This window comes from Streptomyces sp. NPDC001843 (genome assembly GCF_042891955.1).
GTDB lineage: Bacteria > Actinomycetota > Actinomycetes > Streptomycetales > Streptomycetaceae > Streptomyces.
This window is the reverse complement of sequence record NZ_JBIATQ010000006.1, coordinates 280,304-336,662: the sequence shown is the minus strand read 5'-3', so window position 1 is coordinate 336,662 and position 56,359 is coordinate 280,304. Positions and strand designations below refer to the sequence as shown.

The following is a 56,359-nucleotide window of genomic DNA, read 5'->3' as shown; positions in this document are numbered from 1 at the left end:
GGAGAGCGGCAGGGCACCGTACGACAGCATGTTCGCGAGGCTCTGCGCCTCCTGCTGGGTGAAGCTGCCGGAGATCTCCGCCTGGCCACCGGTGATGGCCTGGTCCACGTTGGGGCTGGAGACGACATCGCCGTCGAGGACGATGGCGAACTCCTTCTGCACACCCTGGTTCTTGGCGAGCTGGCCGGTGATGTTCGCGAACTTCTTCGACCCGCTGCCGGTGAAGGTCATCTGGACCTGCCAGCCGACGGTGTTCTGGGTTCCGAAGACCGCCTGGGCCTTCTTCACGTCGGTGCCGTCCACGGCGGCCGGGCCGAGCAGGTACTTGTACCAGACCTTCCTGATCTGACCGCAGGCCACGGTCGACTCACCGGGCTTCGCGCTCGTGCCGGCCTTGGCCCGGTCGGCGGCCTTGGTGCAGTCCAGCGCGGTGTACTGGGCCTGGAGCTTGGCGGCCGTCTTGTCGGCGGCGCTGCTCGGCGCGCTCGACGAGGAGGAGGGGCTCGGGGAGGCCGAGGACTTCGCGGAGGCCGAGGACGACGGCGTGGCGTCGGCCTTCAGGCCGTCGGTGACCGCGCGGCCCTGAGAGGTGGCGGTGGCGGTCGGGGAGGCCGAGGAGGGCGAGGACGCCTTCTCCTTGGCAGAGGCGCTGCTCGACGGGCTCGGTGAGCCGCTGCCGCTGGAGGACGCGCTCGGCGACGGGCTCGGCGAGGCGGCGGCGCCGCTGGGCTCGCTGGTGAGGACCGGGCGGAAGTACAGCTTGGCAGTGGTACCGACCTGCTGCTGTGCCTCCTTGGAGTTGGTGCCCTTGGGGATGTTGACGATGATGTGGTCCTTCCCCTGGGTCTGCACCTCCGCCTCGGAGACGCCCAGGCCGTTGACACGGCGGTTCATGATGTCGACCGCGGTGTTCATGTTGGCCTGGTTGATCGCGGACCCCTGGTCGGCCTTCGCCTTGAGCGTGATGCTCGTACCACCGGCGAGGTCGATGCCCAGACGCGGAGTGGTGTTTCCGGAGGCGAACATTCCCCCGGTGAGCGCCGCGATGGCGATCAGGATGAGGGCCAGTGAGCGCCCTGGCTTGCTCTGGGCACTCGCGCTCCGGCCCCTCTTAGGTGCTGCCACCTTCTCGTACTCCCTCTCGGGCCGCCCCGCGCCCGGTCGGGGCGCGGTCGGCCATGACATGGTGTCGGGATCCCGTGCGGGAAACAGACGCGCCCGGGGTGCGCCGGGCGCGAACCTATCGCGCCGCGCTCCCCGGGGCGTGACTACTTCGCGTCGGACTCGCCGTCGGTCTTCTTCGGCTCTTCGTCCGCCTTCGCCTCGGCGTCCCGGGCTTCCTCGGCGCGGGCCTCGGCGGCCTGGGCCTCGTCGGCCTTCTTCTCGGACGCGTCCTTCTTACCGAGGTCGACGGACTTGTCGTCGGAGGCGGCGGCAGCGTCGGCGGCGGCGTCGGTCTCGGTGAGGGAGGAGGCGTCGTCCGGAACGAGGTCGGCGTCGGACTTCAGGTCGTGCTCGATGCCGTGGACGATGCGGTTGTACTCGTCGTCGGTGAGGACGGCGCCGATCGCGTTCTTGGCGAAGAGGAGGTCGACACCAGGGGCGGCGTCGAGGAGGACCGTGTCCTCGTTGACCTCCTTGACCGTCGCGTACATCCCCCCGATCGTGCGGACACCGGAGCCGGGCTGCATCTCGTTCCGCATGTTGGCGGCCTGCTGCTGCTTCTTCTTGGCCGAGCGCGTCATCAGGAACATGGCCGCGATGAGCACGATGAACGGGAGAAGGGTCAAGGTATTCACGGGACGGGATTTCCTTCGCGCGACCGCGATGGAGGGCGGCCTGGTATTTGGGGGTTGGGTCGGCGCCGCCCGCGAAGGCGGCATCGGCGGAGTCTAAGCGAGTCCGCGTGCATGGAACAACGCTCAGCATGGCACCTGGGTTCCTCCCCCCGCCAATGCCCTCGCCGTCACGCCCCGAACAGGTCCTGTTGTCCGTTTCCTGTGGCCCCGGAGCGGGGCGGGGTGAGGCCGAGATGCGCCCATGCCGCGGGCGTGGCGACCCGCCCGCGCGGGGTACGGGCGAGCAGGCCCTCGCGTACCAGGAAGGGCTCGGCGACCTCTTCGACGGTCTCCCGCTCCTCCCCCACCGCGACGGCCAGCGTGGACAGGCCGACCGGGCCGCCGCCGAACAGCTTGAGCAGGGCCTGCAGGACCGCGCGGTCGAGCCGGTCCAGGCCGCGCGCGTCGACCTCGTACACGGCGAGGGCCGCCGCGGCGATCTCCCGGGTGATCAGCCCGTCCGCCTTGACCTGCGCGTAGTCCCGCACCCGGCGCAGCAGGCGGTTGGCGATGCGGGGCGTGCCCCGGGAGCGGCCGGCGATCTCGGCGGCGCCGTCGGGTTCGACCTCCACGTCGAGGAGGCTCGCGGAGCGGTGCACGACGCGCTCGAGCTCGGTCGGCTCGTAGAACTCCATGTGCGCGGTGAAGCCGAAGCGGTCGCGCAGCGGGGGCGGCAGCAGGCCCGCGCGCGTGGTGGCGCCGACCAGCGTGAACGGGGGCAGTTCGAGGGGGATGGCGGTGGCGCCGGGGCCCTTGCCGACGATGACGTCGACCCGGAAGTCCTCCATCGCCATGTAGAGCATCTCCTCGGCGGGCCGGGACATGCGGTGGATCTCGTCGAGGAAGAGGACCTCGCCCTCCTGGAGGGAGGAGAGGATCGCGGCGAGGTCGCCGGCGTGCTGGATGGCGGGGCCGGAGGTGATGCGGATGGGGGCGCCCATCTCGGCGGCGATGATCATCGAAAGGGTGGTCTTGCCGAGGCCCGGGGCACCGGAGAGCAGGACGTGGTCGGCGGTCGCTCCACGCGCGCGTGCGGCGCGCAGGACGAGGTCGAGCTGCTCGCGGACCTTCTCCTGACCGATGAACTCGTCCAGGTCCTTGGGTCGCAGGGCGGCCTCGACGGCCTGGTCCTCGCGGTCGGCGACAGAGCCCACCAGCCGCTCGGAGGCGGCGGGGTCGGTCGTGTCGTCCCAGTTCATGTGGTGTGCCTCGGGGTGGTGTGGGGGATCAGCGGGCGCGGTTCAGGGTCTGCAGGGCCGCCTTGAGCAGCTGGCCGACCTGCGGGGTGCCCCCGGCGGCCTCGGCCTGCGGGGCCACGGCGGTCACCGCCTCGTCGGCCTCCCGGGTGGCGTACCCCAGGCCGATGAGCGCGGCGTGCAACTGGTCGCGCCAGCCCTGGGTGACGGGTGTGCCCATCGCGGGGGCGCCGATCGGCTCGCCGAGCCGGTCCTTCAGTTCCAGCAGCAGCTTCTGGGCGCCCTTCTTGCCGATGCCGGGGACGGCGGTCAGGGCCTTCTCGTCACCGGTGGCGACGGCCCGGCGCAGCGCGTCCGGCGTGTGCACCGCCAGCATCGCCTGGGCCAGTCTGGGGCCGACCCCGCTCGCGGTCTGCAGCAGCTCGAAGACCTGGCGCTCGTCGTCGTCGGCGAAGCCGTACAACGTCAGGGAGTCCTCCCGGACGACCAGCGAGGTCGCCAGCTTGGTCTGTTGGCCGGTCCGCAGTCCCGACAGGGTGTTGGGAGTGCACTGGACGGCGATGCCGATGCCGCCCACCTCGACCACCGCGGAGTCGGGGGCGAGGGCGGCGACCGGTCCGCTCACGAAGGCGATCATCCCGTACGGCCTTTCGATGTGTGCAGGGCGACGGCCTGCTGGAGTCGGTTCTGCGCGGGGGCCCGCCAGATGTGGCAGATGGCGAGCGCGAGGGCGTCGGCGGCGTCGGCGGGCTTGGGCGGTGCCGTCAGCCGCAGCAGACGGGTGACCATGGCGCCCACCTGCGCTTTGTCGGCGCGCCCGCTGCCGGTGACGGCGGCCTTGACCTCGCTGGGGGTGTGCAGGGCGACGGGGATGCCGCGGCGGGCGGCGCACAGCATGGCGACGGCGCTCGCCTGGGCGGTGCCCATCACGGTACGGACGTTGTGCTGGCTGAACACCCGCTCCACGGCGACGAACTCGGGCCGGTGTTCGTCCAGCCAGGACTCGATGCCCTGCTCGATGGCGACGAGGCGGTGTCCCAGCTCGGCGTCCGCGGGCGTCCGCACGACCCCGACGCCCACCATGGTGAGCGGGCGCCCCGCAACCCCTTCGACGACGCCGACGCCACACCGGGTCAACCCGGGGTCCACCCCCAGTACGCGCACGCGCCCTCCCTCTCGATCTCGCCCGGCTTCGCTGGGCGGTACCCCCAGTTCGTGCAGGCTATCGGGTGCCACTGACAACGGCGGCGGGCCGGGGGACGTGTCCCCCGGCCCGCCGAAACGCGCTGAGCCCGCGGCAGCGTTACGCGTCGACCTTCTCCATGACCTCGTCGCTGACGTCGAAGTTGGCGAAGACGTTCTGCACGTCGTCGCTGTCCTCGAGGGCGTCGATCAGCTTGAAGATCTTCCTGGCGCCCTCCTCGTCCAGCTCGACCTGCATGGTCGGGACGAAGTTGGCCTCGGCGGAGTCGTAGTCGATGCCGGCGTCCTGCAGGGCGGTGCGGACCGCGACCAGGTCGGTGGCCTCGCTGAGCACCTCGAAGTTCTCGCCGAGGTCGTTGACCTCCTCGGCCCCCGCGTCGAGGACGGCGGCGAGGACGTCGTCCTCGGTCAGCTCGCCCTTGGGGACGATGACGACGCCCTTGCGGTTGAACAGGTAGGACACCGAACCAGGGTCGGCCATCGAACCGCCGTTACGGGTCATGGCGACGCGGACCTCGGAGGCGGCGCGGTTGCGGTTGTCCGTGAGGCACTCGATGAGCACCGCGACGCCGTTCGGGCCGTAGCCCTCGTACATGATCGTCTCGTAGTCGGCGCCACCGGCCTCGAGACCGCCACCGCGCTTGATGGCGGAGTCGATGTTCTTGTTGGGGACCGACTGCTTCTTGGCCTTCTGGACGGCGTCGTAGAGGGTCGGGTTGCCCTCGAGGTCGACGCCGCCCATGCGCGCCGCGACCTCGATGTTCTTGATCAGCTTCGCGAAGAGCTTGCCGCGCTTGGCGTCGATCACGGCCTTCTTGTGCTTCGTCGTGGCCCATTTAGAGTGGCCGGACATCTGCCTGTCTCCTTCGCGTAACCCATCCTGTACGAACTCCCCCGGGCGGACCCGGGAGGTTAACCCCCGGAGATCCTACAAGGACTCGGATGCCCGGGTGGCGCGCACCATGTCGACGAAGTGCGCGTGCACCCGGTGGTCGCCGGTCAGCTCCGGGTGGAACGACGTGGCCAGCGCGTTGCCCTGGCGGACCGCCACGATGTGGCCGTCGTGCTCGGCGAGCACCTCGGCGTCGGCGCCGACGGACTCGACCCAGGGGGCGCGGATGAAGACGCCCTCCACAGGGTCTCCGTCGATGCCCTTGACGTCGACGGCCGCCTCGAAGGACTCGTTCTGCCGGCCGAAGGCGTTGCGGCGCACGATCATGTCGATGCCGCCGATCGTCTCCTGGCCCGAGCGCGGGTCGAGGATCTTGTCGGCGAGCATGATCATGCCCGCACAGGTGCCGTAGACGGGCATGCCGTCCCGCACGCGCGCGCGGAGGGGTTCCATCACGCCGAAGAGGACGGCGAGTTTGGAGATGGTCGTGGACTCACCACCGGGGAGGACGAGACCGTCGACCTCGGCGAGTTCTTCGGGGCGCCGCACCGGCCTGGCCACGGCATCCGCCGCGGCCAGGGCGATGAGGTGCTCCCGTACGTCGCCCTGGAGGGCCAGGACGCCTACGACAGGAGTGTTCATGGGTGATTACCTGGTGCGCTTCGGGGGCGATTACCAGCCGCGGTTGGCGTAGCGCTCGGTCTCGGGGAGGGTGTCGCAGTTGATGCCGACCATGGCCTCGCCGAGGTTGCGGGACGCGTCCGCGATGATCTTCGGGTCGTCGTAGAAGGTCGTCGCCTTCACGATGGCGGCGGCGCGCTTGGCCGGGTCGCCGGACTTGAAGATGCCGGAGCCGACGAAGACGCCCTCGGCGCCGAGCTGGCGCATCAGCGCGGCGTCGGCCGGGGTGGCCACGCCACCGGCGGAGAAGAGGACCACCGGGAGCTTGCCGAGCTCGGCGACCTCCTTGACGAGCTCGTACGGGGCACGCAGCTCCTTGGCCGCGGCGTAGAGCTCGTGGTTGTCGAAGCCCCGCAGGCGGGCGATCTCGTTCTTGATCTGGCGCAGGTGGCGGACGGCCTCGACGACGTTGCCGGTGCCGGCCTCGCCCTTGGAGCGGATCATCGCGGCGCCCTCGGCGATGCGGCGCAAGGCCTCGCCCAGGTTGGTGGCACCGCAGACGAAGGGGGTGGTGAACGCCCACTTGTCGGAGTGGTTGACCTCGTCGGCCGGGGTCAGGACCTCGGACTCGTCGATGTAGTCGACGCCGAGGGACTGCAGGACCTGGGCCTCGACGAAGTGGCCGATGCGGGACTTGGCCATGACCGGGATCGAGACGGCGTCGATGATGCCCTCGATCATGTCCGGGTCGGACATGCGGGCCACGCCGCCGTCCTTGCGGATGTCGGCCGGGACCCGCTCCAGGGCCATGACGGCGACGGCGCCCGCGTCTTCGGCGATCTTCGCCTGCTCCGGCGTGACGACGTCCATGATCACGCCACCCTTGAGCTGCTCGGCCATGCCGCGCTTCACGCGGGCGGTGCCGGTCTCCGGGGACTGCGCGGAGTTGGGGATCGTGGTGGACACGGGTGACCTCACTCGTTGGGCAGAGGATTTGGTGCAGCATTGAGGAAACGCCGCCGGACCAGTCCACAGCAAGGGCCAATGGCAAGCCGGTGGATCATTTTCGAACGCTCCCTGAACATCCGGAGGCTAGGCGGCCCGCTCCACCAGGGCCGTCGGCGGCTCGTCGTCCATCTCGAAGGCCAGCGGGAACGGCGCGTGCCCGGCCAGCCGGAACCACCGGACCTTGCGGTGCTCCCGCAGCCTGCGCGCCGCCCCGACCGCGTCGTTGTGGAACCGGCGTGCCATCGGAACCCGGCGCACGGCCTCGGTGAGCTCATGTGCCGCCGCCTCTCCCCCGGGGGCCTCGCGGACGGCCTCGACCTGCTGGGGGTCCGCGAACACCGCCCGCAGCGCCTGGCTCAGCTCGCTCTCGGCGACCTCCCGCTGCTCCTCCTCGGCCTGGCGGGCGGCGTGGGCGGCCTCGTAGAGCACGATCGAGGCGGCGGGGTCCAGGACCCCGGAGGTGGCCAGTTCCTGGGTCACCGAGGCCCGCCGCAGCAGCTGGGCGTCGAGCGCGGCGCGTGCGGCGTCGATGCGCGCGTGCAGCCGGTCCAGGCGGCCCGCGGTCCAGCTCAGGTACAGGCCGATCGCGACGAGCGCGACGAGGATCCAGATGAGTGTTGCGGTCACGGGCGGCAAGGCTACCGGGGCGCTCCGCTGGGGGTCGCGGGGTGTCGTGCGGGGCGTTGTCGTGGCCGTCGCCGGGGGCTGCCGCCCCCAGACCCCCGCTGTGGCCTGAACGGCCTCGTCCTCAAACGCCGGACAGGCTGATAATGCCGAGATCGGCTGAGAGCCGGACAGCGCCTTGCCATCGCCGTCACTGGGGGCTGCCACCCCCAGCCCCCCTTCGGCCTGAACGGCCTCGTCCTCAAACGCCCGACGGGCTGATCATGCCCGGACCGGCTGAAAAGGCGCGGCTCAGTCCCGCGCCGCGAGGCCGAACCGTGCGCGCAGCCCCGTGGTTCGTTCGTCCGCCGCCACCGCCGCCGCGCCCGCTGTCACCGTCTCGTACACCGACAGGATGTCCGCGCCGACCGTCGACCAGTCGAAGCGCCGTACGTGCACGCTGCCCCGTTCCCGCAGTTCGGCGCGGCGTGCCGGGTTCGCGAGCAGGCGTAGCGCCGCGGCGGCGAGGGCGTCGGCGTCCTCGTTGGGGAACAGTTCGCCGGCCGCGCCCTGGTCGAGGACCTGGGCGAAGGCGTCCAGGTCGGAGGCGAGGACGGGGGCGCCCGCCGACATGGCCTCGACGAGGATGATGCCGAAGCTCTCGCCGCCGGTGTTGGGCGCGACGTACAGGTCGACGCTGCGCAGGAAGCGCGCCTTGTCCTCGTCGCTGACCATGCCGAGGAACTCCACCCGCGAGCGCAGTTCGGCGGGGAGGGATTCGACCGCCTCCTCCTCGTCGCCGCGGCCGGCCACCAGCAGCCGGGTCTGCGGGCGTGCGGCGAGGATCTTCGGCAGGGCCTTCATCAGCACCGGCAGGCCCTTGCGGGGCTCGTCGATGCGCCCGACGAAGCCGATGGTGTCGCCCTGCCACTCGGGGTTGGGCTCGGCCTTGGCGAAGAAGTCGACGTCGACACCGTTCGGGATCACCACCGCGTCGCCGCCGAGGTGCTCGACGAGCGTGCGGCGGGCGTACTCGCTCACCGCGATCCGTGCGCTGATCTTCTCCAGTGCGGCCTGCAGGATCGCGTACGCGGCGATCATCGCGCGGGAACGGGGGTTGGAGGTGTGGAAGGTGGCCACGATCGGGCCGGACGCCGCCCAGCAGGTCAGCAGGCCCAGCGACGGTGAGGTCGGCTCGTGGATGTGGATCACGTCGAACGCGCCCTCGTGCAGCCAGCGCCGCACCCGGGCCGCCGAGAGGAAGCCGAAGTTGAGTCGGGCCACCGAGCCGTTGTACGGCACCGGCACCGCGCGCCCGGCCGAGACCACGTACGGCGGCAGCGGGGTGTCCTCGTCGGCGGGGGCGAGCACGGAGACGTCGTGGCCCAGGCGGATGAAGTACTCGGCCAGGTCCCGGATGTGGAACTGGACGCCGCCCGGCACGTCCCAGGAGTACGGGCAGACGATGCCGATTCTCACGGCGTTCCCTTCGCGGGGTCGAGGTCGGCGAGCCACAGCCGTTGCAGCATGTGCCAGTCCTCCGGGTGGTCGGCGATCCCCGAGGCGAAGGCGTCGGCCAGCGCCTGTGTCATGACGGACGTCTTCTCGGCCCGCGTGCCCGACTCGGGCACCTCGACCGGGGGATGGACGCGGCCCCGCATGACGGGCGAGTCGTCGTACCAGAGGGTGACGGGCAGCAGGAGCGCCCCGGTCTGCTGGGCGAGCAGGGCCGGCCCGGCGGGCATCCGCGCGCTCTCGCCGAAGAAGGTCACCTCCACGCCGGAGGCGGACAGGTCGCGGTCGGCGACCAGGCAGACCAGGCCGCCGTCCCGCAACCGCCTGGCCAGTGTGCCGAACGCGGAACCGCCGCTGTGCGGCAGCACCTCCATGCCGAGGCCCTCCCGGTAGGCGACGAACCGGTCGTACAGCGTCTCCGGCTTCAGTCGCTCGGCGACCGTCGTGAACGGGATCTCCAGCTTCGTGGTGACCCAGGCGCCGGCCAGGTCCCAGTTGGCCAGGTGGGGCAGCGCCAGGACGACGCCCCGGCCCGCGGCGAGACCGTCGGTCAGGAAATGCAGGTCCTTGGGGTCGAAGCCGGCCTTGATCCGATCGGCGCTCCAGGCGGGGAGCCGGAAGGACTCCATCCAATAGCGCAGATACGAACGCATGCCCGCCCGGGACAGCTCGGCAAGGCGCTCCGGGGTGGCGTCCGGCACCACGCGCGCGTAGTTGCTCTCCAGCCTTCGCACGCCCTTGCCGCGCTGTTTCCAGGCGAGGTCGGCGATGGTCCGGCCCAGCCGTACGGCGGCCGGCTCGGGGAGCGTCTTCACGGTGCTCCAGCCCAGCCCGTACAGGGCGTCGGACAGTCGCTCCCCGGCGCTCACTGCGCCGCCTCGCTCCCCTGGGAGGCGTTCGCGCCGTCCGCTCCGGCCTCCGCCTCCGCCTCGGCGGACTCCCGGCGGACCGTGACGACCCGCTGGATCAACGTGACCAGGCTGCCGACCGCGACGATCCACAGGGCGACCGGCAGCAGGTACTGGATGCCCGGGACGCCGAACTTGTGCAGACCCGCGAGCCCGGCCGCGACCAGTGAGACCACCAGCCGCTCGGCACGCTCGACGAGCCCGTTCACCGCGACCGGCAGCCCGATCGACTCGCCTCGCGCCTTGGTGTACGACACCACCTGGCCGCTGGCCAGGCAGAAGATCGACACCGCGCACAGGACGTTGTCGTTGCCCAGGCCGGCGTACCAGAGGGCGAAGCCGCCGAAGATCGCGCCGTCGGCGACCCGGTCCAGCGTGCTGTCCAGGAAGGCGCCCCAGCGGCTCGAGCGGCCCAGCTGGCGGGCCATGTTTCCGTCGACCAGGTCCGAGAAGACGAACAGCGTGATGACGATCGTGCCCCAGAAGAACTCGCCCCTGGGGTAGAAGACCAGCGCGCCCGCGACCACTCCGGCGGTGCCGATGAGCGTGACCGTGTCGGGGCTGACGCCCCGCCGGATGAGAAACGCGGCGAACGGTGTGAGGACACGCGTGAAGAATGCACGCGCGTACTTGTTCAGCATGGCCTTCCCGACGGTCGGTGTCGCCGCGGCCCCTGCTGGCCTCCGGCTGGCCCATCGTAGTCACGCGCGCGCGTGGACGACCGCCGGGCACCCGCACCCGGTGACCGGATCGGGTACTGGCTCGCAACCGCTCCCCGACGGGGCGATGGGCGTCCCTCGTATGGACGCAGCGTGACGGGAGTGGAAAGCTCGAAGGACCGCGGGCGTCGCCGGAGCCGCCAGTGCACGCGGTGCCGCGTGTCCGCGCCCACAGTGACCTCACCGTGCACGGGAGGCAAGGCCATGGGCGACAAGGCGCACACACACCCCGGGGCCGCCGGCAGGGCTACGGCGGCCGACCACCCCGCGTCCGTACGGAATGTGGTGCTGGTCGGCCACTCCGGATCGGGCAAGACGACTCTGGTGGAGGCTCTCGCGCTGACGGCGGGAGCGGTGAACCGGGCGGGCCGCGTGGAGGACGGCGGCACCGTTTCCGACTACGACGACATCGAGCACCGGCAGCAACGCTCGGTACAGCTCTCCCTCGTACCCGTCGAATGGGACGGGTACAAGATCAATCTCCTCGACACCCCCGGATACGCCGACTTCGTCGGGGAGCTCAGGGCCGGTCTGCGCGCGGCGGACGCGGCCCTCTTCGTCGTCTCGGCCTCGGACGGGGTGGACGGCTCGACCCGGATGGTGTGGGAGGAGTGCGCGGCCGTCGGCATGCCGCGCGCCATCGTGATCACCCATTTGGAGGCAGCGCGCGCGGACTTCTCGGAGATGACCCGGGTCTGCGCGCAGGCGTTCGGCGCCGACGACCCGGACGCCGTGCTCCCGCTGTACCTGCCGTTGCACGGCCCGGAGGGGCCCGACGGGCACGCGCCCGTGACCGGACTGACCGGGCTGCTGTCGCAGAAGCTGTTCGACTACTCCTCCGGTGAGCGCAAGGAGTCGGAGCCGGGCGAGGACCAGTTGCCGGGGATCGAGGAGGCCCGCAACCGGCTCATCGAGGGGATCATCTCCGAGAGCGAGGACGAGACCCTCATGGACCGCTACCTCGGCGGTGAGCAGGTCGACGTGAAGACGCTGATCGAGGACCTGGAGCGGGCCGTCGCGCGCGGCGCCTTCTTCCCCGTCCTGGCCGCCGCCCCGGCGGCCGAGGGCGCCAGGCAGGGCCTCGGCACGGTGGAGCTCCTCGAGCTGATCACCGGTGGGTTCCCGACCCCCCTGGAGCGGGAGCAGCCCCTGGTCACCACTCCCGAGGGGCAGCCTCGCGAGCTGAAGGCGTGCGACCCCGCCGGACCGCTGGTCGCCGAGGTCGTCAAGACCTCCTCGGACCCCTATGTCGGCCGGATCTCGCTGGTCCGCGTCTTCTCCGGCACCCTGCGCCCCGACGAGACGGTGCACGTCTCCGGGCACGGGCTGGCCGACCGGGGTCACGAGGACCACGACGTCGACGAGCGCGTCGGCGCCCTGTCGACGCCGTTCGGCAAACAGCAGCGCCCGGTCACCCACGCCGTCGCGGGCGATCTCGCGTGCGTGGCCAAGCTGAACCGCGCCGAGACCGGGGACACCCTGTCCGCCAAGGACGACCCGCTGCTGATGGCACCGTGGGAGATGCCGGACCCGCTGCTCCCGCTCGCCATCCAGGCGCACAGCAAGCCGGACGAGGACAAGCTCAGCCAGGGCCTGTCCCGGCTGGTCGCCGAGGACCCGACCATGCGGCTGGAACAGAACCAGGACACCCACCAGGTGGTGCTGTGGTGCCTGGGCGAGGCGCACGCGGACGTCGCGCTGGAGCGGCTGCGCAGCCGGTACGGCGTCCAGGTCGACGTGGTGCCGCACAAGGTCTCCCTGCGGGAGACGTTCGGCGCCAGGGCGGCCGGGCGCGGGCGGCACGTGAAGCAGTCCGGCGGGCACGGCCAGTTCGCCATCTGCGAGATCGAGGTGGAGCCGCTGCCCGGCGGCTCGGGCATCGAGTTCGTGGACAAGGTGGTCGGCGGTGCCGTGCCGCGGCAGTTCATCCCGTCGGTCGAGAAGGGCGTACGGGCCCAGGCGGCCAAGGGGGTCGCCGCCGGATATCCGCTCATCGACGTCCGGGTCACGTTGCTGGACGGAAAGGCGCACTCGGTGGACTCCTCCGACGCCGCGTTCCAGACGGCGGGCGCGCTCGCCCTGCGGGAGGCCGCAGCCGACGCGAGGATCCATCTGCTGGAGCCGGTCGCCGAGGTCACCGTGCTGGTCGGCGACGACTACGTGGGCCCGGTGATGAGCGACCTGTCGGGGCGGCGCGGCCGGGTGGTCGGCACCGAACAGGTGGGCACCGGGCGAACTCTCGTGCGGGCCGAGGTGCCGGAGATCGAGATCGGCCGCTACGCGGTCGACCTGCGGTCCCTCTCACACGGCACCGCCCGTTTCAGCCGGTCCTACGTGCGGCACGAACCGATGCCGCCGCAGATCGCCGAACGCGTCCGCGAGGAAGCCAAGGACGGCTGAGCGCGCCCTGGAACCGCCGCGCCCCTGCGGGCGCTGCCCCGTCGGCGGGCGGCTTCGGCCGTCCGCCGACGGATGTCGGTGCCTGCCGATACGCTGGTGAGGTGATCAACACGCAGACACGTGATCACCATGTGTCCTGATCAACAGGTGTGCGGACCAAGGAAGTCGGGAAGGCCGCAGGAGCGGGGCCGCGGCGATCGGGGGCGGGAATGTCGGTGGGAACGGAGTGGGACGGGCCACAGGTGCCCATCTCGGGCGACGAGAGCCAGGCGGCGACGTTCGCCCTGGCCTCGGCGGCCTACCGGGACAGCGATGTCACGGACATACTCAAGGCCAACGGCGAGTGGCACGAGTCGACCGTCAAGGACGGTGTGTTCTCCCTGCTCAAGCCGAATCTCGGTGAGGCGTTCTCCCGGTCCGTGGTCGACCGCATGCTCGCTCCCGGCCGCGCCGCGCTCATCCAGTCGTTCGGCACCGAACCCCAGGTCGTCGTCGAGCACTGCCTCGCGGCGAACACCATCCGCCGGGACCGCGACAACCGGCTGACCGCCGTGATGGTGCTGTGCGGCCTGCTCTTCCTGCCCGGACTCCTGGTCTGGCTGCTCGTTTTCCAGATCCGCTCCACCATCGCCAAGCTCAACGACAGGCGGGCCGGCGCCCTGGGCACCACCCTGCTCGTGGCGGTGGGCGCGCTCGCCGCCCTCTTCCTGGTGCGCATGCCGTTCCACGGGTTCTGGGCCTGGTACGGACGCGCGGCGGCGGTGGCCCCGGTGCTGGGCTGGTTCTGGGCCAAGCGCATCTGCGAGCAGACCGCCCATGACCTGCGTGGACGCTGGGCCGGTCTGCTCGCCGGCAGCAGCGTCGGCGCCAAGATCCCCGAGTCGGTCCCCAGCAGCCCCGCTCAGACCGCCGCCGAGCAGCTGCGCCAGTCCTTGGCCAAGCTCAGCGCCGAACAGCAGTCGAACTCCGTCTTCTACGCCGGGCCGAAGGGCATACTCGGCATGGGCACCCGTTGGGGCGCCTGGCAGCTCGCCGAGGACCTGGTCCCGGCCGACCCGGCCCGGGAGATCCATCCGTTCCGCAGCTGGGACGTCATCCGCGCCATCCACGACCAGCTGAGCCTGCTGGAGCGCGGCCCGCTGAACACCGGAGGCTTCCCGAAGCCCTCGATACGGCACTGGATCGTCACGCCGATCGGCGAGAACGCCACGGCCGTCTCCCGGCCGGAGGGCACCGACGTCGAGGCGTACCAGGTCAAGTCGCACGCCATACAGGACATCTGCAACAAGCAGCAGTTCGGCAGCGGCGACCGGCACTACCTCGGGGTCCAGTGGACACTGTGGGACGGCCAGCTGATCATCACCATGCTGATCACCGTGACCGTGCTGCACGAGACGCTGCGCATCGAGGTGACGGGGCATGCGCTGGGGCCGGTGCACTCCCTGTTCACCTCGAAGCCGGAGGCGCCGACGAAGTCGGTTCCGAAGTCCCTGAAGCCCTGGGAGTCGCGCACGATCAAGCTGCCGCTGGTCGACGCCGACGAGGTGGTACGGCTCACCGCGCGAGCGCCGCTGACCTGGTACCCGCCGCTGCTGAACTGGCTCGGCGGCACGCTGGCGCTGCCCGAGCCGTTCGGGCTGCGGCATGTGTGGGCGGACAAGCCGTGGCGTCACCGTTTCATGGCCGACGACGCACTGCGCGCCGCCACGCCGGTCCTGCGGGTGGTGCACTCGGCGGCGATCCGGGTGCTGCGCGAGAACGGCGTGGACGTGGAGAAGTTCGGGGCGCGGTCGGCGTTCCTCAGTGGTCAGGTGCAGGACCCGACGCCGAAGAAGGCGGATCTCTACGAGGCGTAGTCCCTGGGGGCAGCCGCCCCCAGGGATCCCCCGCTGCCGTCACACGCTGGGCCAGGCCTCCGCCAGCATCTTCCGGGTGTCCGCCAGCAGCTGCGGCAGCACTCGCGTGTGGCCGACCACCGGCATGAAGTTCGTGTCGCCGCCCCAGCGGGGCACGATGTGCTGGTGGAGGTGGGCGGCGATACCGGCACCCGCCACGCCGCCCTGGTTCATGCCGATGTTGAAGCCCTGCGCGCCGGAAGCGGTGCGCAGGGCCGTCATCGCCTGCTTGGTCAGCTCGGCCAGTTCCATGGTCTCCGAGGCGGTGAGCTCCGTGTAGTCCGCGACGTGCCGGTACGGCACGGTCATCAGGTGACCGCCGTTGTACGGGTAGAGGTTGAGCACCGCGTACACGTGCTCACCGCGCCGGACGACCAGCCCGTCCTCGTCCGACTGGGCCGGGATGGAGCAGAAGGGGCAGCCGTCGCCGGCTCCCGGGCCGGTCGGCTTGTTCTCGCCCTGGATGTAGGCCATCCGGTGGGGTGTCCACAGGCGCTGGAACGCGTCCTGCGTCCCCACTCCGATCTGCTGTTCCGGCTCACTCGTCATGCAAGGCAGCATATGGCTTCGCCCGATCCCGGCGTGTCGCCGGGGCTCAAGCGAAGCGGTCCAGGGCGAAGCTGTGGCCATGGACGACGACAGCCGTACGGCCCGCTGGGAACAGCGGGTGGCTTTTCCACTGGGTGTGGCGTCCCTGCTCTATCTCGGCTCGTACGCGGTGTGGGTCCTCGGCGAGAACCTGCCCGAGCCGCTGCCCGATCTGTCTCTGGCGGTGCTGGCCGGTTGCTGGGCACTGTTCGTCATCGACTACGCGGTGCGCTGGCGCCTGAGCGGGGAGGGAGTGGGCTTCGTCCGCCGGCACTGGCTGGACACGGTGGTGGTGCTGCTGCCCCTGTTGCGGCCGGTGCGGATCGCACGGGTCTACGACGCCTTGCAGGAGCGCCGCCCGGGTCGGCCCCGCAGGTCCCTGCAGGCGCGGGTGATGCTGTACGCGGGCCTGTCGGCCGTGCTGCTCGGCTTCGCCTGCGCGCTCTCGGTGTACCGCTTCGAGCGGGCGGCCCCCGGGACGACGATCCGCACGTTCGGCGACGCGCTGTGGTGGGCGGCCGCCACCCTGTCCACCGTGGGCTACGGCGACGCCGTCCCGGTGACGCTGCCGGGGCGGCTGGTCGCGGTCGTCCTGATGGGCTGCGGGCTGGCCCTGCTGGGCGCGGTGACGGGGTCGTTCTCCTCGTGGCTGATGCAGCGGTTCACCCTGGACGAGGACGAGGAGAGGCCCGCGGCGAACTGAAAGTTCCCCGCGGGCCTCTCCTCGAGCGCGGCTGTCAGACCTGCGTCCGCTCCTCCACGACCTTCGCGATCTTGGCGATGGCCTCGTCGAACGGGATGCCGTTCTCCTGCGAGCCGTCGCGGTAGCGGAAGGACACGGAGCCGCCCGACATGTCCTCGTCGCCCGCGATGACCATGAAGGGCACCTTCTGCTTCTGGGCGTTGCGGATCTTCTTCTGCATACGGTCCGAGGAGGAGTCCACCTCGACCCGCAGTCCCTGCTTCTTCGCGGCGGCCGCGAACTTCTCCAGGTACTCGACGTGCGCGTCCCCGATCGGGATGCCGACGGCCTGGACCGGGGCGAGCCACGCCGGGAAGGCGCCCGCGTAGTGCTCGAGCAGCACGGCGAAGAACCGCTCGATCGAGCCGAAGAGGGCACGGTGGATCATCACCGGGCGCTGCTTGCCACCGTCCGGCCCCGTGTACTCGAGGTCGAAGCGCTCCGGCAGATTGAAGTCGAGCTGGATGGTCGACATCTGCCAGGTGCGGCCGATCGCGTCCTTGGTCTGGACGGAGATCTTCGGCCCGTAGAAGGCGGCGCCGCCCGGGTCGGGCACGAGCGGGAGGCCCTGCTTCTCGGCGACCTGCCGGAGGGTCTCCGTGGCCTCCTCCCAGACCTCGTCGGAGCCGACGAACTTCTCCGGATCCTTGGTGGAGAGCTCCAGGTAGAAGTCGGTCAGACCGTAGTCACGGAGCAGTCCGAGGACGAAGGTAAGCGTCTTGTCGAGCTCCTCCGACATCTGCTCACGGGTGCAGTAGATGTGCGCGTCGTCCTGCGTGAAGCCCCGGGCGCGGGTCAGGCCGTGCACGACGCCCGACTTCTCGTACCGGTACACGGTCCCGAACTCGAAGAGGCGCAGCGGCAGTTCACGGTACGAGCGGCCGCGCGCGTCGAAGATCAGGTTGTGCATCGGACAGTTCATGGGCTTGAGGTAGTAGTCCACGCCCTCGTCGAGCTGCATGGGCGGGTACATGCCGTCGGCGTACCAGTCCAGGTGCCCGGACGTCTCGAAGAGCTTCCCCTTGGTCGCGTGCGGGGTGTAGACGAACTCGTAGCCCTCCTCCTCGTGGCGGCGGCGCGAGTAGTCCTCCATCACGCGGCGGACGACGCCACCCTTGGGGTGGAAGACGGCGAGGCCGGAGCCGATCTGCTCGGGGATCGAGAAGAGGTCGAGCTCGCTGCCGAGCTTGCGGTGGTCGCGCTTCTCGGCCTCGGCGAGGAAGTCCAGGTACGCCTTCAGCTCGTCCTTGGACGGCCAGGCGGTGCCGTAGATGCGCTGGAGCATGGGGTTCTTCTCGCTGCCGCGCCAGTAGGCGGCCGCGTTGCGCATCAGCTTGAACGCCGGGATGAGCCGGGTGGAGGGCAGGTGGGGACCGCGGCAGAGGTCCTTCCAGCACAGATCGCCGGTCTTGGCGTCCAGGTTGTCGTAGATCGTCAGCTCGCCGGCGCCGACCTCGACGTCCGCGCCGTCGGCGCCATCCTGAACGGCGGCGGAGCCCTTGAGGCCGATCAGCTCCAGCTTGTAGGGCTCGTCGGCGAGTTCCTCACGGGCGGCCTCGTCGGTGACGACACGGCGGGAGAACTTCTGCCCCCGCTTCTGGATCTCCTGCATCTTCTTCTCGATGGCCTTGAGATCCTCGGGCGTGAACGGCTTCTCAACGTCGAAGTCGTAGTAGAAGCCGTCCTTGACGGGCGGGCCGATACCCAGCTTCGCCTCGGGGAAGAGCTCCTGCACGGCCTGCGCCATGACGTGCGCGGTGGAGTGGCGCAGGATGTTCAGGCCGTCCTCGGAGGAGATCTCGACGCCCTCGACACTCTCGCCGTCCCGGACCTCGTAGGTGAGGTCCTTGAGCTCGCCCCCGATCCGCGCGGCGATGACCGACCGCTCGCCGGCGAACAGCTCCGCAGCCGTAGTGCCCGTCGTCACCACGCGCTCTTCCCGCTCGGAATCGCGTTGGATGATCACACGGACGTCTGACACCGGTCTCTCCTGACTGAAGGTGGGTGCGGCGCCATACCAGGAGCGCGCGCATTACGCGATCGTACCGACCCCGGACGGCCGACCGCGAAACGGTCAGGGCCTGTCCTCGGCTCCGCAGGCCTCCTCGAAGAAGTCGAGGTTCTCATGGAGGGACTTCAGCAGCTGGTCCCGCTCGGCGTCGTCCACCTGTACCGGTACGACCCCGCAGGCGCCGGTGAGCCTGCGGAAGCCGCCCCTGCTCTCCAGCCGCCCGTGCACCCGCACCGGCAGTCCGACGAGGTGGGCGTGCCCGGCGGTGCGGTAGTCCTCCTCGTCCAGGGTGACGCGGACATGCGGCACCTCCGCGCCGTCGATCACCCGTAGGCGTACGGTGCCCTCGCCCCGCGGTCCCGACCTGCGCATCCGGACCACCGTTCCGGTGATCCGCACCGGGACCGAGGGTTCCTCGCGCAGATAGCGGGCCCCGGCCTCGCGCAGGGCGGGCAGGTCGCCGGGCGAGAACTCGACGGGTTCGGCCGAGGCCGCGCAGCCCTCGGGGACGCCGACGGCCGGCGCCCAATCCACGGCGATCCGGGCACCCTCGGTCCCCTGCACGAGGGCGATGAGGGCGTCGGTCAGCTCGCGGCTGACGCCCGCCTCGACGGCGCCGTCGAAGGCGTCCATTCCGCCGGTGGCCCGCTGGTAGTCGATGGCCTCGCGGGCGGCGTACAGGGCTTGGTGGAGGCGGACGGCGAGGGGGCGTGCGGTGCCGACGGGGACGAAGGCGGTGAGGGTGCGGCCCGAGGCGGCCGGGCCGACGAGGACGTCGTCCAGCAGCGCGGCGGCCGACCGCCGGTGCCGGGCGCCGTGGTAGCCGGCCCGCGCTCGGGTGGCGAGTCCGGCCGCGAGGAGCATCTGGCGGGCGGCGGTGCGCAGCCGCTCCTCGACGGCCCAGGGAGCGGCGCCCGCGGGACCGCTCGGCACGTCCCGCCCCCAGTGGATCTCGTCGCTCGGCACGGTGAGGGCGAGGAGCACCTCGCGGGCGGAGGGAGTGCCACTGCGGGCGAGGGCGAACAGCGCCTCTCCGAGCAGGTCGTCGCTGTCGGGAAAGGCACGGTTCTCGGGTACCAGCAGGCTGGTGCCGTTGCCGCCCGGTCCGGGCGGGGTCCAGCGGCCGTAGCGTCCGGCGGCTCCGCCGCGCCGCTGCCAGCCGTGCCGGTGCAGCAGGGCGCTCAGCACGGCCGGGTCGACGCCGGCGGGCTCGGGGGGACGGTCCCAGGGGGCGGCGGCAGGGCCGTCCGGATGCGGCCTGAACTGCCGCGGGGGCTCGCCCAGGGGGCGGTGCGTCATGGTCTGCCTCCTGTCCCGACCCGCGTCATGATCTCGCAGAGCGCCCGGTCGTCGAAGATGCGCGAGGTCGGTATCCGCACGGTGGTCCGGTGCCGCCCGGTGACGGGGTGGCCGGCGAGGTTGACCCAATAGCAGCAGTGTCTGAGGTCGAGGCGGTCGTGGCCGGCGCGCAGCCAGTCGTCCTGGGACCGCGGCACGAGCATGACGACCAGGAGCTTGTGCACCGAGACCGGTGTGCGGGCGAGTTTGCGCAGGTGGTCGTTGTCGAGGGTGAAGGAGAAGAAGCGGCCCGGAGGGTTGGGCGCGATCTGGTACGTGCACTTGAGCTGCACCTTGATGGTCACCTCGTCGTCGATGGTGTGCCCGGGTGCGCTGTGGCTGACGTGCCAGTCGATGCCGTTGTCCGGGAACGGCTGCGACAGCGAGCAGCCCGCCGCCGCGGCGACCGCGTGCAGATAGCCGACCTGCAGTGTCTCCATGCAGGCGGTGGTGGCGAGTGTGCCGCGAAGGGGGCCCGTGCGTTCGGGCAGCAGCCCGCCCCGCTCGGGCTGCGCTATCGCCATGACCAAGAGCCTTCCACGCCAGGTGTTTTCCCGCCCAGGGCCGCTGAACTGCAAAGACCCGTACTGGTGTTGTGTCCTTCCGGCGTACGGCGCAAACAGCCCGGGTATCACCAAACAGGCAGAAGACGGCATGTCAGCTGCCTTCGGTGGGTGAGGAGTTGTGGTCGTATGACGTGCTGGTACGAGGGGCCGCTGGCCGCCTTCGACACGGAGACGACGGGCGTGGACGTCGAGACCGACCGGATCGTGTCGGCCGCCGTCGTGGTCCAGGACGCCCCGGGCACCCGGCCCCGGGTGACGCGCTGGCTGGTGAACCCGGGTGTCCCGGTGCCCGAGGCGGCGACGGCGGTGCACGGTCTGACGGACGAGCATCTGCAGCGCAACGGCCGCTGGCCGGCGCCGGTGATGCACGAGATAGCCGAGGAGCTGGCGGAGCACGCCGCGCTGGGCCGGCCGCTGGTGGTGATGAACGCGCCGTTCGATCTCACGTTGCTGGACCGGGAGTTGCGCCGGCACCGGGCGTCCTCGCTGGACCGCTGGTTCGAGGCGTCGCCGCTGCGGGTGCTGGACCCGCGGGTCCTCGACAAGCACCTCGACCGCTACCGCAAGGGCCGCCGCACCCTGACGGACCTGTGCGGGCACTACGGCGTGACCCTGGACGGCGCGCACGACGCGGGGGCGGACGCGGTGGCGGCGCTGGAGGTCGTACGGGCGGTGGGGCGCCGTTTCGCGACCCGGCTGGAGCGGCTGTCCCCGGCCGAGTTGCACACCCTCCAGGCCAACTGGCACGCGGCGCAGGCGCGTGGTCTGCAGGCGTGGTTCGCGCGCAGCGGCTCGGAGGAGACGGTCGATCAGTCCTGGCCGCTGCGGCCGGAGATGCCGATGGCGGCTTAGGGCCTGTCCGGCGGATCATGTCGCGGACGCGGGGGTTGCCAGAACCGATGAGGTTCCGCCTGTTTCCTGCGCGCGAGGGGTCACCAGGAGCCACCGCCACCGCCGCCCGCGCCACTGCCGAGTCCGCCGTCGGAGCCGCCCGAGCTCCAGCCGCCGGAACTGCCGGAGCCGCTCGAACCGCTCGCGGAGGGCGCCGTGTGCGAGCGCGTGGAGGCGACGCCGAGTCCGACGGCCAGTCCGGGCCCGAACCGTACCGCCGGCGATGAGCGGTGCCGGGTGGGGACGGTGGCCGCCTCGACGGCCTGCTGCCAGGTGGAGCCGAGGCCGAGGGCGACCGCCCATGCCGTGTAGAGCCGTACCTGGTGGTCGTCGAGCGGTTCCCGGTCGGGGAACGCGGAGGGGTCGGCGAGGTACCTGCGGAAGGCCTCGGTCCGCTGCCGCCCAGCACTGCCTTCGGCGGTGCGCCGCTGCAGTTCCCAGGCCCGCAGCCACAGTCCGAGGCCGGCGCCGAAGGCGATCGCGCCGGCGATGAACACCGGGGTGCCGGCCGCGTGCCGGCCGCCCCCGAGGACGCCTCCCGTCACGGTGGCGACGAGGCCGAGCAGGGTGGCGACGATGCCGACCGGCCGACTGACGCGGGCCCGTCGTGCGGCGGCCGGGTCCCACAGACCGGCCCCCGCCTGCCACTCCTGCAGGCGTAGCAGCAGCGTCGACCAGCCCGTCCGGAAGGAGGAGTCGTACCGGCCCAGGGTGAGCTGCCCGCGGCCCGCGAACATCTGGCGCAGGATCTCCCTGGTGACCGGGTCGGTCGGCTCGTCGCCGGAGGTGCGGCGTCTCAGGGTCGGGGAACCGCCGGGACCTCCGATGGTGAGGTGGCCGTCGGCGGCCGCGCCGAGCAGCCAGGCGACCTGGTGCTGGGAGTCGACCCGCTCGGCGAGCAGGATCCCGCCCTGCGCCGGGGTCAGGCCCTGCGGGGGTGTGGGGGTCCGGTCGGACGCCGCCGGGTTCCCGTCGGTCCCGCCCGGCGCGGGCCGGTCGCGGCCGGCGAGCCGCAGCAGCCCGATCGTGACGAGCGCGGCGGCGAGAGCGAGGCCCATGGCGTTGAGTGCGACCCGCCCCGGATAGGTCACGGTGGTGCCGATGGCCTTGCCGGTGGGCGGCGCGGGCAGGGCCGCCTGCCCGGTGGCGCCGTCGGAAGCGCGGGCGGCGTAGAGGGTGAGGCCTTCCTTCCCCTTGAGCCTGTCGAGCTTGGCGGTGAGGTGACCGGGCTCGGTCTCCTGAGTCGTGCAGCTCTTCTCGGAGCCGTCGGTGCCGTGCACGCAGCGCGGGCCGGTGAGGTCGTACGGGGTCACGGCATGGATCTCGACGTGGAGCCGGTCGACTCGCCAGCCGGTACCGACCGCGTCCCAGGCGAGCCTGCCCTTCTTGACGACGTCCCGCAGCTTGTACTGGATGCGGTAGCGGTGCAGGCCGCTGACGCTCCGGCCGGGGTCGCCCACCTTGATGCGGGTGGCGATCTCACGGTGGCCGTTCGGCTCGAGGTAGTAGTCGCCGACCGTGAGTTCCCAGGGGACGCGGTGGCCGTCGATGGTGGCGGAGACCTCGGCCTCGTCCTCGTCGTAGGGCAGGTCCGGCAGGTCACGGTAGATGCCGTGCCGGGTGCTGCCGTCGTGGCCGAAGTCGTAGTCGATGACCTCGGTGATCCGGGCGCTGCCGTCCGCGGAGATCCGCGCGCCGACCCACATCGTCGTGACGCGCTCGGTGTTGCCGCCGGCCCAGGACACCGCCGCGACACCTGCCGAGCAGCAGCACGGCGACGACGACCCCGATCAGACTGCGGGTCCTGCGCCGACGCGGTTCCACGTCGGCTCTCGCTGCGCCCTTTACCCGTTCCGTTGTCAAGACGCCCCCCCATGGCAGCAAAAGAGCCGGCCCGCTGTTGCGGACCGGCTCTTTCCCGGTGGGCGATACTGGGTTCGAACCAGTGACCTCTTCGGTGTGAACGAAGCGCTCTCCCACTGAGCTAATCGCCCGGGAACGCACTGAACAATACAGGTCCCCGCGGGCTTCCTTCAAACCGCTTCCAGGTACCGCAGCAGCCCGCGCCGCCCGGCCCGCATCATCAGCCGGTGGTTGGCGCGGAAGAGGGGGCGTCCGGGCACGGCGAGCCGCCTGAGCAGGGGCTTGCGCACGTCGACGACCTGGTCGTAGCGGGCCAGGGTGCCGGACCCGTGCGGGGTGACCGTCCAGCGCGCCCGGCCCTCGATGTCGCCGGACATGGCGACCTCCAGGACGCCTGCGGCCGGGTCCCGCCGTGTCTCCCGGGCGGTGAAGGTCATGTCGTACGGCAGGACGGAGCGGATGGTGATGACGCCGGTAGCGCCGTCGAGTCGGGTGACCGAGCGCACCTGTGGCCACCAGCGGGGATAGTCCTCGGGTCGCTCCAGCGCCGCGTACACCGCGGTCGGCGGTGCGGGCAGGGACCAGAGGCTGGTGAAGCGGTAGTGGGTCCAGTCCATGGACCGAGTCTTCCCTGGCCGGCCCCGGTCAACTGAGTACGCGTACTCGTGCACCGCATGGTGACGCGGCCCACACTCGGGGACGAGCGCCGCCGCCTGTGCGACGGCGCTCCCCCATCACGTCCTACGAGGGCGCCCGTGTCCTACGAGGGCATCTTGTCGCCCAGCAGGGCCAGGTTCTCGATGGCCGCGAGACCGTAGAGCGCGGTGTCGTTGCTGGACACCCAGCTCGCCTCGCTGCCGGGCACGAGGGTGGCGGGGCCGCTCAGCTTCTCCGTCTTCCACGGCGAGGACTCGGTGTAGCCGTCGGAGCTGTAGAACTTGCTCCAGGCCCGCTGGGCGAGCGCCTGGTCACCGGTCTGCACGGCGGCATACGCGTCGAGGCGCGAGTGGCCCTGGAAGAGCAGCAGGGAGCCGAAGTCGGAGCCGTAGCGTGCTTTCTGCTCGGCCTTGGTGGCGTTGAAGTAGCGGCAGTAGTCGAGGTAGGCCTGTTTGAACTTCGGCATGTCGACCAGGTGGATCAGCTCGGCGCACAGCTCGTTCAGGCCGAAGACGGCCGACAGGTGGGACACGGAGACCACCGGGGTGTCCGCCACGGCGAACTTGCCGGTGTCCAGGTCGTACAGGCCGCTGCCCTGGACGAAGCCGTTGGGCTGGGCGGCGATGCCTTCCATGGTCGACAGTACGCGCGCCTTGGCCTTCTCCCACTTGGGTCCCTTGCGTTCCCACTCCGTGAGCCAGGCCGACACCAGGCCGCTCCAGTCCGTGCCGAAGCCGATCGACAGGGCGTGCCGGTCGGGGGTGTAGGGGGCGGTGCGGACCTTGCGCTGCGGGTCTAGGACGAGGAACGTCTCGTCGGAGTCGACGTTGGCGTGCATGAGGTCGCCGACGCGTTCGTCCGCGGTGAGGAAGTAGTAGAAGCGGCGGTAGGTGGTGTTGGCGATGCGCTGCTGCTTGGCGCTGTCGGCGAAGTGCTGCACTCCGTGCCGCGTGCCGAGGCCCGCCCACTCGCCGAGGTGGTAGACGTCCACCTCGCCGGTGTGCCGGGTCATGGCCTCGGCGAAGCGAAAGATGTCGGACCGGCCGCTTCTCAGATACGCGTACCAGAGCCACAGGTCGGGCGAGAGCTCGGAGTTGTCCCAGGCGTAGCCGCCGATGTCGTAGCGCCACACGTGCCGTGCGGAGTCGTAGGTGTGCATGATGTCGCCGTAGTCCCAGAAGCCGTACCAGCGGCGCTGTTCCACCTGGTCCTTGTAGTAGGTGAAGAGGAAGTCGAGGTGGTCCTCGATCTTCGCCTTGGCGGCGGTGGAGCGGTCGGGCTCGGAGTACAGACCGGGGCCGAAGACCTTGGCCCCGATGAGCTGCCTGGGCGGGGCGGCGAGCTGCGGCAGCACACGTACGGCGTTCACCTGCTCGGCGAGGGTCTCGGCGCTCGGGGTGGATTCGTTGGCCCAGAAGAGGAGTTCGGAGGTGCGGGCGATGCCGTACGGGGTGCCGAACTTCGGCTCGTAGTCCTCGTAGGTGATGTTGAGGCCTTCGAGCTGTTCGGCGTAGGTGTCCTGGTCCATGCCGTCGTGGTAGAAGCGCAGGTCCATGGGCTGGGCCTCGGGCGACCAGAGCCAGAGGGTGATGGTGGCCTCGTCGGTGTGGGCGTCGCGGATGTCGAGCTGGGCGGGGAACTTCTCCCAGAAGTCGCGCAGCCCGAAGGAGAGTCCACCGCTCGCCCCGCCGACGTACCCGAATCCGGAGGCCCGCTTGCCGCCGCCGGCGCCGATCCAGCCGTAGCCCTTCTTGGTGCGCTTGCGCAGGGTGAAGCCGTCGGCGGAGAGCTGGGAGAGGGTGTAGTCGCCCCAGTGCGGGATGTACTGGAGGCGGGTGGTGACGCGCTGGTCCCAGGTGGACGGGTCGGGCAGTTTCTTGCCCTCGTACTGGGCGGCCTGCACGGCGGCGCCGGGGTCGCGGCGCAGTCCGGTGATGCCCTGGACGGCCTCGCGCAGCAGGCCGGTGCCCTCGCCGCCGATGCGGATGTGCCGGTCGTAGGCGGCGTCCCGCATCGGTACGGAGAAGCGGACGCCGAGCCCGCGGATGAAATCGCCGCTTGCCTTGCCCGGCTCCAGATTCCCGTCGTAGGTGATGGTGTGCACCATGCGGAAGGAGTCGGCGCCGGCGTAGAAGTAGAGGCGGAGGGAGAAGGGCAGCCAACCGCGGCTGCCTTTGCGGTGCTTGCCGTCGATGCGGACGACGGCGCGGACCGGGCCCTCCTGCTCGACCGTGACCGACGAGATCGCGCCGTCGAAGCGCTCGGTCTTCACCGAGCCCTGGTCCTCGTCCTCGATCTCGGGCTGGCGGATGAGCACCAGCCGGCCGTTCTTCGCGATCTCCGTCGAACCGCGGGTGACGGACTTGATGATCGTGGAGCCGTATCTGCCGATCTTCGCGGTGATGACGCCGGTCGACACGCCGATGGTGCCGCCGCTCTGGTCGACGGTGACCTTCTTACCGGGGGCCTCGGGGGTGCCGGCCTCGAGGGTGAGCCTGCCGGAGCCGGAACTCACGGCGTGGGCCGTCCATTTGAGGGATCCGTCGGGCCAGTGGGCGAGCGGCCAGGACTGCACGGGCACGGCCTTGCCGTCGGCGTCCGTGACGGCGAAGGTCTGATCCTCCTGGTACGCGCCCATGGGCCAGGGCACGCCGACGGTGGCCCCGGGTGCGGCGCCTAGGCCGCCATCCTCCAGCCAGTCGAGGGTCACCGGGTCGGGGTCGGCCGCCGCGCCGCTCGGCGCCGCCTGCGCGTCCTGGGCCCCCAGCGTCCAGCTGAACCGGGCGGCGGCTCCGGCGACGGCGGCCGCCTTGAGGAGGGACCTGCGGGGAATGGGCGACATGGCTTTCCTTTCACACGCGGTGCGATGGTCAGGGACATGACAGAGAGGCGGCGCCCGGGGCGCCGGGCCGATGGGCGGGCACCTACGCGTCAGCGCTGCCGGTACCGCTCCTCCACGGCGACGGCCGCCGCCGCGACGGCCCCCAGCACGGGGACCGCCAGCGGTGCGATGAACAGGGCGGAACAGGCGACGAGGACCGTTCCGCCGACGAGCAGGAAGGAACCGGCCGGGTCGAGGACCGTACGCCGGCCGGCCGCGGCGAACAGGGTTCGCCAGGTGGCGCCCGGAGCCCAGACGGCCGCCGCGCGCATCCCGGCGACGACGGTGCCGAGCAGCGCGAACAGCCCCACCGCCCCGGCGAGCGGGCCACCGGGCAGCCCGGCGCGCACCGCCTGGACATCCACCCACACCAAGGCCGCCGCGACCCACCCGGCAAGCCCCACGGCCCAGCCGCCGCGCACGGCCGTCCGGAAGTCCCGGACGAACTCCCGCCAGCCTCCTCCCTGGTGGGTGGTACGGCGCCGCAGGTGCCGGGCCCCTGCGGCGAAGGCGGCCGGATACGTGACGACTCCGAGTGAGGCCACCGCGATCCACACGCCGGTCAGCAGACACTCGGCGAAGACCGCGAACCGCTCGGCGAACACGGACTCCCTGCGTGCCTTCGCGCGCACCTCGGCCATCGGTCCCGTCAGCCCTTCAGTCCGGAGGTCGCCATACCGTCGATCAGGTACCGCTGGAAGGCGAGGAAGAACAGCAGCACCGGCAGCAGCGCGACCAGCGACATGGCGATCATCCCGCCGTAGTCGGCCACGCCCTCCTGGTCCACGAACATCTTCAGGCCGAGGGAGACCGTGTACTTGTCGGGCTCGTTGAGGTAGATCAGCGGCCCCATGAAGTCGTTCCAGGAGTTGATGAAGGTGAAGATCGCGCTGGTGATCAGAGCCGGACGGCACAGCGGCAGCACGATGGACCAGTAGATGCGCAGGTGCCCGCAGCCGTCCAGGCGGGCCGCCTCGTCGAGCTCCTTGGGCAGGTTGCGCATGAACTGCATCATCAGGAAGACGAAGAACGCCTCCGTGGCCAGGTACTTGCCGAGCAGGAGCGGAGTGTACGTGTTGATCATGTGCATGTTGCGGAACAGCACGTACTGCGGGATCAGCAGCACGTGGTACGGCAACAGGAGGGTGCCGATCATCAGGGTGAACAGGCCGTTGCGGCCCGCGAACCTGATCCTCGCGAAGGCGTACGCCGTCAGTGAGCAGGACAACAGGATCCCGACCACGGAACCGATCGCGAGCGTCAGCGAGTTGAAGAAGAAGGTGGAGATCGAGATGTCGGCGATGCCCTTGCTCAGCCGTGTGTAGTTCGAGGTGACCGGATCCCCCGGGAAGAGGTCCAGGCTGCCGACGATGTCCTCGCTCCTCTTGAAGGAGCCGCCGATGAGCCAGATCACCGGATAGAGGATCACCGCGAGGACCAGCAGCGACCCGATGTGCCAGGCGGCGGAACCGGGCAGCGTGCGCCGGAGGCTGCCCGCCCTCGTGGAGGCGGCCGGCTTGATGTCAGTGGCCGGTGGGGGTGCCCCCGGGCCGAGCGAAGTCGAGACATCGGGGGAGCTCATCAGGCGCCCTCCTCGTAGTGCACCCAGCGCCTCTGGGACCAGAACAGCACCGCCGTCACCAGGGCGACCGCGACGAGAAGCATCCAGGCCATGGCTGACGCGAGGCCCATCCGGCTGTTCTCGAAGCCCTGGACGTAGAGATAACAGGTATAGACCATCGAACCGTCCGCGGGGCCGCAGGCATTGCCTCCGGCGCCACCGCCGACGATGTAAGCGGAACTGAAGATCTGGAACGAGTGGATCGTCTCCAGCAGGACGTTGAAGAAGAGGACCGGGGAGATCATCGGCAGGGTGATGTTCCAGAACCGCCGCAGCTTGCCCGCCCCGTCGACCTCGGCCGCCTCGTACAACTCACGCGGCACCTGCTTCAGGCCGGCCAGGAAGATGACCATGGGGGCGCCGAACTGCCAGACGGTGAGCGCCACCAGGCTGTAGACGATCAGGTCCGGGTCGCCGGTCCAGCCGCCGGCATGCACACCGAAGAGCTTCTGCGTACGGTCGACGATCGCGTCGTCCGAGAAGATGGCCTTCCAGACGATCGCGACCGAGACACTCGCCCCGATCAGCGACGGGGCGTAGAAGGCGGCTCGGTAGAAGGCCTGCCCCCGCCGCTTCTGGGCCAGGAGCAGCGCCACGCCGAGGGCCGCGAGAAGCTTGAGCGGCGTGCCGACGACCACGTACCACAGCGTCACCCGCACGGAGTGGCGCCAGCGCGGATCACCGAACATCTCGGAGAAGTTGTGGAGGCCGATCCACTTGGGCGGGTCGAACAGGTTGTAGTCGGTGAAGGCGAAGTAGAGGGAGGCGGCCATCGGACCTGCTGTGAGCAGCAGGAAACCCGCGATCCAGGGGGACATGAAGAGATAGCCGGCCAGGTTCTCCCGGCGCCGCCGCCGCTTGAGGGCGGCGGGGCGCTCGGACTTCACCGGACCGCGCCGCGGCTCGGAGTCCTTGGACAGGCCCTCCATCGCAGGGGCATGTGTCACGGCGCTTCCCATCAGCTGGTGAGAGCCGTCTTCGACTCGGCGAAGAACTGCTTGACGGCTTCGTCCACCGAGCGTTTGCCCAGCCCCAGCTCCTCACCGATGCGCAGGAACGCGGCCTCACAGATGTCCGCGCCGCTGGGGTGCGGGGTGATGGGCTCCAGGACACCCGCCTTGACGAGGGACTCCTCGTAGGCGGCGATCGCCTTGTTGACCGGGTCGGTCGGCTTGAACGCGTCGTACTGGGCCTGCGTCGCGGGGACACCACGGTCGTAGCCCATGATCCTGGCGACCTGTGGGTCGTGCACCATGAAGTCGATGAACTGGGCGACTTCCTTGGGGTGCTGGGTGCGCCTGGAGGCGCTGAGCATGAGGGAGCCGAGGTACTGGCCGGTCTTCTTGCCGTCCGTGGTGGGGATGGGTGCGAGGCCGTACTCGCTCTTGCCCTCGGAGGTGTAGCGGACGGTGAAGTTGTCCCAGGTGAACTCGCCGCCGGAGAGTTCACCGGTGACCGCCGACTTGGGCTTGATCTGGTCGACCTTCTTCACGTCGGCGTAGATGCCTTCCTCCACCCCCCTCTTGGCCTCCGTCCACCAGTCCGTCAGGTCCGCCTCGGTGAAGCCGAGTCCGTCCTTGGTGAAGAACGCCTTGCCGTGCTGGCGCAGGTTGAGGTCGTACAGGTACATGATGTTGTACGGACCGGTGTCGCCGGCGCGCCCCGTCCTGTCGCGGATCTTCTTCATCGCCGCGTGGTAGTCGCCCCAGGTCCAGCCCTGCTCCGGCTTGACGCCGGCCTTGGTGTAGACGTGTTTGTCGATCACCAGTGCCATCGAGTTGGAACCGACCGGCACTCCTAGGAGCTTTCCGTCGACCTCGCCGAACTTCGCCAGCCCGGCCCGAAATCCGTCCATGGAAAGGTGGCCCGCCTCGACCTGCTCGTTGAGATCGAGCAGCACATTCTTGGCGTCGTATTTGCGCAGGAAGCCTATGGCGTTCTGGAAGACGTCCGGCGGATTTCCGCCGGAGGCCTGGGTGTTGAACTTCTTCCAGAAGTCGGTGTACGGCTGGAAGTCCGTTTTCACCTTGATCTTCGGGTACTTCTTCTCGAAGAGGGCGATGGTCTTGTTGATGCGCTGGGCGCGGTCCTCCGCACCCCACCAGGAGTAACGGATCGTGACCGTTCCGTCCCCGGATCCGCTGTCGCCCCCGCAGCCCGTCGTGGCGGTCAGCCCGAGCGCGGCCGCCCCCGCCCCGGCCGCCTTCAGGATCGTACGCCTCTCAACATTCGTGCCGGTCACCACTGTTGGGCCTCCCCGAAGCCTCGTGGGCAGTCATGAATCGTTTCAAGTAAGCGCTTGCTGGCACAAGGTACGGAGGGGTCCGGGGTGCGTCAATGATTCGGACAGGATTTTCTTGCCGGGGCGTACGGCGGGATCGGCGCCCCGGAGCGGGCGGGTCGGGGACGTCGCAGGTGAGGGCGTCGGAGGGGGGACGCGCGCGACGGAAGGAGCGGCGGAAGCCGCGGCGAGACCCAGCGGGTCCGCCGAACCTCCGGCTCACCGGACCCGCCGCCCGACGCCCACCGGGGCCCACCGGACGACTCGGGTCACACCGGCCCCACGCTCACAACGTGCGGCAATGGGAAGAAATGGGTCACGAACCACTCTCATGGGCGCAGGTGGCGAGGTTCAGCGGCGGCCCATTTCTTCCACTCACGCGCCGCGGCCCGCATCTGCGCTCCTCCGCCACTGCCGGGGCTTGCCGGTCGCCACCCACGCCCGCCGCTCGGGGCGCGAGAGCGGGACCGGAGGGGCGCGGCCCGAGGGTGTGGCGGGCGCGGGCCGCAGCGGCGCGGCCGGGTTGCACGACCGCGGCCCACCTGCGGTGTCGCAGGTGGGCCGTCGGTTCCGGGTGGTGGGCGATACTGGGTTCGAACCAGTGACCTCTTCGGTGTGAACGAAGCGCTCTCCCACTGAGCTAATCGCCCGGGCGCAGGAAGAACATTACCCGATCCGGCGAGCACCTCCGACCACGGGCAGGGCTCGCGGCCCGGCCGCCCGGCTCCAGCCGGCGGAACCGGTCGGGACGCCCCCGGGCCAGGTCACTGGCCGCCGATCTTCCAGGGCATCACGAAGCCGAACTTCCACAGGTAGATCCCGGCGAGGACGCCCACGACCACCAGCCCGACCGAGGTCAGGATGATGTTCCGGCGGCGCACTTTCGGATCGAGCGCTCGCTGCGCGGCCTCGGTGACCTTGCGCTTGGTCCAGCGGAGCACGAGCTGGGCCCAGACGAACTCGGTCGCCCAGATGGCCATGCCACCGAAGATCACGACCCAGCCCGGCCCGGGCAGCGGCAGCATGACGATCCCCGCCGCCACGACCGCCAGCCCGACGACGAAGACGCCGACCTGCCAGCTCAGGTGCAGTGCACGCCGGGCCTTGATGAATTCCGGTGCCCTCGATCCGAGTCCCCGCTCGTCCCGCGCCCGGTCCCTCATCTCCTCCGCCTCGTCCGACGCCACAGCAACCCCGCCAGGCTCGTTACTCCCCGTATTCATACGACCAAACCCTACCGGAGCGAAACCAATCACCGGAATGGGCGTACGTCTCAGACCCGCCCTCGGCCGGAAGAGTTACGTAAACACACGCAAAACACTCAGAGGGGTTTACAACGGCACCGTAGGTGGCATGTCGATTTCGCCGACGTGCGAATCCCCGAGCGCACACTGAGCGAAAGGCCCTGGCGCTTATGAACACCACGGTCAGCTGCGAGCTGCACCTGCGCCTCGTTGTGTCGAGCGAGTCCTCCCTGCCTGTCCCCGCAGGCCTGCGGTACGACACGGCCGACCCCTACGCCGTGCACGCCACCTTCCACACCGGAGCCGAGGAGACCGTCGAGTGGGTGTTCGCCCGCGACCTCCTCGCCGAGGGGCTTCATCGTCCCACCGGCACCGGCGACGTCCGCGTCTGGCCGTCCCGGAGTCATGGTCAGGGCGTCGTGTGCATCGCCCTGAGCTCCCCGGAGGGGGAAGCCCTGCTCGAGGCCCCGGCGCGGGCCCTGGAGTCCTTCCTGAAGCGGACGGACGCGGCCGTGCCGCCCGGCACGGAACACCGGCACTTCGATCTGGATCAGGAGCTCTCGCACATCCTGGCGGAAAGCTAGGTCGCGGGATCTCGAAGCCGGCCGACGCCGTCCAACTCGGGGAGACGGCTCGGACGGCTCTCGGGCCAGGACAACCGCATACGGCATGACCGGCGCCGTCACCGTACGTGTTCACGGGGACGGCGTCGGTGTGCGAGTGCTCTCCCGCCCGGGCCGGCCGCGGCACGACGGGAACGCCGGCCGGCGCGTAGCCGTTCTACCGGCAGCCGACTACGGGGCGGGGCCGGGTGCGGCGCGCGCGGATGTCGCTACCATCGGCCAGCATCGGCGGGCGCCCGCCCGACCCCCAGGCCAGGGAGCAAAACGTGTTGATCACCCACGACACCCGGTGTGCCCTCGACACCGTGGTGGATCTGGTGAACACCGTGCCGGAGGAGGACGCGGCGGCGGACGGGCTGCCGGACGTCGCGGCTCTGGCGGACTTCGTGCGCAAGCACGAGATCAGCGGTGTCGGGGCGCTCTCGGAGTTCGACCTGTCAGCGGTGCGCAAGGTCCGCGGGCGGTTCGCTGGGGTCTTCGCCGCATCGGACGCCCGTATCGCCGCCGGGATGATCAACGAGCTGGTCGCCGCCGCGGGCACCACGCCCCAGCTGACGGATCACGACGGCTACGACTGGCATGTGCACTACTTCGCGCCCGGCGCCTCGGTGGCCGATCACCTCGCCGCCGACTGCGGGATGGCACTCGCGTTCTTCGTGGTGGCCGGAGAGCAGGAAAGGCTGCGGCGCTGCGAGGCGCCCGACTGCCGACGGGCCTTCGTCGACCTCTCCCGGAACCGCTCGCGCCGCTACTGCGACTCCCGCACCTGCGGGAACCGGCTGCACGTCGCCGCCTACCGGGCCCGCCGGAAGGAAGCGGCCGGCTGATGCCGAGGCGGTCGCCCGGTGTCGACGCCGCCCCCGGCGGGTGACGCCGGGGACGGGCGTGTACGGCTCACAGCAACAGCAGATCGTGCAGCGCAGCCATGAGGAGCAGACACCCGATCACCGCAAGGAAGATCATCAGCGGTGGCTGGGAAAGGGCGAAGAGGCACCCGCGCGGCTCGTCCTTCGGCGGCGCGGCCTCGCTCTCTGACGTGTCCAGCATCTCGCGGTGATGATGGACCAGAGGGCACCGGGGCCGCGATCAACACGCCAGGAATGAGCGGCAGCTCGCCGAATTCATCGATGTCGGTTCGGTTCCGGCCCAGCAGTGATCATTTGAGGGCACGCCGGAGACGATCTGTGTCGTGTGCGTGGTTGTCGGACGACGTCATATTCCGTGCTTCTTGAGGATGGCCTCGATGTCGCTGAAGTCGTCCGCGGAGTCACCGGCGCGAGGGGCCGCGGCGGGGCGGGCGGCCGGACGGGGGGCCGGGCGGGTGGCCGGGCCGAGGGAGGGCGCCGAGGCCGCCGGGGCGACCGCCTCGCGGCTCGCCGCCCTGGCCGCCTTGCGCTCGGCACGGGTGCCCCCGCGTCGGCGCTCCACGGCCCGGGTCGTCGCGAACAGGGCCCAGGCCGCGCCCAGCACCCCGAAGCCCGCCCAGGCCGTCGGGCTGAACGCGGTGTCGGCCAGCCAGCCGACGACGCCGGTCATCACCAGCCCCACCGGCACGAGCGAGTAGGCCGCGATCCGGGCGGCGGCCAGGAAACGCCTGCGGTACGCGGTGACCACCGCGATGCCCAGGCCGGCCGCGGACACGGCGGAGCAGACGGTCTCGGCAATCATCCGGTCCTCCTGGCGGCTCGGTCACGGCACCCTGTCCGTTCCATCGTGCACCGCCCGGTGCCTGCGGGGCCATGCCCCGGCCCGACATCAGGGACATCTCCGGGTCACCTCCTCCCCAGGTGCCGGTCACGGCGTACGGCGCCGATCGGGCCGATTGGGTCGGTGGGGTCCGGACTGGGAGACTGGTGCTCATGAGCGACCCCTCCCCCGCGCGCACCGCCGTCCCCGTGCTGGACGTCTGGTGCGAGCTCCAGTGCCCTGACTGCCGCACCGCCCTGGCCGACCTGCGCGCCCTGCGCGCCCGCTACGGCGAGCGGCTGGAGCTGCGGCTGCGGCACTTCCCGCTGGAGAAGCACAAGCACGCGTTCGCCGCCGCGCAGGCCGCCGAGGAGGCGCTGGAGCAGGGGCAGGGCTGGGCGTACGTCGAGGCGGTCCTGGCTCGCGTCGAGGAGCTGGACCGTAAGGGAGAACCCTTCCTGGTCGAGGTGGCCCGGGAGCTCGGACTGGACGCCGAAGAGTTCGACACCGCCCTGATCGACGGCCGGCACATCCTGATCGTCGACGCCGACCAGGCCGAGGGCAAGGCCATCGGCGTCACCGGCACCCCGACGTACGTCATCGGAGGCGAACGCCTCGACGGGGGCAAGAGCCAGGAAGGCCTGCGCGAGCGGGTCGAGGAGATCGCGGACCGGTTGCTGGCCGGGGACGCGTAGGTGCGGCGACAGGACCCTCCCGCGGGTCCTCGGCGCGCGCTGTGAGCGGGTGCTCGGCGCGCGCTGTGAGCGGGTGCTCGGCGCGCGCTGTGAGCGGGTGCTCGGCGCCCGCCCGGAACCGGCCCGCCCAGGATGCTCAGCACAGCTCCTTGTAGAGGTGGTGCGCGGTCGGCTCGTAGCCCAGGGCCGAGTAGAGCCGCTCCGCCGGGGTGTTGCCGGCGAAGACGTTCAGGGCGATGCGGCCCTTGCCGGCGCCGATGCCCTGCGCCTCCGCCAGCAGCATCAGTGTCCGTCCGTGGCCGCGGCCCCGCTGCGCCTCGCGCACCTCGACGTTGAGCACGTAGGCGGCGTCCGGCCACAGCGCCATCTCCAGTCCCACCCACAGGGTGCCGACCGGGGTCCCGTCGTGCTCCAGGACGCTGATCAGCGTGTTCGCGGTGGCCAGCCCGTCCGGCAGGAGCAGGACGTGCCCCTCGTCCGCCTTGGCGTACGCCTCCGCCTCGGGCACACCCCTCGTGATCATGCTGCGCGCGAAGCGCTCCCGGTCATCCGCCAGCCACGGGCCGAACTCGTCCTCCGACATGGGCCGGGCCGTGCTGCCGGGGGGCAGTTCCGGCGGTGCGCCGGCCAGGCGCTTGGCCATGTTCCGGTTGCGCGGCACGTACCCGAGCGCCGTGGCGAGCCGGAGCGCCGCGGCGGACTCCTCGGGCACGGATATCTCCACCCGCCGGCACCCCCAGCCACGAGCGACCTCCTCGGCGGCGAGCACCGCCACCGTGCCCCGGCCCCGCCCGCGGTCCGGTTCCTCTATGTGCAGGTCTTCGAGACGGGCCACGCCGTGCCCGTACTCGGGGTGTGTGGACACGCGTACTCCACCCACCGGGCGGCCGTTGACACACACCTGGTAGCGCCGCGAGCGTGTTCCGTCCGGGTGTTGCTGAAGCGGCTCGGTCGGCCGCAGGGTCGTCGTCATCAGAGGAGTTCTACCCACCGCGAAGGACCACCTCAGCCCGTTCTACCGGGCCCTCAGGGGTCGAGGTCGTGCCCGGAGCGCTCTTCGAAGACCCGCATCGCCTTGGCGGTCACCGGCCCGGGAGCGCCGGGCAGCTCCCGGCCGTCGACCCGGTGCACGGCCTGCACGTCCCGCAGCGTGGACGTCAGGAAGACCTCGTCGGCGCGCTCCAGGACGTCCAGCGGCAGATCGGTCTCCTTCGCGCCGGTCCACTCCGCGGTCAGCGCCCGGGTGATGCCGGCCAGACAGCCGGAGGCGAGCGGCGGGGTGTGGATCTCTCCGTCCAGGACGACGAACACGTTCGAGCCCGTGCCCTCGCACAGCCGGCCGACCGTGTTGGCGAAGAGCGCCTCGGAGGCGCCCTGTTCGTGGGCGCGGGCGAGGGCGACGACGTTCTCGGCGTACGAGGTGGTCTTCAGTCCGGTGAGGGCGCCCCGCTCGTTGCGGGTCCAGGGGACGGTGATCACGGCGGTGGAGTCGGGGCGGCGGCTGGTCTCGCCCAGGGCGACCACCAGGGTCGGGCCCTGATCGCCGCGGTCCGAGCCGAGCGGTCCGTGGCCACCGGTGTAGGTGATGCGCAGCCGGCCGAGCGGCACGGGATCGGCCTCGAGGACGGCCGCGCAGGCGCGGCGCACCTCGTCATGGTCGGGGTCGGGCAGTCCCAGGCCCCGGGCCGATCGGGTCAGCCGGTCGAGGTGCCGGGTGAGCGCGAAGGGCTTGCCGTGGTCCGCCTTGATCGTCTCGAAGACGCCGTCGCCCACGGTCAGCCCGTGGTCGAAGACGGAGACACGGGCGGTGTCGACGTCCTGCAGCCCGCCGTCCAGCCAGATCTTCATGTATGCGCCCCTCCACTCTCCTCGTGCACCCCCGACGCTACCGCGAGCAGGCGGGACGCCTTCAGCTCGGTCTCCCGCCACTCCCCTTCGGGGTCGGACCCCCAGGTGATCCCGGCGCCGGTGCCGAATCTGAGGACACCCTGCGTTCGGTCGATCCAGAAGGTACGGATGCCCACGGCCAGCTCGCCCGTGCCCCGGTCGGCGTCGACCCAGCCGATGCCACCGCAGTACGGGCCGCGGGGTGCCGTCTCCAGGGCGTCGATGATGCGCAGGGCGCTCGACTTGGGGGCGCCGGTGACCGAGCCGGGCGGGAAGGCGGCGGCGAGCAGTTCGGGCCAGCCGGCGCCGTCGCGCAGCTCGCCGCGGACCATGGAGACGAGATGGACCAGGCCGGGGTGCTTCTCCACGGCGCAGAGGTCCGGGACGGTGACGCTGCCGGTGGCGCAGACACGCCCGACGTCGTTGCGGACCAGGTCGACGATCATCACGTTCTCGGCGTAGTCCTTCTCCAGGAGGTCCGCCTCGGTGCGCCCGGTGCCCTTGATCGGCCCGGACTCGACCGTCCGCCCGTCCCGCCGCAGGAAGAGTTCGGGCGAGGCGGTGGCGATCTCGACGCCGTGCCCCGGCAGCCGAATCGTTCCCGCATACGGGGCCGGGTTGCCGCGCGCCAGCAGGGCCGTGAGGGCGTCCACATCGGCGTCGGGATCGACGGGCGCGGTCAGGACGCGGCAGAGGTTGGCCTGATAGACCTCGCCGGCCGCGATGTGTGCGCGGATCCGGCGTACGGCCGCGGTGTACGCGTCGCGGTCGAGCGACGACGACCAGGCGTCCACGGCCGGGCCGCGCCACCGCCCCGGCACCGGCGCGGGCACCGGTCGCTCCCTCACGTCCGCGAAGCGGGCGCAGGTCAGACGGCCCTCGAAGTCGGCGCAGACGGCCCAGAAGCCGGTGGAGTCCAGCGCCGCCGGGTCGCTGGTCACATCGAGGAGACCGGTGGCGACGCGGTCGCCGAAGCGGGCGAGAGGGGGCAGGTGGAGCACACGGCCGAGTCTATGGCGGGTGTCGCGCGGGAGACCCTGAGGTGTCCCGCAGGCGGCCTGACCACGGCGTCTCCCGGGCGCAGCGCAGCACGCTGCGCAAACGCGTTTTTGTGCTGGCCCGGGAATCCGCTAGAGTTCAACACGTCGCCGGGACGCGCAAGCGGTCCGAAACGACAGGCGGACGTAGCTCAGTTGGTAGAGCGCAACCTTGCCAAGGTTGAGGTCGCGAGTTCGAACCTCGTCGTCCGCTCGAAGGAGAGGGGACTTCCCGGTCCCCTACACACTCCTGGTGGAGTGGCCGAGAGGCGAGGCAACGGCCTGCAAAGCCGTCTACACGGGTTCAAATCCCGTCTCCACCTCCATGGACGATTAGCTCAGCGGGAGAGCGCTTCCCTGACACGGAAGAGGTCACTGGTTCAATCCCAGTATCGTCCACGGGATCTGCCGACACCTTCGGCAAGATCCGTACCCGCGCGATTAGCTCAGCGGGAGAGCGCTTCCCTGACACGGAAGAGGTCACTGGTTCAATCCCAGTATCGCGCACGCAGCACCCAGGACGATTAGCTCAGCGGGAGAGCGCTTCCCTGACACGGAAGAGGTCACTGGTTCAATCCCAGTATCGTCCACGCACACCGGAGCCCCCGGCCGTCTCGTACGGTCGGGGGCTTCGTCGTGCACCCGGTGGCTGCCGGTGGACGGCGGGTCAGCTGGAGAACAGCATGTGGCCGAAGCTCTTGTGGCGGTGGTGGCCGCCGTGACCGCCGTAGTGGCCCCCGTGACCGCCATGACCGCCGCCGTACGGAGCGCCCCAGGCGGGCGCCGGCGGAGCCGGGTAGGCCTGCGGGGCGGGCGGAGGCGGCGGGGCGGGCTGGGACCACTGGGACTCCAGGCGCGTGAGGGCCTCCAGCTCACCGTAGTCGAGGAAGATGCCGCGGCAGCCGCTGCACTGTTCGATCTGGACGCCGTTGCGGTTGTACGTGTGCATCTCCGCGTGGCACTTGGGGCACTTCATTGATCGGCTCAACTCCTCGCCGGTTGGTCCTGCTTCGCGTTTCCCCAGGACAGACTCCGTGCGGCCCCGGTCGGTTGCACCCTACTTCGGGAATCCGTGCGACAACTCGGCCGGTACGGAACCCATCCGCGCGCAGGCGTCGACGACGGACTGCTCCACCTCGTCCAGCGGCCGGTCCGCGGCACGGGCCTTGCTGATCACCAGGGCGGCGGTCTGGACGGTGAGGGCACGGGCCGGGACGTCCAGGGCGGGCCAGGGGTCCCCGTCCGGGGGCACGGCCGGGCCGTCCGCGGCGCGATAGGCGGCGAGGAAGCGGGCCCACTCGTCGGGCGGGAGGAGTCCGCAGGCGTACCAGGCGGCGGGACGGGCCAGGTCCCAGGCCGCGACGCCCACCCCGAGGTCGTCGACGTCGATGAGCCGCCAGGAGCCGTCCGGGGCCGGGTGCCGGACGAGCTGACCGAAGTGGAGGTCGCCGTGGCAGAGGGCGGCGGTGCCGGGCATGGGCGCCTCGGCGCGGGCCCACGCGGGGAGGGCGGCCCAGGCGCGCAGAACGGGACGTGCGGCGGGATGGTCTTCCCCGGCGAGGGCCGTCCGGAGCCTGGCCAGGGCACGAGCGGCTTTGGCGGGGCCGCGCATCGGGGGTGCGGTGGTGGGCACGGGCGCCTGGTGGAGGCGGGCGAGGAGGGTGGCCGCGGCTTCCCAGGGGGCGGCGTCGGGGTCGTCCGGGTCCACGGAGGTGCCGTACGGCCAGAAGGTGACGAGCCGGTTGTTCACGGTGACCGGGGCCGGGCCGATCGGCGCGAGGAGTATGCCCGGCAGGCGGGCGGCGGTGGCGAGGCGCAGGGTCAGCTCCGCGGGGTCCGTGTCCGGAGCGTGGGCCTTCGCGACGGTTCCGGCGTGCCGGACGACGGTGACGTCGGGGCGGTCGGCCAGGGTGACGGGGGCGGTTCCGCAGGCACAGGGGGCTCCGCCGGGGTGGGCGGCGGCGGTGACCTTCTCGGTCAGCTGCGGCAGCAGGAGGTCTGCGGTCACGGGGTCCTCTGGAACGCGGCGACGTTTCTGCGAAGGGTACGTGGGTGCGCGGTGGGCCGGGGTCGAATGCTGCCCGGGCTCCGTGCGGGTGGGGGCGCGTGGCCCGGCGCTGACGGGGTGCTTCCCCCACTCTCGGCTTCGCTCGAGCGGGGGGACCCCCACCGCCCACGCGTGCCGCCCTGGGGGTCCCCCCAGGCCCTCGAGGCACTGGGGGAGGCACGACTGCCCGCGGCTGCGTGGGACGGGTAGCGCGGCCAACCACAGCAACCGCGTCCGCGAAAGCGCGCGCCGGTTCAGGGGGCAGGGGTTATGCCGGCGCAGCTCCCCAGCTGCGCCGGCATCTGTGCCGTCCGCCGCACCCCCGTCCCCACGGGGTTTCATGGGTGGATGTCCCCGCCCGGACCGCTCTTCCGGGCCTGGGGTCGCTGTTCAGCGCCCCAGCATCACACCCACGGACGACGCCTGTGTGACCACTGCTTCCCATCCGCCGAAGGCGTAGACGAGCAGGGCCGCCAGGGGGAGGACCATCGCGGTCGCCACCAGCGGGTGGCGACGGCCGGTACGGCGGGGGCGCGCGCTGCGTGCCTGTGTGCGGATGAGTGTCCGCGGAGCCGTGTGGGCCATGGTCCCTCTCCTGACCGTTTCAGTTGTCCTTGGCAGCGGCGGGTGTCTTGACCTCGGGGGACGAGTGCTGCACCCGCCGCTTGACCCCCAATCTAGGCGGGTCGGCGACGACGGGCGTCATGCCGTCGTACCGATTGACGGGCCTCCCGAAGGATGAGCCGTCACCTGCGGAGTACTCCCCTGGGTGGAGATGCGGCCCTACGTCTCGGGGTCTTCCCGGAGGGGACGCCCGGAGTGTCCCTGGTTTTCCGAGCTGTCCTCGCGCGGCACCGGTTGCTCGACCAGGGCCAGGACCCTGTCCGCCATGAAACGGGCCGTGCGGACCACGCCGCCTCCCCCACTGCCTCAAGGGCGAGGGGGGGGACCCCCACCGAGTGACTTCGCTCACTTCGACCGCACCCCGCCGTACCGCCGTCTCCACTCGACGACCCGCCCGGCTCGCGACCACCTCGTACGTCCGTGTCGCGTCCCCCGCGTCCACGACTATCTCCACGCGGTCACCCTTCACGCGTCCAATCCCCCTTCCAGGATGGATGGTTGAGGCCACTGGGTGGCCAAGGGCGCGGTTCGTGACCGCTCCCTGACCACTCCTCAAGTCTCCCGCCCCGCACTGACAATCCATCGAGGCGAGAGGGCGCGGCCTCTGCGCGCAGCGGGCCGTGGAAACGTAAGCTGTGCCACGTCACACGGACCGGGCAGCGGGGATGAACATGGCGATGATGCGCCTGAGGCGCGAGGACCCGCGCGTCGTCGGCTCGTTCAGGCTTCACAGACGGCTCGGCGCGGGCGGCATGGGGGTTGTCTACCTGGGCTCCGACAAGAAGGGGCAGCGGGTCGCCCTGAAGGTCATCCGGCCGGACCTGGCGGAGGACCAGGAGTTCCGGTCGCGGTTCGCGCGTGAGGTCTCGGCGGCGCGGCGGATCAGGGGCGGGTGTACGGCGCGGCTGGTGGCGGCGGATCTGGAGGCGGAACGGCCGTGGTTCGCCACGCAGTACGTGCCCGGTCCCTCCCTGCACGACAAGGTCGCCGACGAGGGCCCGCTCGGTGCGGCCGAGGCGGCCTCCATCGGGGCGGCCCTGTCCGAGGGGCTGGTCGCGGTGCACGAGGCCGGGGTGGTGCACCGGGACCTGAAGCCGTCCAACATCCTGCTGTCCCCGAAGGGGCCGCGGATCATCGACTTCGGCATCGCCTGGTCCACCGGCGCCTCGACGCTCACGCACGTCGGCACGGCCGTCGGCTCCCCCGGCTTCCTCGCGCCCGAGCAGGTGCGCGGCGCCGCGGTCACGCCGGCCACGGACGTGTTCTCGTTGGGGGCGACCCTGGCGTACGCGTCGACGGGTGACTCCCCGTTCGGGCACGGCAGTTCCGAGGTGATGCTGTACCGGGTGGTGCACGAGGAGCCCCAGTTGCACGGCGTGCCGGACGCGCTCGCGCCGCTCGTGCGCGCCTGTCTGGCGAAAGACCCCGAGGAGCGGCCGAGCACGCTGCAGCTGTCGCTGCGGCTGAAGGAGATCGCGGCGCGCGAGGCGCATGGCCTGGCCGCCGTCCGGCCGCCCGCGCCGCGCGCCGCCGAGGCGGACCGGCCCACCGGGCGGCTCGCCGAGACCTATCCGGAGGCGCAGCGCGCGCAGCGGCGACCGGCGCCCTCGCAGGGCACCCCGGCGGCACGCGGCGGGATGCCCGTGCGGGGCGGCGCGGGCGGCACGCCGCCGCGCGGTAGCGGTCTGCCGCGTGGCGGGGGGGTGCCGTCACGGTCGGACGGGTCGCGTACCGGCGGCGGGCGGGCGACCCCCGCCTCGCGGGGCACCACCCGGTCCGGCGGCGCGGGGCGTCCCGGTCAGCGCGGTGGCCCCGGACGTCCGCGGCCCACGGGAACCGGGCGGCGGCCCGCCAACCCCCGGCTGCTGCGGCAGCGGCTGTTCGTGTTCGTCGTGGTGACCCTGCTGGTCGCGCTCGGCATCGCGGCGGCCCAGGGCTGCCAGGGGCCGGCGCGCGGGCTGGGCGGCGCCGGGAGCGTCGTACACGCGCGGCATGCGCTTGTGCCGTTGCCGCCGTCGGATCTGCGGGAGTAGCGAGCCGACGAGGGTGACCGCGGTCTCCGGTGCTGGGACGTCCGCCCAGGTACTTCATCGGAAATTAGATCAGGTTCGCCACCGAGGGCCCCTTCGTGCGGTTAATCGGAACCTTATCTGTCACCAAAACTCGTCACCAAAACCAGTCACCAAATCCTGTCCGCAATCACCGTCGGATCCGATGGGATTCGAGCCGCCGCGAACCCCTGAATTGAACGGGGCCATTGGACGCGTCGGCCGCCTATCGTGAAACGTTCCTTCGGCCACACGCCGGGCGTCGCGGCGGCGAACGGGGTGAGAATCAACCGATCCGTTCTCTGGGGCGACCGCGACCAACAGCAGCGTGCCGCCGGTCGGGCCGCCAGACGAAGAGACCAGATGTCTCCCTTTTCCCGAGCGCGATTTCAGCCGCAGGGACATAACTTCGCCAGGTAAGTCAAGACTTATCTTCAGGGAACCTTGACCGTATGGTGTGGCTCCAATCGAAGGAGCCCCCTGTTGTCGAAAATGAATGATCCCGCTGTCCGTGCGGTTGCATCGGAGCAGGATTATGTGTCTTCGTTGTACGAGTTGCTCACCGAGCGGCTTTCCGAGGCGCAAGGACAGCGAGCGAAGGTGCTGAAGGCTCCGGCGGACAGCGCAGGTGAGGCGCACGAGAGAGAAACGGCCGCCGAGCGTCTGGCCAAGGAGATCGGCCGGCTGGAGGGCGCCGAGAAGGGGCTGGTCTTCGGGCGCATCGACTGGACGGATGGCACGGTCCTGCGCATCGGGCGGATCGGACTGCACACGGAGGAGGACGACCTGCCTCTGCTCGTGGACTGGCGCGCGAACGCGGCGCGGCCCTTCTACGAGGCGACACCGGTCCACCCGATGAACCTCCGGCGGCGCCGGCACCTTCGCCTGGAGGAGCGCACGGTCGTCTCGGTGAGCGACGAACTGCTGGACGGGACCGCCCCCACCGACGAGGACGTCGTGGGGGACGGCCCGTTGACCGAGGCTCTGTCGGCACGGCGTACGGGCAGGATGCGCGCGGCCGTCGCGACGCTGCAGGCCGAGCAGGACGAGATCGTCCGCTCCGCCCACCGCGGGGTGACCGTGGTGCAGGGCGGTCCCGGCACCGGCAAGACGGTGGTCGCCCTGCACCGGGCGGCCTATGTCCTGTACGCGTTCCCGCGCGCCGCGGAGCAGGGTGTCCTGGTGGTGGGCCCGAACGCCCGGTTCCTCGACTACATCTCCCAGGTCCTTCCCTCGCTCGGAGAGAACGACGTCGTTCTGGCGACGTGCCGGGAACTGGCCGGAGTGTCCACGGACGCGGTGGACCCGTTCGATACGGCGCGTCTCAAGGGCGGCTCCGACCTCGCCGACGCCTTTTCCGGTCTGCTGCGCGTCCACCAAGCCCCCGCCGGTGACTTCACCGTGCGGGTCGGACAGGAACTGGTTCGCCTCTCCGGCGAGGAGGTCGCCAGGGCACGCGAGGCCGCCGTGGCAGCCGCACCGGGGCACAACCCCGCGCGCCAGGTGTTCAAAGAGCTCTTGGTCGACGCCGTCACCGACGCCATGCAACAAGACATGGGCGACCTCCTGGAGCAGATCGACGCCGATGCCGAAAGGATGACGGGCATCAACCTCGACCGGTTCACGGGAGCCGCCGAGCGCCGTGCCGAAGGTGCGGCCGACTCGGGTCCGGTCCACGAGCTGGACCTGGACGCCATCCGGGCCGATCTCCTCGACGACGTCGGCGTCGACCGAGCGGTCGAGATGTTGTGGCCGCGGCTGGCACCCGGTGACCTCGTGAAGGCGCTCCTGACGAACGCCGACGCTCTCGCCGAGTTCCTGCCCCGCCTGACCGCGCAGGAGCGGTCCCTTCTGCTGCGCGGTCCGGACGCCCCGTGGACCGATGCCGATGTGCCGTTGCTGGACGAGGCGGCGAGCCTGGTCGACGGTCCCCCCGAGCGGACGTACGGGCACGTCGTCGTCGACGAGGCGCAGGAACTGACCGCCATGCAGTGGCGGATGATCGTCCGCCGCTGCCCGGCAAGGGCGATGACGCTGGTGGGTGACTTCGCCCAGGCAGGCCCGGTCGCGACAGCACGCGACTGGAAGGAAGCGCTGAGCCCTCACGTCGGAGGGCGGTTCAAACTGCACGACCTGACCGTCAGCTACCGCACCACGCAGGAGATCCTGGAGAGCGTCCGGGACCTGCTCACGCGGATCGCTCCGGACCAGCAACCCACACGGTCGCTGCGAAGCGGTGAGAGCCCCCGCACCGTGACCACACCTCCGAACGGGTTGGTCGCCGCCGTCGTCTCGGAACTCCGCGCCCAGAGCACCGCGCACCCGGGCGAGCTTCTGGGCGTGATCTGCGCGGACACCAGGGTGAGCGAGCTGACGGCCCGGGGCATCGCTCACCACGCACGCATCGTGCCGGCGTCCGAAGCACGCGGCCTGGAATTCGACGGGGTCGTCGTCATGAACCCCGAGGAAATCACCATGGCCCGCCCCGGTGGGGAAAGGGACTTGTACGTAGCCCTGACCCGGGCCACCAAGCGCCTCTGCACCATCACCATCCAGCCCGGCTGACGGCTCTGCGCCCGCGCGGCATGGCCTTCAGCGATGGAGCAGCGCCGGGGATACGTCGGGCGCGCTGAGGTCTACGCCTCCGGGCGGCCGGTGGCCACGGCGTAGAAGGCGACCGCGGCCGCCGCGCCGACGTTCAGGGAGTCGACACCGTGGGCCATGGGGATGCGCACCCATTCGTCGGCGGCGACCAAGGCCTGGGTGGACAGCCCGTCACCCTCGGCGCCCAGCATGAGCGCGACGCGGTCCATCCGGTGCGGGGCCGCCTCGTCGAGGGTCCTCGCCTTCTCGTCGGGGGTGAGCGCGAGGAGGCTGAAGCCCGCCTCGCGGACCGACTCCAGGCCCTTGGGCCAGGTGTCGAGGCGGGCGTACGGCACCGAGAAGACGGCGCCCATCGACACCTTGACGCTTCGGCGGTAGAGCGGATCGGCGCAGTCCGGAGACAGGAGTACCGCGTCCATGCCGAGGGCGGCCGCCGACCGGAAGATCGCGCCGATGTTGGTGTGGTCGTTGACCGCTTCCATGATCACGACTCGGCGCGCGTCCTGCAGCAGTTCGGCCGCCGTCGGGAGCGGTTTGCGCTGCATGGAGGCGAGGGCGCCGCGGTGCACGTGGTAGCCGGTGACCCGTTCGGCGAGCTCGGGGCTCACCGCGTAGACCGGGGCCGGGAGTTCGTCGATGACGTCGCGCATGACGTCGATCCACTTGGCCGAGAGCAGCATCGAGCGCATCTCGTAGCCCGCTTCCTTGGCCCGCCGGATGACCTTCTCGCCCTCGGCGATGAACAGTCCCTCGGCCGGTTCGCGCTTGCGGCGCAACTCGACGTCGGTCAGGCCCGTGTAGTCGCGCAGGCGCGGGTCGGCGGGGTCCTCAACGGTGATGAGATCGGCCACAGAGCGATACTGCCTTGTCCTGGTTGCGGTGCCAACGGCTCGGAACGGGTGGGTTACCCGCGGTTACTCGGGCAGGAGAACGGAGGGGGTGGTTCCCACCGCGACCACCTCGCCGATGACGATGACCGCCGGGGGTTTCACGTCCTCGGTGCGCACGGCGTCCGCGACCGTCGCGAGGGTGGCGTCGACGCGGCGCTGCGCGGCCGTCGTACCCTCCTGGACCAGGGCGACGGGCGTCTCGGGGGACTTGCCGTGGGCGACGAGCGTCTCGGCGATCTTCCCGATCTTGTCGACGCCCATCAGGATCACCAGGGTGCCGGTGAGCCTGGCCAGTGACGGCCAGTCGACCAGGGAGCGCTCGTCGTCAGGGGCGACATGGCCGCTGACGACCGTGAACTCATGGGCGACACCCCGGTGCGTGACCGGGATGCCGGCCGCGCCGGGCACCGAGATCGAGCTCGAGATGCCGGGGACGACCGTGCACGGGATCCCGGCCTCGGCCAGCGCCTGGACCTCCTCCATGCCCCGGCCGAAGACGTACGGGTCGCCTCCCTTGAGGCGTACGACGGACTTGCCCTGCTTGGCATGCTCGATCAGCGCGTTGTTGATGGCCTCCTGGGCCATGAAACGACCGTACGGGATCTTCGCCGCGTCGATCACCTCGACGTGCGAGGGGAGTTCGGCGAGCAGGTCGCGCGGACCGAGGCGGTCGGCGATGACGACGTCGGCCTCGGCCAGGAGACGCCGGCCTCGGACGGTGATCAGGTCCGGGTCGCCGGGGCCCCCGCCGACCAGGGCGACGCCGGGGGTACGGGTGCGGTGGTGCGGTGCCACCAGGGTGCCGTCGCGCAGCCCCTCCACGACGGCGTCGCGGATCGCGGCGGTGTGCCGGGGGTCGCGGCCCCGGACGTCGGTGGTGAGCACGGCGACGGTGACGCCCTCGCTGTGGCCGGTGGCCGGGGTCCAGGCGGTCGCAGCGTCGGCGTCGTCGGAGCGGACGCACCACACGCGGTGGCGTTCCGCTTCGGCGGAGGCCGCGGTGTTGGCCTCGGGGGCGCTGGTGGCGATCAGGGCGTACCACGCGTCCGCGAGGTCGCCTTCCGCGTAGGGGCGCCGCTCCCACGTGATCTCGCCCGCGTCCGCCATGGCCTCGACGGACGGGGTCGCCTCGGGGGACACGAGGTGGATGTCCGCACCCGCGGCGATCAGTGCCGGAAGGCGGCGCTGGGCGACCTGGCCGCCGCCGAGGACGACGACCCTGCGTCCGGTGAGGCGGAGGCCTACGGGGTAGGCGGGGTGTTCGGCCATGAGGTACGGCTCCTCGCGCAGGCGGTGCTGGTGGGCCGCTGCTGCGTCGGAGCGGCCCTGACGTGCGGATTTTATGGTGTGGGCTGGGCAGGCCGCGCGGGGGTCCGCTGGCTGAACACCGGACCGCCGCTGCTGGGGCCTACTTCTCCGTCACCCCCGCCGAATCGAACGTGGCCACCTCGTGCATCGCCCGGGCCGTGCTCTGCACCAGCGGCAGGGCGAGCAGCGCGCCCGTGCCCTCGCCGAGGCGCAGGTCGAGGTCGACCAGGGGGCGCAGGCCGAGCTTGTTGAGGGCGGCCACGTGCCCGGGTTCGGCACTGCGGTGGCCAGCGATGCAGGCGGCGAGCACCTCGGGGGCGATCGCGCGGGCGACCAGCGCGGCGGCACCCGCGCTGACGCCGTCCAGGATCACCGGCGTACGCAGCGAGGCGCCACCGAGGAGCAGGCCGACCATGGCCGCGTGCTCGAAGCCGCCGATCGCCGCGAGGACGCCGATGGGGTCGGCCGGATCCGGCTTGTGCAGTTCGAGGGCGCGGCGGACCACCTCGGTCTTGCGGGCCAGCGTCTCGTCGTTGATGCCGGTGCCACGGCCCGTCACCTCGGACGGGTCCGCGCCCGTGTAGACGGAGATCAGGGCGGCGGAGGCGGTGGTGTTCGCGATGCCCATCTCACCGGTGAGCAGGGCCTTGTTGCCGGCCGCCACCAGGTCGCGGGCGGTCTCGATGCCCACCTCGATGGCCTGCTTGGCCTCCTCGCGGGTCATCGCGGGACCGGTGGTCATGTCGGAGGTGCCAGCGCGGACCTTGCGGGGCAGCAGGCCCGGCGTGGCGGGCAGTTCGGCGGCCACACCCACGTCGACGACGCAGACCTCGGCGCCCACCTGGCTCGCGAAGGCGTTGCAGACCGCTCCCCCGCCGAGGAAGTTGGCCACCATCTGTGCGGTGACCTCCTGCGGCCACGGGGTGACGCCCTGGGCGTGCACACCGTGGTCGCCGGCGAAGATCGCGACGGCGGCGGGCTCCGGGATCGGCGGCGGGCACTGGCGCGAGAGACCGGACAGCTGCGCGGAGATGATCTCCAGCATGCCGAGCGCGCCGGCCGGCTTGGTCATCCGCTTCTGGCGCTCCCAGGCCTCGCCGAGCGCCTTGGCGTCCAGCGGGCGGATCTGGGAGACCGTCTCGGCGAGCAGGTCGTGCGGGTCCTCGCCGGGCAGGGCCCGGCGGCCGTACGTCTCCTCGTGCACCACCCAGGACAGCGGGCGCCGCTTGGACCAGCCGGCCTGCAGCAGCTCGGGCTCGTCCGGGAACTCGTCGACGTATCCGACGCACAGGTAGGCGATGACCTCCAGGTGCTCGGGCAGGCCGAGAGCGCGGACCATCTCGCGCTCGTCGAAGAAGCTGACCCAGCCGACGCCGAGGCCCTCGGCGCGGGCGGCGAGCCAGAGGTTCTCCACGGCGAGCGCGGCGGAGTATGGCGCCATCTGCGGCTGGGTGTGCCGGCCCAGGGTGTGCCGGCCGCCGCGGGTCGGGTCGGCGGTGACCACGATGTTCACCGGGGTGTCGAGGATGGCCTCGATCTTGAGTTCCTTGAACTGCTTCGCCCGGCCCTTCGGGAGGGACTTGGCGTAGGCGTCGCGCTGGCGCATGGCCAGTTCGTGCATGCTGCGCCGGGTGTCGGCGGACCGGATGACGACGAAGTCCCAGGGCTGCGAGTGGCCCACGGAGGGCGCGGTGTGGGCCGCCTCCAGGACGCGGAGCAGCACCTCGTGCGGGATCGGGTCGCTGCGGAAGCCGTTGCGGATGTCGCGTCGCTCGCGCATCACCTTGAGCACGGCCTCACGCTCGGCGTCGTCGTAGCCGGGCGCGGCCGGGCCGGTGGGCTGTCGTGCTTCTGCCACTTCGGCCGTGCTCTCTTCCTGGTCGGCGGCCCTGGTGTCCAGGTCCTCCGCGTGCTGTACGACGTCGGGGTAGGGCCCCTCGTCCCGGTGCGCCGGCGCGTGGTCGGCCTCCCGGGGGGCGGGGACCGTGGCGAGGTGGGGGCTGTCCGGCACGGAGCCCTGCACGGGCACGAACGCCCCCGGCTGCTGGTCCGGCTGCGGCTGCGCGGGCACGCTGCCGACCGCCGCGGCGGGGTCGGCCTGGGCGGGGATCTGCTCGGCGGCGGGAGCCGGGGATTCGGCGACGGGCTCGGGCGCCCGGACGGGCGGGGTGGCGGGCTCGTCGGCCGGCTGGGGGGCCGACGTCCGGGGCTCGGTGCCCCCCTCGGGGTGCACGGGCTCAGGCGTGGCGGCGTCGGGGGTGCCCGGCTCTGCGGGGCCGGCCTCCGGGGCCTGGGGCCCGGCGTGCGACTGCTCCGGTACGAGGGTGGTGGGCTGCGCCTGGTCACCCGCCGACGGGTGCCCCGACTGGGGCTCCGACCGAGGACCCTGGACCTGCTCGGGAACGTCGTGGCCGGTGGGTGCCGTCGGTACGGCGGCACCCTGAGCGGCCGGGCCCGGCTCGGCCTGCGGGGGCTCGGCGGCGGGCGCGGCTGCCTGAACCGGTTCCGGAGCGGTGACGCCTGACCGGGCCCCGGTGTCCGGCACCGGCGTGTCCTCGGGCGACGGAACATGCTCCGTGGCCTGGACGCCGTCACTGGTCTCAGCGGCCTCGGGGACTTCGGTGGCCTCGGCGGTTGGGTGAACGTCGGCGGCGTGGACCGCGGGCTCGACGAGCTCGACGGGCTCGACGGGCTCGACGGGCTCAAGAGCCTCGACGGGCTGGTGGGTCTCCGGAGTTCCGGTCGGAGCCTCCTGGACCTGTGCCTCTTCCAGCACCGGCGCCTGCTCGGCCTCCGGGGCTTCGGAAGCTTCCGGGGCTTCGGAAGCTTCCGGGGCTTCGACGGCTTCGGGGGCTGCGGCAGCTTCCGGGGCTTCGGGGACTTCCGGGAGCGGCTCGCCGGGCGCCTCCGCCTCCCCGTCGACCGGGAGGTCCTGCGGCGCGGGCGCCTGTTCGATCGCCTCGGCGTCCGGGGCGGGCTCGGCGTCCTCGGGGCCAGGCACCGCCTCCGCGAGGTGGACGGCCTCCGGGCCCTGGACGGCTTCGGGAGCGGGAGCGGGTGCGGCACCGGCGCCAGAGACGGCCTCCGGGTCCTGTGCGGGCTCGGAGCCCTGTGCGGCATCGGGCGCGTGGGCCGCCTCGGCGCCCTCGTCTGCGGCTGCCGGGTACGCCCCGGCGGCTTCATGTACGCCCTGCGCCGGGTCCGGTTCCTGAGCGACCGGCCCGGTGCCCGCCTCCTGCGCCGCCGCGTGCGCGGCGGCAGCGGCGGCCTCGGTCGTGGCACTCGCGGTGGCGGCCTGCGCGGCGAGCCTGGCCAGGGTGGCCTGGGCCGGTCCGGAGGGGCCGGTGCCCGGGTCGGAGGCCGGAACAACCGTTTCGGCAGCCTCCGCCGGGGGGCTCACCTGAGCCTGGGCCGCCGCCTGGGGCTCCGTCTGAGCCGCGCCCCAGGGCGCCGCGCCCTGCGGGGCGAGGTCACGCAACGGCTGCGCGTCGAGGTACTCGGGGCCGGGCGCCGGCGGACCGGGCTGCCGTACGGGTGTCCCGGCGGGACCGCGGTCGGCGAGCGAACGGACCGGGCTGGCCGAGGCGTCGGGAATCGGCGGGCCGAGGTGCAGGGGGCGTCTCGGGACCGCCGGGGCCGTCGCGGGGTCGTGCGGGACCGAGAGGATCGGGGACGGCGGGACGGACACGGGGCCGGTCTCGGGCAGGCGTACGCCGCCGAGGTCGACGGAGCCGCTGTCGCGGCCGTCCCTCTCGTGCGGCTCCGGCTCGTGGACGGTCTCCACAACCGGCTCCGGGGGAGGCGGCGGTACCTCGTTGCCCCATGCGCCCTGGGCGCCCGGCAGCAGCAGGTCTTCGTCCTCGGCGGTGGTCTCGGAGAGGTAGGTGTACGCGCCGTGTGCGGAGACGCCCGGCTGTTCCACCATGCCTGCGCTCTCCGGCAGCCCCTCGCCCGGGACCTGGCCGGTGTCCGTCATGCGTACCCCTCGCCCATCGGTTAGTGCTCCCTACGACCAGCTCATCCGGAACGGCGCACCGACCGCCCCGCAGTGAAGAACGAGCATGCGTGCCCAGCGGCACGAACGACCCGCCCGGAAAAGGCGACAAAGCCATTCAGTGGCATTGTCCCGGCCGTACCGCCGTCACGACAGCTTGATCCGCGACAGCCCGCTGTGGACTGCGCCACGTTGCGCGTCCTCCGGTTCTGCCGTACCACACCCGTCCCAAAACAGGCGGGTTTTCCGGACATTGGCGAACGAATTTCCGGACCACCGGGTGCGGTACAACGATCGGCCAGCCTACCGCGAGCGGTACGACAACCGGATCACGGGGCGCGATCGGCCAGTACCCCACTGAGCAGGAACGCAACGCTCCGCTCCGTCTCCGTCCAGGCCCGCGTGTCGAGTTCGACGGACTGCAGCAGGGCGCACTCGACCCGGTAGCCGTGCTCGGTCAGGTCCCGGCCGACGAGTTCGGCGGCGTCGCGGGTCGCGGCGTGGGTGACGATGCGTTGGGGGCGGCGGTCGGCGACCGCGGAGACCACGTCCGCTCCCCCGCCGCCGACGCGGACCACGTCCGGCTCGGGCAGGTTCTCCAGCACGTGTGGGGCGGTACCGCGTACGACCTGGAGCTGCACGCCGAAGCGTCGTGCGGCCGTCTCGGTGCGGGCGCAGGCCTGCGGATCCCGGTCCACGGCGATGACGGCGGCGCCCGCGCGTGCGGCCTCGGTGGCGAACGCGCCGCTGGCGCAGCCGATGTCCCACACCAGGTCGCCGACGCGCGGTCCGAGGCGGGCGAGTTGGGCGGCGCGGAGCAGATCGGCCTCCCCCTCGCCGAGCCCGCCGCCGTACGCCTCGTCGGGCAGTACCCAGCCGCGTGGGCCCGAGCCCGGTTCACGGCCGGCGATCCACCCGTCCCCCGCGGCGGCGGGGCCGGCCGTGCCGCCGATGACGATGACGACGTTGGGGTCGCGCCAGGTGTGGTCGGCGGCGTTGTCGGAGGTGACGACGGAGACCCGCTCGCGTTCGGTGCCCAGTTCCTCGCAGATGACGAAGGTGCGGTGGACCCCGTCCAGGAGCAGACCGAGTTCGGCGGGTCCGGCGCCGGGTGAGGTGAGCACGGCGACCTTGGTGTGGGCGCGGCACACGTTCACCGCGCGTCGCAGGGTGCGCCGGTGTGCGACGACCACTTGGGCGTCGTCCCAGGGCATGCCGGCGCGGGCGAAGGCGGCGGCCACGGAGGAGACGGCGGGCACGACCTCGACCTCGAGGCCGAACTCCGGTGCGCGCAGGGTCCGTACGACGCCGAAGAAGCCGGGGTCGCCGTCGGCGAGCACCACCGCGGTGCCACGGTGGGCGGCGATGCGGCGGGCGGCCAGGGGAACGCTGCCGAGGCGGATGCGCTCGGCGGCGCGGGGGACCTCGGGGAGCTCCAGGTGGTGGGCCGCGCCTGCCACGAGGGTGGCGGCGCCGAGCGCGGAACGTGCCGCTGCGGTCAGCGGCGAGCCGTCCCAGCCGATCACCGTGACCCGGTCGGCCATCGTCGTCAGTCTCCAGATTTTCGCAGGTCGTCAGCGTACGGGCGCCCACAGGCGGGCTCCGTGAGGGTACCTGGTGGAGCTGCCGGGCGCGCGGCGGGCGGGCTGCCGTGGGTTCCGTCCGGTCCGTTCCCGCCGTTCGGGTCTCGTCAGTTCCAGTCGGAGAACGACGTGAAACCGCCGGTGTCGGCGAGTTGTTCGCCCGCGCCCTCCAGATCCTCCGGGAGGAGGCTCCACACGATGAAGTCGGTGCGCGCGTCGGTCCAGGTGCCGTCCTCGGTGCGGACGCGGGCTATGCAGGCGTTGCGCAGGACGCCCTCGCTGATGCAGCCGATCTTCTGTGCGACCTGCTGGGAGGCGGTGTTGCCGGCGGCGGTGCGCAGTTCGATGCGCTCGAACTTCTGGTCACCGAGCAGCCACTGGGCGGTGGCGAGGGCGGCCTCGGAGGCGTATCCCTCGCCGCGGGCCCAGGGGGCGATTATGTACGACAGTTCGGTGGACCGGATGTGCCAGTTGGTCTTGGTCAGTTGGACGATGCCCACCAGGCGCTGGGTGAGGAATTCGGTGACCGCGAGGTCGAGGCCGCGCCCCGCGGCGCGCTCGGCGGGGGCGTACTCGCCGATCCAGCGGCGGGCCTGCTCCTCGGTGTAGGGCTGGGGGACGTCGGTCCAGGCCCCGACCTGCTCGTCGTTCATCATCTCGGCCAGGGCGGGGACGTCGTCCTCGTCGAGGGGACGCAGCACCAACCGCTCCGTGCTGATGGAGATGCTGGGGAAGGTGCTCGTCATGCGCCGCTCCGTAACCTTCGGTAGAACCGCTGCAACCTAAAACAGGGGACTGCTGAACTGCCCAGCATGCAGCATGAAATCACTCGGCCGCACAACGGGGTCCACTCGTAGTGAAGGAGCGGACCCCGTGCGTGGTGATATGGGATCAGAACGACGCGATGACCGAACCCTGGTACTTGTCGTCGATGAACTTCTTCACCTCGGGCGAGGTCAGGAGCCCCGCCAGCTTCTTGACGCGCGGGTCCTTCTCGTTGCCCTTCTTTACCGCGAGGAAGTTGCCGTACGGGTTGTTCTTCGGGGACTCGAGGACGAGCGCGTCCTTGGCGGGCTTCAGGCCCGAGGAGATGGCGTAGTTGCCGTTGACCACCGCGGCGTCCACGTCGTCCAGGGAGCGCGGGGTCTGGGCCGCCTCGACCTCCTTGAACTTGAGGTTCTTGGGGTTCTTGGTGATGTCCTGCGGGGTCGCTTCGTTGCCGACGCCGTCCTTGAGGGTGATGAGCTTGTTGGCGGCGAGCAGCTTCAGGGCGCGCGCCTCGTTGACGGCGTCGTTGGGGACGGCGACGGTCGCACCGCTCTTGAGGGCGTCGGCCTTCTTGACCTTGTGGGAGTACAGGCCGAGCGGCTCCAGGTGCACCGTGACGACGGGCACGATGTCGGTGCCGCGCTTCTTGTTGAAGTCGTCCAGGTAGGGCTGGTTCTGGAAGTAGTTGGCATCCACCGAGCCGTCCTCGGTGGCCGTGTTCGGCACGATGTAGTCCTGGAACTCCTTGACCTGCAGGTCGAGGCCCGCCTTCTTCGCCAGGTGGTCCTTGACGTAGTTCAGGATCTCGGCGTGCGGGGTGGGGCTGGCGGCGACGACCAGCGGGCCGCTGTAATCGGCGGCGGAGTCCTTGCCCGAGCCGCAGGCACTGAGCCCGAAGGTGAGGGCTCCGGCGGCGAGGACGGCAGTGGTGAGCTTGGCGGTGTTACGCACGAAAAGTGCCTTTCCTGGGGTGGTGCGACCCCGCTGTGGGTGTGCGGGGGGCTGCGGAGGGGGCGTGGTGCGGTCAGGCGACCTTGCTGATGTCGGCCGCCGCCGGCTCCTCGGCCCTGAGCAGGCGGAGCTTCGGCGCGGGTCCGGAGCGGCCGCCGCGGTGGTGCAGGGAACGGGCCGCGTAGTCGCCGGCGAACTGGATGAGGGAGATGACGACGGCGAGGATCGCCACGGTGATCCACATCATCTGGGTCTCGAAGCGCTGGTAGCCGTAGCGGATGGCGATGTCGCCGAGGCCTCCGGCGCCGACCGTGCCGGCCATCGCGGAGTAGCCGATGAGCGCGACGATCGTGGTGGTGGTGCTCGAGATCAGGGAGGGCAGGGACTCCGGTACGAGTACCTTGCGCACGACCGTCCAGGTGTTGCCGCCCATCGACTGCACGGCCTCGACGAGCCCGCCGTCCACTTCGCGGACAGCCGTCTCGACCAGACGCGCGAAGAAGGGGATGGCACCGATGGCGAGCGGCACGATGGCGGCCTCACGGCCGATGGTCGTTCCGGTGATCGAGCGCGTGAAGTCCATCAGGGCGACCATGAGGATGATGAACGGCATGGACCGGGCGACGTTCACGATCTGCCCGATGACCTTGTTCGCGACGAGGTTCTGGAGCAGTCCGCCCCGGTCCGTGAGCACGAGCAGGATGCCGAGCGGAAGTCCGCCGACGACGGCGATCAGCGTCGACCAGCCGACCATGTACAGGGTGTCCCAACACGCCTGGGACAGCAGGGGCTGCATCTCGTTCCAGGTCACTTGGCACCTTCCTTCACCAGTGCGAGCTCATGGCCCTCGTTGCCGACGACGTCGATCTGCAGTCCCTGTTCGCGCAGGAAGCCGATCGGCACGACGTTGTCCTCGTAGCGGCCGGGCAGTTCGATGCGCATGCGGCCGACCTGGAGGCCGCCGACGGTGTCGATGGCGGCGCCGAGGATCGATATGTCGATGTTGTAGGTGCGCGAGAGCTGGGAGATGACCGGCTGGGTGGCGGCCTCGCCCTGGAAGGTGACGTCCACGACGGTGCGGTCCGCGCCGGCGGCCTCGCCGCCCACCGGGAACAGCGCGGCGGCCAGTTCGGAACCCGGGGTGGCCAGGAGTTCGCTGACCGTGCCGGACTCGACGACGCGGCCCTTCTCCATGAGTGCGGCGGAGTCGCAGATCGACTTCACGACGTCCATCTCGTGGGTGATGAGCAGGACGGTCAGGCCGAGCTCCCGGTTGAGGTCGCGCAGCAGCGTCAGGATCGATCGGGTGGTCTCCGGATCGAGGGCGCTGGTGGCCTCGTCGGAGAGCAGCACCTTGGGGTCGCCGGCCAGGGCGCGGGCGATGCCGACGCGCTGCTTCTGTCCGCCGGAGAGGTGGGCGGGGTAGGCCTTCGCCTTGTCGGCGAGGCCCACCAGGTCGAGCAGCTCCAGCGCCTTGCGGGAACGTTCCTTCCCCGACTTGCCGAGGATCTCGAGCGGCAGCTCGACGTTGTCCTGGACGGTCCGGGAGGACAACAGGTTGAAGTGCTGGAAGACCATGCCGATCCGGCTGCGGGCCTGGCGCAGTTCCCGGCCGGCGCGCGGTCCGCGCCCGGCGAGGGCGGTGAGGTCCTGTCCGGCGACGGTGACCGTGCCGGCGGTGGGGCGCTCCAGCAGGTTGACGCACCGGATGAGCGAGGACTTGCCGGCGCCGGACTGTCCGATGACGCCGTACACCTCGCCTTCGCGGACGTGCAGGTCGACGCCGTCGAGGGCGGTGACCTCCCGGCCGCGGGATCGGTAGACCTTGGTGAGGCCCGATGTGGTGATCACGTGGGTTTCCGTCACTGTCGAGTGCGCGGGCGTGGATGTGCCCGGGCACGGGTGCATTCGTTCAGGGACGCGGCACGGTTCTCGCGGTTGGCGATGGAACCGGAAGAGAACATGTGCGCGGGGCGCGGCTCAGGTCACGTACGGCTCACGGCGTACGAACGTGCCGCGCCGGCTCGCTTCGGGGCGCGAGCTCGGGGGTGGTGCAGGGGCCCTCTAGAAGGCGCACATTCGGCAGGTTCGACACATACAACGAGCACCGGGCGTCATGGTCGCCTCGGTCGC

At 71.2% G+C, this 56,359-nt stretch carries 49 protein-coding genes, 7 tRNA genes and 1 pseudogene (1 of these 57 only partly in view); 14 read left to right on the top strand and 43 right to left on the bottom strand.

Annotated elements, in window-relative coordinates; translation table 11 throughout:
* The 12 genes from secD to pgsA all read right to left on the bottom strand — a co-directional run.
* Positions 1-1,125, bottom strand: partial view of a protein translocase subunit SecD gene (gene secD, locus ACFYZQ_RS18115; protein ID WP_389148165.1) — the 5' portion only. It extends 663 nt beyond the left edge of the window; 1,125 of the gene's 1,788 nt are visible here — the first part of the coding sequence; its start codon is at positions 1,123-1,125; the stop codon falls past the left edge of the window.
* Positions 1,126-1,268: 143 nt separating this feature from the next.
* Positions 1,269-1,799 (bottom strand): preprotein translocase subunit YajC, encoded by a 531-nt coding sequence (yajC, locus tag ACFYZQ_RS18110; protein ID WP_389148162.1) that lies wholly within the window; start codon positions 1,797-1,799, stop codon positions 1,269-1,271.
* 167 nt (positions 1,800-1,966) lie between these two features.
* The gene (gene ruvB, locus ACFYZQ_RS18105; RefSeq protein ID WP_389148159.1) at positions 1,967-3,037 is read right to left on the bottom strand and encodes a Holliday junction branch migration DNA helicase RuvB; all 1,071 of its coding nucleotides are present in this window, start codon (positions 3,035-3,037) and stop codon (positions 1,967-1,969) included.
* Between the two features lie 28 nt (positions 3,038-3,065).
* Positions 3,066-3,671, bottom strand: a complete 606-nt coding sequence (gene ruvA / locus ACFYZQ_RS18100; protein ID WP_389148156.1) for a Holliday junction branch migration protein RuvA — start codon at positions 3,669-3,671, stop codon at positions 3,066-3,068.
* Entirely contained in the window at positions 3,668-4,198 is a 531-nt protein-coding gene (ruvC, locus tag ACFYZQ_RS18095; RefSeq protein ID WP_389148153.1) for a crossover junction endodeoxyribonuclease RuvC, read from the bottom strand. Before ruvC ends, ruvA begins: the two co-directional genes overlap by 4 nt.
* Before the next feature lie 139 nt (positions 4,199-4,337).
* Positions 4,338-5,090, bottom strand: a complete 753-nt coding sequence (locus tag ACFYZQ_RS18090; protein WP_389148150.1) for a YebC/PmpR family DNA-binding transcriptional regulator — start codon at positions 5,088-5,090, stop codon at positions 4,338-4,340.
* A gap of 75 nt (positions 5,091-5,165) precedes the next feature.
* On the bottom strand, positions 5,166-5,771 hold the full coding sequence (gene pdxT, locus ACFYZQ_RS18085) for a pyridoxal 5'-phosphate synthase glutaminase subunit PdxT (RefSeq protein ID WP_389148148.1): 606 nt from the start codon (positions 5,769-5,771) through the stop codon (positions 5,166-5,168).
* A gap of 30 nt (positions 5,772-5,801) precedes the next feature.
* Complete coding sequence (gene pdxS, locus ACFYZQ_RS18080; protein ID WP_202430709.1) at positions 5,802-6,650, bottom strand: pyridoxal 5'-phosphate synthase lyase subunit PdxS; 849 nt, start codon at positions 6,648-6,650, stop codon at positions 5,802-5,804.
* A 192-nt stretch (positions 6,651-6,842) separates the two neighbouring features.
* Positions 6,843-7,385 (bottom strand): hypothetical protein, encoded by a 543-nt coding sequence (locus ACFYZQ_RS18075; protein ID WP_389148145.1) that lies wholly within the window; start codon positions 7,383-7,385, stop codon positions 6,843-6,845.
* Between the two features lie 288 nt (positions 7,386-7,673).
* The gene (locus ACFYZQ_RS18070; protein ID WP_389148142.1) at positions 7,674-8,840 is read right to left on the bottom strand and encodes a glycosyltransferase family 4 protein; all 1,167 of its coding nucleotides are present in this window, start codon (positions 8,838-8,840) and stop codon (positions 7,674-7,676) included.
* On the bottom strand, positions 8,837-9,745 hold the full coding sequence (locus ACFYZQ_RS18065) for a phosphatidylinositol mannoside acyltransferase (protein ID WP_389148139.1): 909 nt from the start codon (positions 9,743-9,745) through the stop codon (positions 8,837-8,839). Before ACFYZQ_RS18065 ends, ACFYZQ_RS18070 begins: the two co-directional genes overlap by 4 nt.
* Positions 9,742-10,425, bottom strand: a complete 684-nt coding sequence (gene pgsA / locus ACFYZQ_RS18060; RefSeq protein WP_389148136.1) for a phosphatidylinositol phosphate synthase — start codon at positions 10,423-10,425, stop codon at positions 9,742-9,744. The genes ACFYZQ_RS18065 and pgsA overlap by 4 nt, the downstream gene beginning before the upstream one ends.
* A gap of 282 nt (positions 10,426-10,707) precedes the next feature.
* Here pgsA and ACFYZQ_RS18055 point away from each other — a divergent pair, with 282 nt between their 5' ends.
* Together ACFYZQ_RS18055 and ACFYZQ_RS18050 are read left to right on the top strand one after the other, a co-directional pair.
* Positions 10,708-12,903 carry an elongation factor G-like protein EF-G2 gene (locus ACFYZQ_RS18055; RefSeq protein ID WP_389148133.1) on the top strand — a complete coding sequence of 732 codons (2,196 nt, stop codon included), beginning with the start codon at positions 10,708-10,710 and terminating at the stop codon, positions 12,901-12,903.
* Between the two features lie 209 nt (positions 12,904-13,112).
* The gene (locus tag ACFYZQ_RS18050; protein ID WP_389148130.1) at positions 13,113-14,759 is read left to right on the top strand and encodes a hypothetical protein; all 1,647 of its coding nucleotides are present in this window, start codon (positions 13,113-13,115) and stop codon (positions 14,757-14,759) included.
* A 39-nt stretch (positions 14,760-14,798) separates the two neighbouring features.
* Here ACFYZQ_RS18050 and ACFYZQ_RS18045 read toward each other — a convergent pair whose 3' ends face one another.
* Positions 14,799-15,359, bottom strand: coding sequence for an HIT family protein (locus tag ACFYZQ_RS18045; protein WP_389148127.1), 561 nt, complete (start codon positions 15,357-15,359; stop codon positions 14,799-14,801).
* A gap of 67 nt (positions 15,360-15,426) precedes the next feature.
* Between ACFYZQ_RS18045 and ACFYZQ_RS18040 the strand changes: the two genes are divergently transcribed.
* Positions 15,427-16,089: a potassium channel family protein gene (locus ACFYZQ_RS18040; protein ID WP_389148124.1), complete on the top strand. Its 663-nt coding sequence runs from the start codon at positions 15,427-15,429 to the stop codon at positions 16,087-16,089.
* 34 nt (positions 16,090-16,123) lie between these two features.
* Here ACFYZQ_RS18040 and thrS read toward each other — a convergent pair whose 3' ends face one another.
* The 3 genes from thrS to ACFYZQ_RS18025 form a co-directional block, all read right to left on the bottom strand.
* Complete coding sequence (gene thrS / locus ACFYZQ_RS18035; protein ID WP_389148121.1) at positions 16,124-18,109, bottom strand: threonine--tRNA ligase; 1,986 nt, start codon at positions 18,107-18,109, stop codon at positions 16,124-16,126.
* Positions 18,110-18,202: 93 nt separating this feature from the next.
* A complete protein-coding gene (locus tag ACFYZQ_RS18030) occupies positions 18,203-19,438 on the bottom strand; it encodes a hypothetical protein (RefSeq protein WP_389148118.1) in 1,236 nt (411 codons plus the stop codon).
* Positions 19,435-20,001: a DUF4365 domain-containing protein gene (locus ACFYZQ_RS18025; protein ID WP_389148115.1), complete on the bottom strand. Its 567-nt coding sequence runs from the start codon at positions 19,999-20,001 to the stop codon at positions 19,435-19,437. Before ACFYZQ_RS18025 ends, ACFYZQ_RS18030 begins: the two co-directional genes overlap by 4 nt.
* Before the next feature lie 168 nt (positions 20,002-20,169).
* Here ACFYZQ_RS18025 and ACFYZQ_RS18020 point away from each other — a divergent pair, with 168 nt between their 5' ends.
* On the top strand, positions 20,170-20,895 hold the full coding sequence (locus tag ACFYZQ_RS18020) for a 3'-5' exonuclease (protein WP_389148112.1): 726 nt from the start codon (positions 20,170-20,172) through the stop codon (positions 20,893-20,895).
* A gap of 80 nt (positions 20,896-20,975) precedes the next feature.
* Here ACFYZQ_RS18020 and ACFYZQ_RS18015 read toward each other — a convergent pair whose 3' ends face one another.
* The 10 genes from ACFYZQ_RS18015 to ACFYZQ_RS17970 all read right to left on the bottom strand — a co-directional run bounded on the left by ACFYZQ_RS18015 (position 20,976) and on the right by ACFYZQ_RS17970 (position 31,460).
* Entirely contained in the window at positions 20,976-22,679 is a 1,704-nt protein-coding gene (locus ACFYZQ_RS18015) for a DUF2207 domain-containing protein (RefSeq protein ID WP_389148109.1), read from the bottom strand.
* 177 nt (positions 22,680-22,856) lie between these two features.
* Positions 22,857-22,928 (bottom strand) — tRNA-Val (locus ACFYZQ_RS18010).
* Positions 22,929-22,967: 39 nt separating this feature from the next.
* The gene (locus tag ACFYZQ_RS18005) at positions 22,968-23,414 is read right to left on the bottom strand and encodes an SRPBCC family protein (RefSeq protein WP_389148106.1); all 447 of its coding nucleotides are present in this window, start codon (positions 23,412-23,414) and stop codon (positions 22,968-22,970) included.
* Between the two features lie 143 nt (positions 23,415-23,557).
* Positions 23,558-26,296, bottom strand: a complete 2,739-nt coding sequence (locus ACFYZQ_RS18000; protein ID WP_389148104.1) for a Tat pathway signal sequence domain protein — start codon at positions 26,294-26,296, stop codon at positions 23,558-23,560.
* 89 nt (positions 26,297-26,385) lie between these two features.
* Entirely contained in the window at positions 26,386-26,976 is a 591-nt protein-coding gene (locus ACFYZQ_RS17995; RefSeq protein WP_389148101.1) for a hypothetical protein, read from the bottom strand.
* Positions 26,977-26,984: 8 nt separating this feature from the next.
* Positions 26,985-27,917 carry a carbohydrate ABC transporter permease gene (locus ACFYZQ_RS17990; protein WP_389148098.1) on the bottom strand — a complete coding sequence of 311 codons (933 nt, stop codon included), beginning with the start codon at positions 27,915-27,917 and terminating at the stop codon, positions 26,985-26,987.
* Positions 27,917-28,915, bottom strand: coding sequence for a carbohydrate ABC transporter permease (locus ACFYZQ_RS17985; RefSeq protein WP_389148095.1), 999 nt, complete (start codon positions 28,913-28,915; stop codon positions 27,917-27,919). The genes ACFYZQ_RS17990 and ACFYZQ_RS17985 overlap by 1 nt, the downstream gene beginning before the upstream one ends.
* A complete protein-coding gene (locus ACFYZQ_RS17980) occupies positions 28,915-30,201 on the bottom strand; it encodes an ABC transporter substrate-binding protein (RefSeq protein WP_389148092.1) in 1,287 nt (428 codons plus the stop codon). The genes ACFYZQ_RS17985 and ACFYZQ_RS17980 overlap by 1 nt, the downstream gene beginning before the upstream one ends.
* A gap of 611 nt (positions 30,202-30,812) precedes the next feature.
* Positions 30,813-30,887, bottom strand: a tRNA-Val gene (locus tag ACFYZQ_RS17975).
* Between the two features lie 114 nt (positions 30,888-31,001).
* On the bottom strand, positions 31,002-31,460 hold the full coding sequence (locus ACFYZQ_RS17970; protein WP_389148090.1) for a TIGR02611 family protein: 459 nt from the start codon (positions 31,458-31,460) through the stop codon (positions 31,002-31,004).
* Positions 31,461-31,651: 191 nt separating this feature from the next.
* Here ACFYZQ_RS17970 and ACFYZQ_RS17965 point away from each other — a divergent pair, with 191 nt between their 5' ends.
* Both ACFYZQ_RS17965 and ACFYZQ_RS17960 read left to right on the top strand, forming a co-directional pair.
* Positions 31,652-32,065, top strand: coding sequence for an SsgA family sporulation/cell division regulator (locus ACFYZQ_RS17965; RefSeq protein WP_004002642.1), 414 nt, complete (start codon positions 31,652-31,654; stop codon positions 32,063-32,065).
* A 305-nt stretch (positions 32,066-32,370) separates the two neighbouring features.
* Positions 32,371-32,931 (top strand): CGNR zinc finger domain-containing protein, encoded by a 561-nt coding sequence (locus ACFYZQ_RS17960; RefSeq protein WP_389148088.1) that lies wholly within the window; start codon positions 32,371-32,373, stop codon positions 32,929-32,931.
* 67 nt (positions 32,932-32,998) lie between these two features.
* On the opposite strand, the gene ACFYZQ_RS17955 is transcribed toward ACFYZQ_RS17960, so the two are convergent.
* Complete coding sequence (locus ACFYZQ_RS17955) at positions 32,999-33,151, bottom strand: hypothetical protein (RefSeq protein ID WP_167747935.1); 153 nt, start codon at positions 33,149-33,151, stop codon at positions 32,999-33,001.
* Positions 33,152-33,316: 165 nt separating this feature from the next.
* On the bottom strand, positions 33,317-33,772 hold the full coding sequence (locus ACFYZQ_RS17950; RefSeq protein WP_389148085.1) for a hypothetical protein: 456 nt from the start codon (positions 33,770-33,772) through the stop codon (positions 33,317-33,319).
* Between the two features lie 191 nt (positions 33,773-33,963).
* On the opposite strand from ACFYZQ_RS17950, the gene ACFYZQ_RS17945 reads away from it, so the two are divergent.
* Positions 33,964-34,485: a DsbA family protein gene (locus tag ACFYZQ_RS17945; protein ID WP_389148082.1), complete on the top strand. Its 522-nt coding sequence runs from the start codon at positions 33,964-33,966 to the stop codon at positions 34,483-34,485.
* A 136-nt stretch (positions 34,486-34,621) separates the two neighbouring features.
* On the opposite strand, the gene ACFYZQ_RS17940 is transcribed toward ACFYZQ_RS17945, so the two are convergent.
* From ACFYZQ_RS17940 to ACFYZQ_RS17930, 3 genes are read right to left on the bottom strand one after another with little or no spacing between them, the layout of a single operon-like run.
* Entirely contained in the window at positions 34,622-35,458 is an 837-nt protein-coding gene (locus tag ACFYZQ_RS17940) for a GNAT family N-acetyltransferase (protein WP_389148080.1), read from the bottom strand.
* A 53-nt stretch (positions 35,459-35,511) separates the two neighbouring features.
* Positions 35,512-36,333 (bottom strand): aminotransferase class IV, encoded by an 822-nt coding sequence (locus ACFYZQ_RS17935; RefSeq protein ID WP_389148077.1) that lies wholly within the window; start codon positions 36,331-36,333, stop codon positions 35,512-35,514.
* The gene (locus ACFYZQ_RS17930; protein ID WP_389148074.1) at positions 36,330-37,373 is read right to left on the bottom strand and encodes a chorismate-binding protein; all 1,044 of its coding nucleotides are present in this window, start codon (positions 37,371-37,373) and stop codon (positions 36,330-36,332) included. The genes ACFYZQ_RS17935 and ACFYZQ_RS17930 overlap by 4 nt, the downstream gene beginning before the upstream one ends.
* Positions 37,374-37,550: 177 nt before the next feature.
* Between ACFYZQ_RS17930 and ACFYZQ_RS17925 the strand changes: the two genes are divergently transcribed.
* The 5 genes from ACFYZQ_RS17925 to ACFYZQ_RS17905 all read left to right on the top strand — a co-directional run bounded on the left by ACFYZQ_RS17925 (position 37,551) and on the right by ACFYZQ_RS17905 (position 37,999).
* Positions 37,551-37,623, top strand: a tRNA-Gly gene (locus tag ACFYZQ_RS17925).
* A gap of 38 nt (positions 37,624-37,661) precedes the next feature.
* Positions 37,662-37,735 (top strand) — tRNA-Cys (locus ACFYZQ_RS17920).
* A 1-nt stretch (position 37,736) separates the two neighbouring features.
* Positions 37,737-37,808 (top strand) — tRNA-Val (locus ACFYZQ_RS17915).
* A 36-nt stretch (positions 37,809-37,844) separates the two neighbouring features.
* Positions 37,845-37,916, top strand: a tRNA-Val gene (locus ACFYZQ_RS17910).
* A gap of 11 nt (positions 37,917-37,927) precedes the next feature.
* Positions 37,928-37,999: transfer RNA gene (locus tag ACFYZQ_RS17905), tRNA-Val, on the top strand.
* A 77-nt stretch (positions 38,000-38,076) separates the two neighbouring features.
* Here the strand turns inward: ACFYZQ_RS17905 and ACFYZQ_RS17900 are convergent.
* The 4 genes and pseudogenes from ACFYZQ_RS17900 to ACFYZQ_RS17885 form a co-directional block, all read right to left on the bottom strand.
* Positions 38,077-38,385, bottom strand: coding sequence for a zf-TFIIB domain-containing protein (locus ACFYZQ_RS17900; protein WP_388794513.1), 309 nt, complete (start codon positions 38,383-38,385; stop codon positions 38,077-38,079).
* 81 nt (positions 38,386-38,466) lie between these two features.
* A complete protein-coding gene (locus ACFYZQ_RS17895; protein ID WP_389148071.1) occupies positions 38,467-39,417 on the bottom strand; it encodes a phosphotransferase in 951 nt (316 codons plus the stop codon).
* A 429-nt stretch (positions 39,418-39,846) separates the two neighbouring features.
* Complete coding sequence (locus ACFYZQ_RS17890) at positions 39,847-40,041, bottom strand: hypothetical protein (protein ID WP_389148068.1); 195 nt, start codon at positions 40,039-40,041, stop codon at positions 39,847-39,849.
* A gap of 198 nt (positions 40,042-40,239) precedes the next feature.
* Positions 40,240-40,549, bottom strand: a pseudogene (locus ACFYZQ_RS17885) (hypothetical protein).
* A 196-nt stretch (positions 40,550-40,745) separates the two neighbouring features.
* Here ACFYZQ_RS17885 and ACFYZQ_RS17880 point away from each other — a divergent pair.
* Together ACFYZQ_RS17880 and ACFYZQ_RS17875 are read left to right on the top strand one after the other, a co-directional pair.
* Positions 40,746-42,113 carry a serine/threonine-protein kinase gene (locus ACFYZQ_RS17880; RefSeq protein ID WP_389148484.1) on the top strand — a complete coding sequence of 456 codons (1,368 nt, stop codon included), beginning with the start codon at positions 40,746-40,748 and terminating at the stop codon, positions 42,111-42,113.
* A 552-nt stretch (positions 42,114-42,665) separates the two neighbouring features.
* Entirely contained in the window at positions 42,666-44,693 is a 2,028-nt protein-coding gene (locus tag ACFYZQ_RS17875; RefSeq protein WP_389148065.1) for a HelD family protein, read from the top strand.
* Between the two features lie 71 nt (positions 44,694-44,764).
* On the opposite strand, the gene ACFYZQ_RS17870 is transcribed toward ACFYZQ_RS17875, so the two are convergent.
* The 8 genes from ACFYZQ_RS17870 to ACFYZQ_RS17835 all read right to left on the bottom strand — a co-directional run bounded on the left by ACFYZQ_RS17870 (position 44,765) and on the right by ACFYZQ_RS17835 (position 56,077).
* Positions 44,765-45,583: a TrmH family RNA methyltransferase gene (locus ACFYZQ_RS17870; protein ID WP_389148062.1), complete on the bottom strand. Its 819-nt coding sequence runs from the start codon at positions 45,581-45,583 to the stop codon at positions 44,765-44,767.
* A 63-nt stretch (positions 45,584-45,646) separates the two neighbouring features.
* Positions 45,647-46,891, bottom strand: coding sequence for a uroporphyrinogen-III C-methyltransferase (gene cobA / locus ACFYZQ_RS17865; protein WP_389148059.1), 1,245 nt, complete (start codon positions 46,889-46,891; stop codon positions 45,647-45,649).
* A 139-nt stretch (positions 46,892-47,030) separates the two neighbouring features.
* Complete coding sequence (cobT, locus tag ACFYZQ_RS17860; RefSeq protein ID WP_389148056.1) at positions 47,031-50,906, bottom strand: nicotinate-nucleotide--dimethylbenzimidazole phosphoribosyltransferase; 3,876 nt, start codon at positions 50,904-50,906, stop codon at positions 47,031-47,033.
* Positions 50,907-51,253: 347 nt separating this feature from the next.
* Complete coding sequence (gene cbiE / locus ACFYZQ_RS17855; RefSeq protein ID WP_389148054.1) at positions 51,254-52,468, bottom strand: precorrin-6y C5,15-methyltransferase (decarboxylating) subunit CbiE; 1,215 nt, start codon at positions 52,466-52,468, stop codon at positions 51,254-51,256.
* A 146-nt stretch (positions 52,469-52,614) separates the two neighbouring features.
* Entirely contained in the window at positions 52,615-53,253 is a 639-nt protein-coding gene (locus ACFYZQ_RS17850; RefSeq protein WP_389148051.1) for a GNAT family N-acetyltransferase, read from the bottom strand.
* Between the two features lie 145 nt (positions 53,254-53,398).
* Complete coding sequence (locus tag ACFYZQ_RS17845; protein ID WP_389148048.1) at positions 53,399-54,226, bottom strand: MetQ/NlpA family ABC transporter substrate-binding protein; 828 nt, start codon at positions 54,224-54,226, stop codon at positions 53,399-53,401.
* Between the two features lie 73 nt (positions 54,227-54,299).
* Entirely contained in the window at positions 54,300-55,037 is a 738-nt protein-coding gene (locus ACFYZQ_RS17840; protein WP_389148046.1) for a methionine ABC transporter permease, read from the bottom strand.
* Positions 55,034-56,077: a methionine ABC transporter ATP-binding protein gene (locus tag ACFYZQ_RS17835; protein WP_389148043.1), complete on the bottom strand. Its 1,044-nt coding sequence runs from the start codon at positions 56,075-56,077 to the stop codon at positions 55,034-55,036. The genes ACFYZQ_RS17840 and ACFYZQ_RS17835 overlap by 4 nt, the downstream gene beginning before the upstream one ends.
* Between the last annotated feature and the right edge of the window lie 282 nt (positions 56,078-56,359).

Coding starts and splice junctions, on each gene's coding strand:
- ACFYZQ_RS17890 (WP_389148068.1), bottom strand. CDS start 40,041: ATGGCCCACACGGCTCCGCGGACACTCATCCGCACACAGGCACGCAGC.
- ACFYZQ_RS18000 (WP_389148104.1), bottom strand. CDS start 26,296: ATGTCGCCCATTCCCCGCAGGTCCCTCCTCAAGGCGGCCGCCGTCGCC.
- ACFYZQ_RS17880 (WP_389148484.1), top strand. CDS start 40,746: ATGAACATGGCGATGATGCGCCTGAGGCGCGAGGACCCGCGCGTCGTC.
- ACFYZQ_RS18040 (WP_389148124.1), top strand. CDS start 15,427: ATGGACGACGACAGCCGTACGGCCCGCTGGGAACAGCGGGTGGCTTTT.
- ACFYZQ_RS17990 (WP_389148098.1), bottom strand. CDS start 27,917: ATGAGCTCCCCCGATGTCTCGACTTCGCTCGGCCCGGGGGCACCCCCA.
- ACFYZQ_RS17950 (WP_389148085.1), bottom strand. CDS start 33,772: ATGATTGCCGAGACCGTCTGCTCCGCCGTGTCCGCGGCCGGCCTGGGC.
- ACFYZQ_RS18055 (WP_389148133.1), top strand. CDS start 10,708: ATGGGCGACAAGGCGCACACACACCCCGGGGCCGCCGGCAGGGCTACG.
- ACFYZQ_RS18050 (WP_389148130.1), top strand. CDS start 13,113: ATGTCGGTGGGAACGGAGTGGGACGGGCCACAGGTGCCCATCTCGGGC.
- cobT (WP_389148056.1), bottom strand. CDS start 50,906: ATGACGGACACCGGCCAGGTCCCGGGCGAGGGGCTGCCGGAGAGCGCA.
- pdxS (WP_202430709.1), bottom strand. CDS start 6,650: ATGGCCGAGCAGCTCAAGGGTGGCGTGATCATGGACGTCGTCACGCCG.
- ACFYZQ_RS17945 (WP_389148082.1), top strand. CDS start 33,964: ATGAGCGACCCCTCCCCCGCGCGCACCGCCGTCCCCGTGCTGGACGTC.
- ACFYZQ_RS18005 (WP_389148106.1), bottom strand. CDS start 23,414: ATGGACTGGACCCACTACCGCTTCACCAGCCTCTGGTCCCTGCCCGCA.
- ACFYZQ_RS17955 (WP_167747935.1), bottom strand. CDS start 33,151: ATGCTGGACACGTCAGAGAGCGAGGCCGCGCCGCCGAAGGACGAGCCG.
- ACFYZQ_RS18045 (WP_389148127.1), bottom strand. CDS start 15,359: ATGCTGCCTTGCATGACGAGTGAGCCGGAACAGCAGATCGGAGTGGGG.
- cobA (WP_389148059.1), bottom strand. CDS start 46,891: ATGGCCGAACACCCCGCCTACCCCGTAGGCCTCCGCCTCACCGGACGC.
- ACFYZQ_RS17985 (WP_389148095.1), bottom strand. CDS start 28,915: ATGGGAAGCGCCGTGACACATGCCCCTGCGATGGAGGGCCTGTCCAAG.
- ACFYZQ_RS17850 (WP_389148051.1), bottom strand. CDS start 53,253: ATGACGAGCACCTTCCCCAGCATCTCCATCAGCACGGAGCGGTTGGTG.
- pdxT (WP_389148148.1), bottom strand. CDS start 5,771: ATGAACACTCCTGTCGTAGGCGTCCTGGCCCTCCAGGGCGACGTACGG.
- ACFYZQ_RS17995 (WP_389148101.1), bottom strand. CDS start 26,976: ATGGCCGAGGTGCGCGCGAAGGCACGCAGGGAGTCCGTGTTCGCCGAG.
- ACFYZQ_RS18030 (WP_389148118.1), bottom strand. CDS start 19,438: ATGACGCACCGCCCCCTGGGCGAGCCCCCGCGGCAGTTCAGGCCGCAT.
- ACFYZQ_RS17965 (WP_004002642.1), top strand. CDS start 31,652: ATGAACACCACGGTCAGCTGCGAGCTGCACCTGCGCCTCGTTGTGTCG.
- ACFYZQ_RS18020 (WP_389148112.1), top strand. CDS start 20,170: ATGACGTGCTGGTACGAGGGGCCGCTGGCCGCCTTCGACACGGAGACG.
- cbiE (WP_389148054.1), bottom strand. CDS start 52,468: ATGGCCGACCGGGTCACGGTGATCGGCTGGGACGGCTCGCCGCTGACC.
- ACFYZQ_RS17935 (WP_389148077.1), bottom strand. CDS start 36,333: ATGAAGATCTGGCTGGACGGCGGGCTGCAGGACGTCGACACCGCCCGT.
- ACFYZQ_RS17940 (WP_389148080.1), bottom strand. CDS start 35,458: ATGACGACGACCCTGCGGCCGACCGAGCCGCTTCAGCAACACCCGGAC.
- pgsA (WP_389148136.1), bottom strand. CDS start 10,425: ATGCTGAACAAGTACGCGCGTGCATTCTTCACGCGTGTCCTCACACCG.
- ruvB (WP_389148159.1), bottom strand. CDS start 3,037: ATGAACTGGGACGACACGACCGACCCCGCCGCCTCCGAGCGGCTGGTG.
- ACFYZQ_RS17970 (WP_389148090.1), bottom strand. CDS start 31,460: ATGAATACGGGGAGTAACGAGCCTGGCGGGGTTGCTGTGGCGTCGGAC.
- ACFYZQ_RS18025 (WP_389148115.1), bottom strand. CDS start 20,001: ATGGCGATAGCGCAGCCCGAGCGGGGCGGGCTGCTGCCCGAACGCACG.
- ACFYZQ_RS17900 (WP_388794513.1), bottom strand. CDS start 38,385: ATGAAGTGCCCCAAGTGCCACGCGGAGATGCACACGTACAACCGCAAC.
- ACFYZQ_RS18090 (WP_389148150.1), bottom strand. CDS start 5,090: ATGTCCGGCCACTCTAAATGGGCCACGACGAAGCACAAGAAGGCCGTG.
- ruvA (WP_389148156.1), bottom strand. CDS start 3,671: ATGATCGCCTTCGTGAGCGGACCGGTCGCCGCCCTCGCCCCCGACTCC.